The sequence below is a fragment of the Pseudomonas sp. BB438 genome (assembly GCF_057180225.1).
Genome location: NZ_CM170001.1, coordinates 276,884 through 333,024, shown reverse-complemented (window position 1 = coordinate 333,024; position 56,141 = coordinate 276,884). Strand labels below are relative to the sequence as shown.

The window sequence follows — 56,141 nt, the reverse complement described above, 5'->3', positions numbered from 1 at the left end:
CGTGCAATGCCGGGGCCTTTTCATTTTCAGCACCAGGCCCGGCATGACCAGTAGGAGCGGGCCATGCCCGCGAAATCCCGTGCGACGGAATCCGCTCTCCCCGTTGACGATCGAACGCGGCACCAACGCCGGCCCTGCCGGCGGTTCGCGGGCGCGGCCCGCTCCCACAAGAACGCGACCATGAAAAAGCCCTGCCGAGGCAGGGCTTTTTCATGGTACTGGCGGCAGATCAGCGAACGCTGATCACCGGCGTGCACAGGCGCTCCAGCAGGGTCGCCTGGGCGTTGCGGGCGTTCTGGTTGCCGCTGGGGCTCTGGCGCACATAGCTGCCGTCGGACTGCAGCACCCAGGCCTGGGTGTTGTCGGTCAGGTAGGACTCCAGCTCCTTCTTCACCCGCAGCACGAGTTTCTTGCCCTCGACCGGGAAGCAGGTCTCCACGCGCATGTCGAGGTTGCGCTCCATCCAGTCGGCGCTGGAAAGATAGAGTTTCTCCTCGCCGCCATTGAGGAAGTAGTAGATCCGGCTGTGCTCGAGGAAGCGACCGATGATCGAGCGCACCTGAATGTTGTGCGACACGCCCGGCACACCCGGACGCAGGCAGCACATGCCGCGCACCACCAGATCGATCTTCACGCCGGCCTGGCTGGCCTTGTACAGCGCGCGGATGACCTTCGCGTCGGTCAGCGAGTTGACCTTGGCCATGATGTGCGCCGGCTTGCCCTCGGCCGCCTGGGCTGCCTCGCGGTTGATCATCTCCAGCAGGTTCTTCTTCAGGGTGAAGGGCGCGTGCAGGAGCTTCTTCATGCGCAGGGTCTTGCCCATGCCGATCAGCTGGTTGAACAGCTTGTGCAGGTCCTCGCAGAGCGCCACATCGGCGGTCAGCAGGCTGTAGTCGGTGTACAGGCGGGCGTTGCCGGCGTGGTAGTTGCCGGTACCCAGGTGCGCGTAGCGGCGCAGCTCGCCATCCTCGCGACGCAGAATCAGCATCATCTTGGCGTGGGTCTTGAAGCCGACCACGCCGTAGATCACCACGGCACCGGCCTGCTGCAGCCGGCTGGCCAGTTGCAGGTTGGACTCCTCGTCGAAGCGCGCCCGCAGTTCGATCACCACGGTCACTTCCTTGCCGTTACGCGCAGCTTCCACCAGCGCGTCGACGATCTCGGAGTTGGCACCGGAGCGGTACAGCGTCTGCTTGATCGCCAGCACGCTGGGGTCCTTGGCGGCCTGACGCAGCAGGTCGACCACCGGCGTGAAGGACTCGAACGGGTGCATCAGCAGCACATCGAGCTTGCCCAGGACGTTGAACAGATTTTCCTTCTTCTGCAGCAGCTTGGGAATCGCCGGGGTGAACGGCGGCGACTGCAGCTCGGGATGGCTGGCGAGCCCGGTGACGCTGAACAGGCGGGTCAGGTTGACCGGCCCGCTGACCTTGTACAGCTCGGTCTCGGACAGGCCGAACTGCTTGAGCAGGTAGTTCGACAGGTGCGTCGGGCAGGTGTCCACTACCTCCAGGCGCACCGCATCGCCGTAGCGCCGCGAGAACAGCTCGCCACGCAGGGCGCGGGCCAGGTCCTCGACGTCCTCGGCGTCCACCGAGAGATCGGCGTTACGGGTCAGGCGGAACTGGTAGCAGCCCTTCACCTTCATGCCGTGGAACAGGTCGTCGGCGTGGGCGTGGATCATCGACGAGAGGAACACGTAGTTGTCGCCGGGGCCGGCGACGTCTTCCGGCAGGCGGATGATCCGCGGCAGCGAACGCGGCGCCGGGATGATCGCCAGGCCCGAATCGCGACCGAAGGCGTCCAGGCCTTCGAGCTCGACCATGAAGTTGAGGCTCTTGTTCACCAGCAACGGGAACGGGTGGGTCGGGTCGAGGCCGATCGGCGTGACGATGGGCGCGATCTCGTCGCGGAAGAAGCGACGGACCCAGGCCTTGATCTTCGGCGTCCAGTAGCGGCGACGGATGAAGCGGATGTCGTGCTTGGCCAGCTCTGGCAACAGGATGTCGTTGAGGATGCTGTACTGGCGGGCGACCTGCTCGTGCACCTGCTCGCTGATGCGTGCCAGCGCCTGGTGCGGCAGCAGGCCGTCGGCGCCGGCCTGTTCGCGGGCGAAGGTAATCTGCTTCTTCAGTCCGGCAACGCGAATCTCGAAGAACTCATCGAGGTTGCTGGAGAAGATCAGCAGGAACTTCAGGCGCTCCAGCAGCGGGTAGGACTCGTCCAGCGCCTGTTCCAGCACGCGGATGTTGAACTGCAGCTGCGAGAGCTCGCGATGAATGTAGAGGGCACTGTCGTCCACGTTGATCGCCGGCACCGCCGGCTCGACGGGAGCTGGCGTCGCCTCGGCGGCCTCCTCCACGACGACGTCGGTGATTTCAGCAGTGGTGTCAGCTTCGATAACTTCGGTTTCGCTAATGCCTTCGGTATTCATCGCTCGTCTCATCGACGGGGTCAGCCCCCGCTTTTCAATTGTTGTGCTGCGCGCTTGGCGAAGTAGGTCAGGATGCCATCTGCGCCGGCGCGTTTGAAGGCCAGCAGCGACTCGAGGATCACCGCCTCGCTGAGCCAGCCGTTGTTGATCGCGGCCATGTGCATCGCGTACTCGCCACTGACCTGGTAGACAAAGGTCGGCGCGCGGAATTCGTCCTTGGCGCGGCGCACGATATCGAGATAGGGCATGCCCGGCTTGACCATGATCATGTCGGCGCCCTCGGCGAGGTCAGCGTAGATCTCGTGCAGCGCTTCGTCGCTGTTGGCCGGGTCCATCTGGTAGGTGGCCTTGTTGCCCTTGCCCAGGTTGGCGGCGGAGCCGACGGCGTCGCGGAACGGGCCGTAGTAGGCGCTGGCGTACTTGGCCGAGTAGGCCATGATGCGGGTGTTGATGTGACCGGTGGACTCCAGGGCCTCGCGGATCGCGCCGATGCGGCCGTCCATCATGTCCGAGGGCGCCACGACCTGTGCGCCAGCCTCGGCGTGGGACAGCGCCTGCTTGACCAGCACATCAACGGAAATGTCGTTCAGGACGTAGCCGTCCTCGTCGAGGATGCCGTCCTGGCCGTGGCTGGTAAACGGGTCCAGCGCCACGTCGGTGATGATGCCCAGTTCCGGGAAACGCTCGCGCAGGGCGCGGGTGGCGCGCTGGGCGATGCCGTCGGGGTTGAACGCTTCCGCGCCATCGAGGGATTTCTTCTCCAGCGGGGTCACCGGGAACAGCGCCAGCGCCGGGATGCCCAGTTCCACGAGTTCCTCGGTTTCCTTGAGCAGCAGATCGATGGACATGCGCTCCACGCCCGGCATCGAGGGCACCGCTTCACGCTGATTCTTGCCGTCGAGCACGAACACCGGAAGGATCAGGTCGTTGGTGGTCAGGACGTTCTCGCGCACCAGGCGGCGGGAGAATTCGTCACGACGGTTGCGACGCAGTCGAGTGAAGGGAAAGGCACGATCGGCGGGAATGAAGCTCACGGCGTACTCCAGGGCCTGATACAGCAGGCACAGTCTGACAGTTATAGCCCTGAATTATGACCGATTGGTAACAACCGGTAACAGTGACCCTTGGTCGCGGCATCCTGCCGCAGCGGCATGCCGCCGCTCTGCGCCACCGGAGACTTGTTCCAGGTCAGGTGTGCAGATCGGGGTGCCTTCCCTGCGGGCGACAACCGAGTTAGGCTTCGCGTTCATTTCGCTGCGTTGCCTCGATAATGCTCCAACAATTCCTGCAGGATTTCGGCTACTTCGCCCTGTTTCTCGGCACGTTCTTCGAGGGTGAGACCATTCTGGTGCTGGCCGGCTTCCTGGCTTTCCGCGGCTACATGCAGCTGGAGTACGTCATTGCGGTGGCTTTCTTCGGCAGCTACGCGGGTGACCAGCTCTGGTATTTCCTCGGTCGCCGCCACGGTCGCAAGCTGCTCGCACGCAAGCCGCGCTGGCAGAAAATGGGCGACAAGGCCCTGGAGCACGTGCGCAAGCACCCGGACCTGTGGGTCCTGAGCTTCCGCTTCGTCTACGGCCTGCGCACCGTGATGCCAGTGGCCATCGGCCTGTCCGGCTATCCGCCAGCGCGCTACCTGCTGCTCAACGGCATCGGCGCCATTGTCTGGGCCACCGTACTGGGCAGCGCCGCCTTCTACTTCGGCAGCGTGCTCGAAGGCGTGCTGGGCAACATCAAGAAGTACGAACTCATGGTCCTTGGCGGCCTCGTGGTGATCGGCCTGCTGTTCTGGCTGCGCCGTCGTTTCAAGGCTGCCAAGGCCGACTGATCAGGCTGCCTGCGGCAGGCGCTCGGCGCGCCGCAGGCCCAGCAGGCCGATCAGGCTGAGCAACGAGTAGACCGCCAGCGCCCAAGGCGCCCACTGCGGCAATTCGATTCCTCCCCACAGCGCCAGCGCCGCCATTGCCGGCACGTTCAGCGCCAATCGCAGCAATTCCAGGCGCAGCGCCCAGGCTCGGTTCTCCAGCCAGCAGCCGATGGCGTAGAGCCCGACGGCCATCCAGCTCCAGCCGAGCAGCAGCGGCAGCACCTGCCAGTGCTCCCCGACACCCAGCAACCAGGTGCCTACCACCACGTAGGTGGCGAACTGCACACCGGCGTACCACTGCCGGCCGCGCGTGAGCGGCACGTCGAACTTGCGGAAGGCCGCCAGGTCGGGCTTGGCCATCGGATAACGCTGGGCGACATCCTCGGGGCGCCAGCCGGTACGCATGAACCAGATGCGCAGCTTGTCCCACAGACTGCCAGCACGTCGCGCATCGCTCCACAGGTGCGCATAGACCTGCAGGTTCGCCCACAGCGGATTCCAGCTGGCCAGCGGCACGGTCACGCCGAACACCACCGGCTCCTCGTCCAGCTCCTCCTGGAAGGTGCCGAACAGGCGGTCCCAGACAATGAACACGCCGCCGTAGTTGCGATCCATGTAGACCGGGTTCTGCGCGTGGTGCACGCGGTGGTTGGACGGGGTGATGAAGACCCATTCGAACCAGCCCAGCTTGGGGATGTGCCGGGTGTGCACCCAGAACTGGTAGAGCAGGTTCAGCGCGCCGACAGTGAGGAACACCAGCGGCGGCACGCCGGCGATGGCCATCGGCAGGTAGAAGATCCAGCCGAAGAGGAAGCCGGTGCTGGTCTGCCGCAGCGCGGTGGAGAGGTTGTAATCCTCGCTCTGGTGGTGCACCGAATGGGCGGCCCAGAGCACGTTGCGCTCGTGGCCCAGGCGATGGTTCCAGTAGTAGCAGAAGTCATAGAAGACAAAGGCGAACACCCAGACCCACAGGCTCTTGGCCGACAGATCGAGCAGCGCAAGCTGCTGCCAGGCCAGGGTATAGGTGACCAGCGCCAGGCCCTTGGTCAGCAGGCCGCTGGTGGTGGACAACACGCCGGCGCTCAGGCTGTTCAGCGCATCGCTTAGCCGGTACGTACGCAGGCCGCGCCAGCGGTCGGCGAGCAGCTCGATCGCGATCAGGAGGAAAAAGAAAGGCACGGCGAAGAGGATGTAGTTCATGGCGCGACCGAATCGTTATGCTTATGAGTAAGGATCCTAGTCCCTTGCCCGACGCCGACCACGGCCGTCGGCGACAGCCCGGGCGGCATATCGCGACAGCCCCGGGCCCCTCGTACAGGAGCAGTTCATGAAGAAAGTTGCCGTTATCCTCTCCGGTTGTGGCGTCTACGACGGCGCGGAAATCCACGAGAGCGTGATCACCCTGCTGCGCCTTTCGCAGCGCGGCGCGAAGGTGCAGTGCTTCGCCCCGAACATCGCCCAGCACCATGTGCTGAACCACCTGACTGGCGAAGAAATGGCCGAAAGCCGGAATGTGCTGGTGGAATCGGCGCGCATCGCCCGTGGTGAGGTGAAGGACGTGCGCGAAGCCAGCGTCGAGGATTTCGACGCCCTGATCGTGCCCGGCGGCTTCGGCGCGGCGAAGAACCTCAGCGACTTCGCCTTCAAGGGCGACCAGTGCGACGTGCAGCCGGACGTACTGGCCCTGGCCAAGGCCTTCGCCGCGGCGAAAAAGCCGGTTGGCCTGCTCTGCATCGCCCCGGCCCTGGCCGCGCGCATCTATGGCGCTGGCGTGGAATGCACCATCGGCACCGACGAGGGCACCGCCCAGGCGCTGACGAAGATGGGCGCCAAGCACATCGATTGCGCCGTGGAAGACATCGTCGAGGACCAGGACCACAAGCTGGTCACCACCCCGGCCTACATGCTCGCGCAGTCCATCGCCGAAGCCGCCAGCGGCATCAACAAGGCAGTCGACCGGGTGCTGGAGCTGGCCTGACGCCTTCGAGCGGCGGATGTTCGCGAGCAATGCCGAAGTAGCCCATTGAAATGAAAACGCCCGGCAGTGCCGGGCGTTTTCGCTTCAGGCCGGATCAGGCCTTGCGCGCCTCTGCTTCGCGCAGCAGGCGCGTCAGCAGCCGGTCCAGGCCGTTGGCGAAGGCCTGGCGATCCTTGTCGCCGTAGGGCGCCTGCCCTCCTCCCACCTGACCCTGCTCGCGCAGGTCGGTGAACAGGTTGCGCACGGCCAGGCGCTCACCCATGTTCTTCTCGTCGAACTCGCGGCCGCGCGGGTCCAGCGCATCGACCCCCTTCTTCACCAGCCGGTCCGCCAGCGGCACGTCGCTGCAGATCACCAGGTCGCCGGGCTCGGCCTGTTCCACCAGGTAATCGTCGGCGGCGTCCATCCCGCTGGGCACCACCACCAGGCTGACGCAGGCGAACGGCGGCTTGGCCACGGGCTGGCCAGCGACCATCACGACCTCCAGCTTGCGCTTCAAGGCGAACTTCGCCACCAGTTCCTTGGCCGCACGCGGGCAGGCGTCGGCGTCGATCCAGATACGCATCGGGGAAAACCTTTCGTCGAAAAGCACGACGGCCAGTATCGCACTGGCCGTCGCGTGTCGCTTGGCTATTGCCTCAGGACGAGGCGATCTCGGCTGCCTTGCGGCGCTCGGAGAAGTAGCTGCGCCCGTAGAGCACAGCGACCGCCAGCAGCGCCACGGCCTGGGCCGACAGCGAATAGGCGTCGGCCTTGATGCCGAGCCAGTCGAAGTCAAAGAACGGTACCGGGCGGGTGCCGATCACGCCGGCTTCCTGCAGGGCGACCACGCCATGGCCGGCGAAGACCACCGACAGGGCGCAGAGCAGCGCGGCGTTGACGGTGAAGAACAGCTTCAGCGGCAGCTTCGCCGAGCCACGCAGGATCACGAAGGCGATGCCGATCAGGATCACCACCGCAGTCCCCGCACCGGCGATCACTGCGTTGTGACCGGCCGGGCCAGCCTGCAGCCAGAGGGTCTCGTAGAACAGGATGACCTCGAACAGCTCGCGGTAGACCGAGAAGAACGCCAGCACCGCGAAGCCGAAGCGGCCACCGCCGCCCACCAGGCTGCTGCGGATGTAGTCCTGCCAGGCGGCGGCATGGCGGCGATCGTGCATCCACACGCCGAGCCAGAGCACCATCACGCAGGCGAACAGCGAGGTGAAGCCTTCCATCAGCTCGCGCTGGGCACCACCGATGTCGATGACATAGGCCGCGACCGCCCAGGTGGCGAAGCCGGCGACGAAGGCCAGACCCCAGCCGACATGAACGCCGCGCACCGCCTTCTCCTGCCCCGTGTTGCGCAGGAAGGCGAGGATGGCGGCGAGCACCAGGATCGCTTCCACGCCTTCACGCAGGAGAATCAGCAGGGCCGACACGAAGCTGATGGAGAAGCTCAGCGAGTCGCCGCTCAGGGCCTTGGCGGCATCCGCCAGCTTGTCCTTGGCCAGCGCCAGCTGCTGGGCCACCTCGGCTTCCGGCAGGCCGTCGCGCAGGGCCTGACGGTAGGCCATCAGTTGCTTTTCGGTGGCCTTGCGCAGGTCCGCGTCGACGTTGTCCAGCGAGCTTTCCACCAGCTCGAAGCCTTCCAGGTAGGCCGCCACGGACAGGTCGTAGGCCTGGTCGTGGTCGCCGGAGCGATACACGGCGAAGCTCTTGTCCAGGGTCACGGTGGTGTAATCGATCTGCTGCGCCGGGCCACGATGCTCCAGCGGCGGGTGGGCACGCAGGGCGCGGAAGCTCTCGGCCGCCGCCTCGCCATCACGCTCGGCGACATCGGCCGGGGTCTGGGTCGAGAGGGTCGCCAGCGGGTAGGCATGGGCCGGATCAACCTTGGCCTGGTCGGCGCTGAGGCCGGCGATGTAGGACGCGAGGTCCCAGCGCTGGCGCTCGTCGAGCTGGTCGGCGAAGGCCGGCATGTCGGTGCCGGAAACGCCCAGGCCGATGACGTTGCGCAGGTCGTACAGGCTCAGTTGGTCGAGGCGCGCGCGGTCGGTCAGGTTCGCCGGCGGCGGCTCCAGGCCGATGCCTGCCGGGCCGTCGCCCTTGCCGGCGTCACCGTGGCAGATCGAGCACTGCTGGGTGTAGATCTCGGCGGCACGGGTCGGGTCCGGGGTGATCGCGGGGGTCTGTACCACCTGGTAGATGTCGGCGACGCGCGCCTCCAGGTGACGGGCCTGCTGGGCAACCTGCTTGCCCGGGAGGCGCTGCTCGATGGCCTGCTTGAGGCTGGCGGCGTCCTTCTCCAGGTCAGCGCGCCCGGAAACGGCCGGCAAGCTGACGATCAGCGACTGCAGAGTACCGACGAACTCCAGTTGCTCCTTGTATTCGCTCTCGTCCACGACCTTGCCGTCGGTGACGGTGGCCGGGTAGTCGGCAGCGAGATAACTGAGCAGGTGAAGGGCTTGGGAGGGGTCGACAGCCGTGTCGGCGTGAGCTCCAAGGCTGAAGAGACCGACCAGCGGCAACAGCCAGACGAAAAGTTTGGAGGGGCGCATACGGAAAGGTAAATGAGAATGAAAGAGGTTAAATTGTCACCTCAGGTTTCCGTCTATGCAAGGACAAATGTCCCGTCGAGTTGCGTCCGAAGCGCCCACAGGGAAGCTCCGGAGCCACGGAAATCACCCTCAAGCCGGCGCGCGGCGGACGGTGGCAAGTAGCGCGGCGGCACCCACGAAGAGGGTCGCGAACGTACGATTCATCACCCGCTGCTGGCGTTGCGAGCGCAATGCTCGCAACACGCGGGCGGCCAGGCCGGTGTAGCCGGCCATGACGATCAGGTCGACGGTGATCATGGTCGCGCCCATGATCACGTACTGGATCGCCATCGGACGGTGCGGATCGACGAACTGCGGCAGCACCGCGAGCATGAAGATCACTGCCTTGGGGTTGCTGGCGTTGACCAGGAAACCACGCAGCACCAGGGTCAGCGGCCGGCCGATGGGGCGCTCTCCGCTTGCCGCCATCACCTGCGGAGCAGCGGTCCACTGGCGGTAGGCGAGGTAAACCAGGTAGACCACGCCGAACCACTTGATTGCACTGAAGGCCACCGCGGATGCCGAGAGCAGTGCGCCAACGCCGGCAGCGACGATCGCGATCTGCAGTGCCAGGCCGATCTGCAGGCCCAGGGCGTTCCAGTAGCCGCGCCAGAAACCGTATTGCAGCCCGCAGGACATCGAGGCGATGGCCCCGGCGCCGGGCGACAGGCTGATCACCCAGCAGGCGATGAAGAAGGCGAACCAGGTACTGGCGAGCATGGCGGACCTCACGGCGCCCAGGCAGGCGCAATCATTTGTTACGGGCAGCCAGTGTGCCTCAGTCGCGCGGGCTCGCCCAGCGTTGCCGACGAAGGTCGGATGATCCTCGTAGGTGCGCGCCATCCGCGCGATCGCGGCCGTGGCCCGCTCCTACAGTCTGGGGCCAAACAAAAAAGCCCGGCACTGGGCCGGGCTTTTTCGTTTCACGACGGACCGATCAGCTCGGCATGTCCTTGCGCAGTTTCACCGGCTCCTCGCCGCGTTTGCGCGCCAGGGCGCCGCGCAGGCGGATGTTGATCGCCTCCACCGCCAGCGAGAAGGCCATGGCGAAGTACACGTAGCCCTTGGGCACATGGATCTCGAAGGCCTCGGCGATCAGCACGGTACCGACCACGATGAGGAACGACAGCGCCAGCATCTTCAGCGACGGGTGCTTCTCGATGAAGGCACTGATGGTGCCGGCCGACAGCATCATCACACCGACCGAAATGACGATGGCCGCGACCATCACCGGTACGTGCTGCACCAGGCCCACGGCGGTGATCACCGAGTCCAGGGAGAACACGATATCGATGATCGCGATCTGGATGATGATGCCCATGAAGCCGCGCGGCTTGCCGCCCTGCTGCGCGCCATCCTCCGCGCCTTCGAGGCTGTGGAAGATTTCCATGGTGCTCTTGAACAGCAGGAACAGGCCGCCGAAGAAGAGGATCAGGTCGCGACCGGAAATGCCGTGATCGAACACGGTGAACAGGTCGGCAGTCAGGCGCATGACCCAGGTGATCGAGAGCAGCAGCAGGATTCGCGTGCCCATCGCCAGCGCCAGCCCGAAGAAGCGTGCCTTGGGTTGCTGGGCGGGCGGGAGACGGCCGACCAGGATCGAAATGAAGATGATGTTGTCGATGCCCAGGACGATTTCCAGGGCAGTCAGGGTCAGAAAGGCAACCCAGATTTCGGGGCTAGTGAGCCATTCCATAGGGGGAATCCATCGAGGGCTAGGGGGTCAGGGAGTGGTGGGAAAATTCGGGCCACGCCAGCGGCGGATGGCTTTCTGGAAGAACAGGTTGTTCGGCACCTGCAGCAGCGCGCCTGGCGCGCCGTCCTCGGCGACCTCTTCCAGAGTGGTATAGAGCAGGTTGATGGCGATCACCCGCCCCTTCACGCCCGGCTTGTCGGCGGACTCGATGACTTCCACGCGATCCCCCAGGCGGAACGGCCCCATGGTGAAGATCATCAGCGCGCAGAACAGGTTGGAGAGCACGCTCCAGATGGCGAAGAAGGCGACCGCGGCCACTGCGGCGAATCCGGTCAGCGCGGCCCAGAGCACATCGGCGGAGACACCCAGGCGCTCCAGCACCAGCATCAGCGCCGAGCCCATGATCAGCCAGCGCAGGCCGCCGCGCAGCGGCAGCAGCAGCTCCGGCGGCATCGGGTAGCGCTCGCCCAGGCGGCTGACGGCACGCGCTACCCCGCGCTGCAGCAGCCACGCCAGCACCAGGACGAGGATGATCTGGCCGCCACGCAGCAGCGGTTCGCTCCACGCCACCAGCAGGCTCACGTCGTCCATCACTCGCTGGCCTCAAGCTGGCGCTGCAGCTCTTCGAGGGTTTCCAGCGCCATCAGCCAGGACTCTTCCAGCTCACTTTCGCGAGCCTTCAACGTGGCTTGGCGAGCCAGCAGGTCGCGCAGCTCGTCCTTGCGCGCGGCTTCGTAGAGCGCGCTGTCGCCGAGGCGCTGCTCCAGCTCGGCCAACTGCTCGTGGACCTTGCTCAGTTCCTTCTCCAGCTTGTCCGCTTCGCGCTTGTGCGGCGCCAGCTGTTGACGCAGCGCGGCGGCGGCCTGGCGCTGCGCGCGCTTGTCGGTCTTGTCGCCAGCGGCGACAGCCGGCGCGGACGGCGTCTGCCGCGCGCGGAAATCCACCAGCCAGCGAGCGTAGTCGTCGAGGTCGCCGTCGAATTCCTGGATGCGCCCATCGGCCACCAGGAAGAATTCGTCGGTGGTGCTCTTGAGCAGGTGACGATCGTGCGATACCACCACCACGGCGCCGGAGAATTCCTGCAGCGCCAGGGTCAGCGCCAGGCGCATCTCCAGGTCGAGGTGGTTGGTCGGTTCGTCGAGCAGCAGCAGGTTGGGCTTCTGCCAGGCGATCAGCGCCAGCGCCAGACGCGCCTTCTCGCCGCCGGAGAAATTCAGCACCGGCTCGTCGCAGCGCTCGCCACGGAAGTCGAAGCCGCCGAGGAAGTCGCGCAGGGTCTGCTCGCGTTCGGCCGGCGCGATGCGGGCCAGGTGCAGCAACGGGCTGGCCTTGGGGTCCAGCGAGTCGAGCTGGTGCTGGGCGAAGTAGCCGATGGCGAGGTTCTCGCCACGGGCGAGCTCGCCGGACAGCAGCGACAGGTCGCCGGACAGGGTCTTGATCAGGGTCGACTTGCCTGCGCCGTTGGGGCCGAGCAGGCCGATCCGCGCGCCGGGCACCAGTTGCAGCTTGACCTTCTCCAGCACCGTTTTCTCGCCGTAGCCCAGGCGGGCTTCGGACAGGTTGAGCAGCGGGCTGGAAATCTTGTCGGACTCGCGGAAGGCGAAGTCGAACGGCGAATCGACGTGGGCCGGTGCCAGTTCTTCCAGGCGCTCCAGCGCCTTGATCCGGCTCTGCGCCTGGCGGGCCTTGGTAGCCTGGGCGCGGAAGCGGGCGATGTACTTTTCCATGTGGGCGCGTTGCGTCTGCTGCTTCTCGTACGCCTGTTGCTGCTGGGCGAGACGCTCGGCGCGGGTGCGTTCGAAGGCCGAGTAGCCGCCGCGGTACAGGGTCAGCTTGCGCTGTTCGAGGTGAGCGATGTTGTCCACCACGGCGTCGAGGAAGTCGCGATCGTGGGAGATCAACAGCAGCGTGCCCGGGTAACCCTTGAGCCACTCTTCGAGCCAGAGGATGGCATCGAGGTCGAGGTGGTTGGTGGGTTCGTCGAGCAGCAGCAGTTCGGACGGGCACATCAGCGCCTGCGCCAGGTTCAGGCGCATCCGCCAGCCACCGGAGAAGTCGCCGACGCGACGATCCATCTGCTCGGGCGTGAAACCGAGCCCGGCCAGCAGCTTGCGCGCACGGGCGTCGGCGGTGTATCCGTCGGCGCTGTCGAGCTCGCTGTGCAGACGTGCCAGGGCGGTGCCGTCGTGGGCGTCTTCAGCCGCGACGAGGTCCGCCTGGATCTTGCGCAGGTGCACGTCGCCGTCGAGCACGTAGTCGACGGCGAGGCGGTCGAGGGTATCGACCTCCTGGCGCATGTGCGCAATGCGCCAGTCAGCGGGCAGGTAGCAGTCGCCGGCGTCCTGGCCGAGCTGGCCGCGCAGCAGGGCGAACAGGCTCGACTTGCCGGCGCCGTTGGCGCCGATCAGGCCGACTTTCTGTCCGGCGTGCAGGGTGAGTTCGGCACCTTCCAGCAAGCGCTGGGGGCCACGCTGTAGCGTAAGATTTTGTAGTCGAATCATGGCGGCGGAGTTTATCAGCTTCGCCTGGCAATCGCTGTGGGGGCTCTATGTCTGATGATGTCTGGTCGTATGCGCTGAAACTCTACTCCCGCCCTGGGGTTGAGGCGGCTTGCCTGGCGCTCCAGGAGGCCGGCGCGGATGTCTGCCTGCTGCTCACCGCGGCGTGGCTGGGGAACGCCAGCGCGGCCTTCGCGGCGGCGCGAATGAGCGAGCTGGAAAGCACGGCGCGGGGATGGCATGACGAGGTGGTAATGCCGTTGCGTTCGCTGCGTCAGCGTTGGCGAGAGTCGGCGAAGCAGGACGCGCAACTGGCGCCGCTGCGCGAGCGGATCAAGCAGCTCGAACTGGAAGCGGAGAAGGTTTTGCTGGGGAGACTGGAGGCAGTGGCGCAGGATTGGCCACGGGGTGAAGCGGAAGACCTGTCGCGCTGGCTGGAAGCCGCGGCAGGAGAAGCCGGCAGCTTGCGCCGCGATGCGCGGGAAACCCTGCGCACCGCGGCGAGCCTCTCCTGAGCCTTAGGAAGCGCTGGAGGAGGTGCTGCTGGCCGGAGCCGCCGGTGCCGGAGTAGTGCTGGCAACCGGAGTAGCAGTTGGAGTGCTCGGCTGGGCAGCCGGGGCGCTCGGAGCAGCCGGGGCAGCCGGCTTGGCAGCAACGGCGGGCTTCGCCGCAGCCGGTTTTGCCGCAGGCTTGGCGGCCGGTTTAGCAGCAGGCTTGGCGGCGGCTTTCACGGCAGGCTTGGCAGCCGGTTTAGCGGCAGGCTTGGCAACCGGTTTCGCAGCGATAGCAGGCTTCGCGGCAGGCTTGGCAGCGGGCTTGGCGGCAGCGGGTTTCGCGGCCGGTTTGGCAGCGGCTTTCGCAGCCGGTTTGGCGGCAGGCTTGGCAGCGGCTTTCGTAGCCGGTTTGGCGGCAGGCTTGGCAGCGGCTTTCGTAGCCGGTTTGGCGGCAGGCTTGGCAGCAGCAGTCTTCGCAGTCGGTTTGGCTGCAGGTTTGGCGGCGGCTTTCGCAGCAGGCTTAGCAGCCGGTTTGGCAGCAGCAGGTTTAGCAGCAGCGGTCTTCGCAGCGGGTTTGGCAGCAACTTTCGCGGCAGGCTTGGCAGCCGGTTTAGCAGCGGGCTTGGCAGCCGCTTTCGCGGCAGCAGGCTTGGCGGCGGCGACCTTGGCCGCCGGCTTGGCAGCAGGTTTTGCAGCGGCTTTCGCAGCGGGCTTGGCTGCCGGTTTAGCAGCTGGCTTGGCGGCCGGCTTGGCAGCGCTCCGGGCAACCGGCTTGGCAGCGGCAGCCACCGGCTTGCGGGTAGCGAGGGATTTGCCAGCGGCTTCCTTCACCTTGGTCACGCCCTGGGCAAGCTTCAGGCTCTCCTGCACATCGCGCTTGAGGTTGGCGATGTAGGCACGGGTTTCAGTCTGGCGGGTCTTCAGAACATCCAGCACACCATCGAGCTCAGCGATGCTCGACTTGGCCTTGGCCTGCGCCTTTGCCTTGCCGGCCTTGGTCGCGTCCTGCAGCTTGGTGCGAGCGTTGTGCAGCTTCTCCTGAGCCTTGCCGCGTTGTTTCTCGAGCTTGGCGAGCAGCTTTTCGGAATCGACGAGCGCCTGCTTGCAGGCACCTTCGAGGTGTTCGATCAGACTGTTGGACAACTGGTGCAGCAGGTGCAGAGGGGTAGTGACGGGTTTCTTGTTGGCCGACATGACGTGCCTCCTGGCGGACGTGGTTGCGCCCATACTAGCCCCGCTGATGGCCTCTCGCCAATGTCCTGATTGTGCTGCAGGCCGCAGCAGGCATCGGCTTCAGAGGATTTCAGCGTTGCGCGAAGGCGCGTTTTTTTCACTCACCCAATGACGCCGCCAGGCGAACTTGGTTCCGTGGCCGCAACCGGCAGAACGGCGCAAACGCCCGCGCCCCGTGCCTTTGAGGCCGAAAAAAATATGTGCGCCACAGAGCGCAAAGCCCCGATACAGAGCCTTCCCCATGCTTTACGGAAACCGATTTCCAGACGCTTCCACAGTTGTCTGCGATCACCCTGCGCAGCGCGCAAAGCACAGCCGCGAGGTAGCAGGAAACGTGCGCAAGGGGATGCCCGACGGCGGCGCAACGGCACGCTTTCAACGGTGACTGCGCGCGCAAAAAAGAGTCTCCGAGCACGCACGCGAGCTGCCGAATGGCGTGCATTCTCCACCACGGCAAAGGCATTCCGAGACTGGCAGGCGAACCCCATCGCATCCTGGAGTCCGACAGCGATCGGAAGGATGGCGCGACCAGGAGCAGAAATGAAAACGGCGCGAGTGCTTGAAGCGCTCGCGCCGTTGTCGGGCAACTCGACGATCAGGCCGTGACGGCTTTCTGCTCGTGGGAGTTGTGCAGCACTTCGATCAGGCAATCTTCCAGCTCGAAGCGTTCGTGCAGTTGCTGGCGCAGGCTCTTCAGTTCGCTGGTCAGGCAGGTGCCTTCGCGGCAATCACCGTTGTCGCAACGGTCGTTGAAGTTGAGCGCATTGGCGGTGATGGTTTCCAGCCGCGGGTAGATCTGCTTGGCCAGTTCGAGTCCACGGGTATCGCCGAAGGCCTGGGCCTCGTTCATCAGCTGTTCGTAGACTTCGAAGTGCCCCGCCGACACGTAGTCGAGCAGAAGCTGGCAGAAGCTCTGGAGGTTTTCGGCGTTGGTCTTCGGTGCCTGGACACCGTCCAGGGAATCGAATGCCCGGACCAACTCATGTCGATCCCGCAACCAGCGGTCGATCAGCTGGTGTACGCCTCCCCAACGTTCCTGGGCATTACGGCAGCTCTCGAGCATGTTGTCCTCACTTCCCTTTTCGCCGTCCCGGCAAAGTCCGCCCCGGGACAATATTCTGTCGACTCTCGACATCCGCGATGTGTGAAGCTTGTTCGGCGGCGGCTTTCCGACGGAGTGGAAAACCAGAGTATGCCCGCCCGTTATCGCCTTCAAGACACCGGCAACGGGAAAATTCATACGAGCGTTTAATCGACAGACCGCGACGCCTCTGGCCTGCGCCGATGAGGCGCAGGCCATGGCGAATTGAGATGCGACGCTCAGCCGCGGCGGCGGAAGAACTGCACGATGGCGAACAGCGCGTAACCAACGAACGCCAGCAGGCTCCACTCCGCGATGCTCATGCCGAGCAAGGTCCAGGTGATCTCGGCGCAGTCGGCCGAACCGTGGAACATGGTGTAGAGGATCTGCGTGTAGGGCATGCTTTCGAGCATGAAGTCCAGCGGCGGCAGGCACGACGGCAGTTGGTCCGGCGGCAGGGTCTGCAGCCAGATCTGGCGCCCCGCGGTGCCGGCACCACCCAGCGCACTGAGCAGGATCAGCAGCGAGTACACGCGCGGCGCGCGGCCGTGCAGCGCGGCGATCAGCGAGAACAGGCCGCAGCCGGCAAAGAAGATGCGCTGCAGGATGCACAGTGGGCAGGGCTCGAGCCCAACCACGTACTGCAGGTAGAAACCAGTGCCGAGCAAAGCGACGCAGGCGAGGAAAGCAAGGAAGAACAGGGAACGAGGGCTGGCCAGGTTCATGGCGGCTCCACTGAAAAGCGCTGTTGCACGAAAGGCCGCTACGGTAGAGGAAACACGGCGATCAGTTCAAGGCGAGTGTCTAGACTGGCCGTGGCACTCATCCAGGAATTCCTGCCATGCGTCGTCATCTCGCACTGTGCTCGCTGCTTTCCCTGACAGCAGCACCGGCCATTGCCGCCACCGATCTCAGCCAGATCCGTTTACCGGAAGGGTTTCATATCAGCCTGCTCACTGACCAGGTACCGGGCGCGCGCGCTATGGCCTGGGGTGACAAGGGCACGCTGTTCGTGGGCAGCCGCTCGGCCGACAAGGTCTACGCGGTGAAGCCCGACGGGCAGGTGAAGGCGCTCGCCGACGGCTTGCAGATGCCCGTGGGTGTGGCCTTCGACAAGGGTGACCTGTACGTTTCCTCGATCAACCGCATCGTCGTGCTGCGCGACATCGAGGCGCACCTCGATGCCCCGCCCAAGGCCGAGGAACTGCCGGCACAGTTTCCGAAGGAGACCGCGCATGGCTGGAAGTTCATCGCCTTCGGCCCCGACGAAAAGCTCTATGTACCGGTCGGCGCACCGTGCAACATTTGCCGCCCGGACCGCGAGCACTACGCCAACCTGCAGCGCATGAACGCCGATGGCAGTGCGCGGGAAGTGGTCGCCTACGGTATTCGCAACACCGTCGGCTTCACCTGGCACCCACAGACCAGGCAGCTGTGGTTCACCGACAACGGGCGTGACATGCTCGGCGACGACAGGCCCGATGACGAACTGAACAAACTCAGCAAGGCTGGCGAGGACTTCGGCTATCCGGACTGCCACCAGGGCGATATCGCCGACCCTGAGGAAGGCAAGACACCCTGCTCGGCCTTCACCCCACCAGTAGCCAAGCTCGGCCCTCACGTCGCAGCGCTCGGCCTGCGCTTCTACACCGGCGAGCAATTTCCCGCCGAGTACCGCAACAACCTGTTCATCGCCGAGCATGGCTCGTGGAACCGCACGCAGAAGATCGGTTATCGCGTGGCACGGGTCGAACTCAACGACGACGGCACGCTGAAGCGCCAGAGCGTGTTTGCCGAGGGCTGGCTCGACAAGGACGGCCAGGTCCATGGGCGGCCCGCCGACGTCCTGGTGGCACCAGACGGTTCGCTGCTGGTCAGCGACGACCAGAACGGCGCGATCTACCGGATCAGCTACGGCAAACGCTGAAAACGAAAACGGCGCCCGAGGGCGCCGTTTTCACGTGCAGCGGATCAGGCCCGCGCCGGGACCGGCAGGGACACCGGCGGCGCCAGCAGGCCGAGGCCTTCCTGGAACAGCTGGTTGCTGCGCTCCACCTCGCCCAGCTGCGCCAGCAGGCGCGCCAGTTCGGCACAGGTTTCTGCACTGCGCTGACGCGCCAGGCTGGCTTCCAGGTATTCGCGGGCCTTGCCCCACAGCTTGTTCTGCAGGCTGAGGCGACCGAGGGTCAGCAGCAGCTCGGGATCGTCGCCATGCTGCTTGAGCCAGCCTTCGGCGCTCTTCAGCTGGTGGGCGGCATCGCAGCCGCGAGCACGGCCATACAAGTGCACCAGGCGGCTGTCGTAGCCCTCCTTGAGCGCTTTGCGCAGCACCTCCTCAGCCTCTTCCGGCGCCCCCAAGCGCAGCAGCTGTTCGGCGTACGCAGCCACCAGCAGCGGCTGGGCGCGAAGGTTGCTCGGCACGTTCTGCCAGCGCTGGGTGAGCGGCTGCAGGCTGCTCTCGCCCTGCCCCACGCCCTGCTCGCCCGCCTCGCCCAGCGCAGCCATCCAGGTGCGACGCTCAAGGTCCGCCAGCTCGGCGTTCTGCAACACACGCTCCTTGCGCAGTTCCGGCAGGAGCACGCACAGCGCCTGCCATTCATGAAGGCTGACGTAGAGTTGCTGGAGCAGGCGCAGCACGGTGGGATGACGCGGATGATCCTGGTGAAGTTTGTCCAGCACCACGCGAGCGCGGGTGAAGTCACCCCGGTTGATCAGCAGTTGCGCGCGAGTCAGGCCCACGGCGAGCTCGGCGCCGGGTTCGCGCTTCAGGGCACGGTCCAGCAACTCGTCGCACTCTTCGGTCTTGCCCAGTTCGTTGGCCGCGCGGGCAGCCCCCAGGTAGTGCGGCAGCGGGCGGTCGTTCAGCTCTGCCGCGCGGCGCAGGTGACGCAGCGCCTGTGCCCAGTGGCCTTCGGCGAGATCACGCTGACCGTGCTCCTCCGCCAGCTGCGAACGGCGACGGCGGTTGAAGCGCGACCAGGGGTTCACCACGCGGCCGGAGACGCCTAGCAGACGCAGCACCAGGCGCACGGCAAGATAGATCGCCCAGAGCACCACCAGCAGCGCGAGGAAGGTCCACAGGCTGGATTCGTAGCGGAAGCTCTTGTAGGCGATCAGCACGTAGCCGGATTGTTCGGCGATGGCCAATCCCACCAGCGTGGCTGCCAGGACCACGGCGAGAATCAGGACATAGAGGCGACTCATGGCTGGGTCCCCGCGTCCGGCGCCACCGCCTCCTGCTGCTGCACCGCGCTCTCGCGGCGCGACAGGTAGGCCTGCAGCGAACTCAGGGCCGGACCGAGGTCGGGCGTCTGCACGGTGACCGCCTGGCCACTGAGCTCATCCAGGCGAGTGACGAGCGCACGGCTGTCGGCGAGATCGGCGTTGAAGAAATCGGCAATGATCTGCTTGGCCTGCTTGAGCGACTGCTCGTAGACATCCTGCTTGCCATTCAGCGCGGCCCACTGAGCCTGCTCCAGGGCCAGGCTCAGGGCCAGGCGAACACGGTCCAGCTGCTGGCCGGAGAGCAGCGGGCGGATATCCTGCCCGGCGTTGAAATCGATGCGCACGTAGCGCGAGATGCGCTCCCACCACTGGTCCCAGGTGCTGCTGCCATCGCCCCAGGCGGTGCTCGGCCCGGCGCCGCCCTCGGAGGGCCTGAACGCCGGGTTCAGCGGTTGCAGCTGGGCCGCCTGGTCGCGCAATGCGCCCAGTTGCAGGAACAGCCCGGTACGGTCCGGCCGCGGCAGCGCACGCAGCGCCTCGAGGCTCTTGGCCAGTTGCGCGCGGGCAGCGAAGGCGCCCGGATCATTGTTCACGCGGAGGATGTCGTCGGCGCCCTGGACCAGTTCGGTGGCGCTGTCGATATCCTGCAGGGCAGACAGGCGCAGCGCGGCCAGGCGCAGCAAGTGCTCGGATTCAGCCAAGCGCCACTGCTGGCGGCTCTGCCCCAGCACCTGCTTGACCTGCTTGGCCAATTGCTGCTGATCGCCCTGCAGCTCGACCACCAGGCGGCGGCGAGCTTCGAGTTCATCGGCGTTGGGCAAAGTGTCCAGGCGCTTGTTCAACTGGGCATTCGCGCTCTGCACGCCCTGCGCCTGGGCGCGGGCGTCTTCCAGTTGCGCGGCACGCTGCTGCTCGGCGGCCTTCAGTTGCTGGACCTGCCAGAGGCCCCAGCCACCTGCGGCGAGGCCGGCGGCGCCGACCAGCAGGGCCAGCAGCGCGATGCCCGTGCCGCCCTTGCGCGGGGCCGGCACGGCGGCCGGACTGGACGATGTTGGTGAAGTCTCTTGGGGAGTGACGGCTTCGCTCACAGATCCATCCTTCGCTCGGAAATTGTTCTAGTCGGCGTTTCTCAACGCTTCCATTAATGCCGCTGGGCTGGCGCCCCGGCAATCGATTACGTGCAGCGCGCCCATCTCCCGCGCCTGCTCAGCCACCCGCGGACTGGGCACGAACAAGGGCATCGCGCTTACCTGCAGCCAATCCTCCGCCGCCAGCTGCCGCAGGTGCTCCAGCCCCTGCCCACTACTGACCGCGATGGCGTTCAAACGCTCCACCTGGATTCGCCGCAGCAATTCGCCCCGGGGATAAGCCGGCAGTTCGCGCCGGTAGAGTTCCAGATAGTCGACCGCCACGCCTTGGCCGCGCAGGCGCTCGGCGAGGAATTCTCGGCCACTCTCGCCACGCATGATCAACACCTTCGGATCATGCACCTGCAGGGCCTGCTCGAACGCCGGCAGGGCCAGCAACGCTTCGCTGTCGTCGCCATCCTGCGGACAGACGACATCCAGTCCGTAGTCTTCGAGGATAGCTGCCGTGGCGGCACCGACGGTGAACCAGCGCTGGGTCAGTGGCGGTTGCGGCCAGTAGCGGTCGAGCCGCTCCAGGCCCAGGCGAGCTGCAGGCTTGCTGACCACAATAACCGCGCAATAACGGTCCAGGTCAAGGATCAGGCTGCGCTCGGCGGGTGTCTCTTCTCGCGGCGTGATCGCCAGCAAAGGCAGACAATCGCCGTGGATCCCGTGCTCGGCGAGGAAGGCAGCAAGCGCCGCGCAATCCTCGTCGGGGCGGGTCAGCAGCAGCCGCCAGCGGCTCACGGATGACCGGCCTCGCCATAGACTGCGGTAAGGATTTCCTGGGCACCCTGGTCCAGCAGTTCTTCCGCGACTTTCACCCCGAGGTCTTCAGCTTCGGCAAACGGCGCGCGGGCTTCGGCGCGCAGCAGTTGGGTGCCATCGGGCTGGCCAACCAGGCCCCGCAGCCACAGCTGGTCACCTTCGAGGATGGCGTAACAGGCGATGGGGACCTGGCAACCGCCGTTGAGGCGCTTGTTCAGCGCGCGTTCGGCAGTGACGCGCAGGGCGGTCTCGCGGTGGTGCAGCGGCTGCAGCAGCGCATGGATTTCGGCATCGGCAGTGCGGCACTCGATCCCCACCGCCCCCTGTCCGCCGGCCGGCAGGCTGGCTTCGACGCTGATGGAGGAGCGGATGCGGTCTTCGAAGCCTAGGCGAATCAGGCCGGCGGCGGCGAGAATGATGGCGTCGTATTCGCCGGCGTCGAGCTTGGCCAGGCGGGTGTTGACGTTGCCGCGCAGGAAGCGGATCTGCAGGTCCGGGCGGCTGGCCAGCAACTGGGCCTGGCGGCGCAGGCTGGAAGTGCCGACCACGCTGCCGGCGGGCAGGTCGTCGAGGCTGGCGTAGGTAGTGGAAACAAAGGCGTCGCGCGGGTCTTCACGCTCGCAGATGCAGTACAGGCCCAGGCCTTCGGGGAAATCCATCGGCACGTCTTTCATGGAGTGCACGGCGATGTCCGCCTCGTTCTCCAGCAGGGCGGTTTCCAGCTCCTTGACGAACAGGCCCTTGCCACCGATTTTCGCCAGCGGCGCGTCCAGCAGCTTGTCGCCGCGGCTGGTCATCGGCAGGAGGGTCACGGTCAGGCCGGGATGGGCCTGTTCCAGGCGGGCCTTGACGTATTCGGCCTGCCAGAGTGCCAGGGCGCTCTGGCGCGTGGCGATACGGATTTCGCGAGACATGGGCATTTCCAGGCAAAGGAAGCGTGCAAGAAAGTGCCCGCATGATAACAGCTCGCGCAAACGAAAAGCCCGGGGGCCGCCCCCCGGGCTTCAAGCGCTGCGGCACTGTGTCGCTACAGGTTATGCATGAGTCGCCGGACACCGGCGACATGGCGGCGGCTGACGGTCAGCGCATCGCCGTTGAGTCCTTTCAGGTAGAGCTGGAAGTGCCCCAGCGGTGTGCGCTGCAGGCGCTCGATGCGTTCGCGGGAGACCAGCGCATTGCGGTGGATGCGCACGAAGCGATCACCGAACTCGTCTTCCAGCGCCTTCAGCGGCTCGTCCAGCAACACCTCGCCGCCGGCGTGGCGCAGGGTCACGTACTTGTGGTCAGCGATAAAGAAGATCACGTCTTCCAGCGGAATCAGCTCGATGCCTTTTCGCGTCCGCGCGCTGATGTGACTGCGCGGGCCGGGGCCACCGGCGGCAGGAGGCTTGGTCAGCGCCGCCAGCTGCACGCGGTTGGGCCGCGAGGCTTTCTTCAGGGCGTCAGCCAGGTCCTCGCTGCGGACCGGCTTGACCAGGTAGCCGACCGCACTGACCTGGAACGCCTCCAGGGCGAACTCATCATGGGCGGTACAGAAAATCACCGCCGGCGGGGCTTCGCGCTCGCACAGCTTGGCGGCCACCTGAAGCCCGTCCAGGCCGGGCATGCGGATATCCAGCAGGACGATATCCGGCTTCAGGCTGTCGATCAGCGTCAGCGCTTCTTCGCCGTTGCTGGCGGATGGCTCGAGGACGCGATAGCCGTCCAGTTGCCCCACCAGCCGGGCCAGGCGCTCTCGCGCCAGGGGTTCGTCATCGACGATCAGGACATTCATAAGCTCAGGCTTCCTGCATGAGACGCGCACATGGATAGCGTAGACAGGTGAAGTGCCGTCCGTCACGGCGCTCGACGGTGAGACTAGCTTTTGGCCCGAAAAGTGCCGCAAGTCGCGCCGCAATATTTTGCAGGGCTTGCTTGGTCCCCTTCGTGGGCAGCGTCTCGGTCGACTCGTCGTACGGGTTGCTCACGCAGAGCTGGAACACACCGTCACGGTAGTCCGCCTCAACTTTCACCAGACCGCCTTCGATGCGCGGCTGGATGCCATAAATCAATGAGTTCTCTAGCAATGGCTGCAGCGTCAGTTGGGGAATCGGCACGCCATCGGGTACGCCGCTCACCTGCCAGTCCATCTGCAACCGGTCGCCAAGACGGAACTGCTCAATGGAAAGATAGCGTCTGGCCAGCTCAAGTTCCTCTCCCCAGGAAATTAATGTTCCAGGTTTGGCCAGGCTGGCGCGGAAAAGATCCGAAAGATTCAACACCGCCAGCTCGGCCTTGCCCGGATCGACCTCGATCAGGCTGGCAATGCTGTTGAGGCTGTTGAACAGGAAATGCGGACGGATGCGCGCCTGCAGCGACTCGATCCGCGCCCGCAGCTCGGCCTGTTCCTGGCGCCGCCATTGGCTCAGTAGATAAAAGTAGCGTAGCAACAGCGTGGACATGATGAGCGCAATCAACGCATGCCGCAGGTAGAGGTTGACCTCGCCGGTGCGGTTCATGGGCCCGCCGAGGGAGAAATAATCCGCCACCCAGGTGCAGCCCAGCGTCAGCAGGACCACCAGCGCACAACTGAGCAGCCCGGAGAACCACGCCGGCCAGCGCGCCATGAACGGCCGCAACTGGCACAACAGGCCGGCCGAGAGCAGCACGATCCACTGCACGAACAGCGAGGACAGGGCCAGGCGCACCCAGTTGAAGCTGGGTGTCATCGGCTCGGCGAGCACCAGGACGAGCACCAGCAATTCGGCGAGCAGCACCAGGCTGAACAGCGCTTCGGGCTGGCAGAGTTCGGGGATGAAGTAGTCTTCGTTGGGCGCCGGCTTGTCGCCGGTCTTCGTCAGTATGGGCATCGACGCAGTTTCCGTAAGCGCCTGCACGGCGGCAAGCGCCGCGTGCGACCAAAAGCCTGGAATTGTCGGGCAGCGCAAAGATCGGCCACGGGCCCCGCGACGATTCACCGCCCCTCCCCCGCCGCCACCCGCCAAAGCGCCGCCGGTTTTGTGCTTCAGCCTGCTATTATCGTCGCACTTTGCCCTTCATGCAGGCCGCGCGCCGCGCCTGCCCGTTCCAGCGAGAGAGATCCATGAGCGTAGAGAAGACCAACCAGTCCTGGGGCGGCCGCTTCAGCGAGCCCGTCGATGCCTTTGTCGCCCGCTTCACCGCTTCCGTCGACTTCGACAAGCGCCTCTACCGCCACGACATCATGGGCTCCATGGCTCACGCCACCATGCTGGCCAAGGTCGGCGTGCTGACCGACGCCGAGCGCGACACCATCATCGACGGGCTGAAGCAGATCCAGAGCGAGATCGAAGCCGGCACCTTCGACTGGCGCGTCGACCTCGAAGACGTGCACATGAACATCGAAGCACGCCTCACCGACCGCATCGGCATCACCGGCAAGAAACTGCACACCGGCCGTTCGCGCAACGACCAGGTGGCCACCGACATCCGCCTGTGGCTGCGTGACGAGATCGACCTGATCCTCGCCGAGATCACCCGCCTGCAGCAGGGCCTGCTGGGCCTCGCGGACGCTGAAGCCGACACCATCATGCCGGGCTTCACCCACCTGCAGACCGCGCAGCCGGTGACCTTCGGCCACCACCTGCTGGCCTGGTTCGAGATGCTCAGCCGCGACTACGAGCGTCTGGTGGACTGCCGCAAGCGCGCCAACCGCATGCCCCTGGGCAGCGCCGCGCTGGCGGGCACCACCTACCCGATCGACCGCACTATCACCTGCGAACTGCTGGGATTCGAAGCGATCTCCGGCAACTCGCTGGACGGCGTGTCCGACCGTGACTTCGCCATCGAATTCTGCGCCGCCGCCGCCGTGGCGATGATGCACCTGTCGCGCTTCTCCGAAGAGCTGGTGCTCTGGACCAGCGCTCAGTTCCAGTTCATCGACCTGCCCGACCGCTTCTGCACCGGCTCTTCGATCATGCCGCAGAAGAAGAACCCGGACGTACCGGAGCTGGTGCGTGGCAAGTCCGGCCGTGTATTCGGCCACCTCGCCGGGCTGCTGACCCTGATGAAGGGCCAGCCGCTGGCGTACAACAAGGACAACCAGGAAGACAAGGAACCGCTGTTCGACGCCGCGGACACCCTGCGCGACAGCCTGCGTGCCTTTGCCGACATGGTTCCGGCGATCAAGCCCAAGCGCGAGATCATGCGCGAAGCGGCCCGCCGCGGCTTCTCCACCGCCACCGACCTGGCCGACTACCTCGTACGCCGTGGCCTGCCGTTCCGTGATTGCCACGAGATCGTCGGCCATGCCGTGAAGTACGGCGTGGACAGCGGCAAGGACCTGGCCGAGATGAGCCTGGACGAGCTGCGCCAGTTCAGTGACCAGATCGACGACGACGTGTTTGCCGTGCTGACCCTGGAAGGCTCGGTGAACGCCCGCGACCACATCGGCGGCACCGCACCGAACCAGGTCCGCGCCGCCGTGGTGCGCGGCAAGGAACTGCTGGCCGCGCGCTAAGCACACTGGTTCATGCACTACTGGAACCAGGAGAACTTCGAAGGACTGGAACGGCTCGCCGATGAACTGGCGAGCCTGCCCAGCCTGCAGGCGCTGGCGGATTACGCCCGCGCCCGCAGTCGAGGCGTGCGTCGCGAGGCGTTTGCCGCCCTCGAAGGCTTCCTGCGCCATGCTCCCGCCCCCGATTCCCTGCCAGCCCGCGAGCTGAGCCTGCAGATTCTGACGCTGCACAGCCAGACGCGCGAAGCCCACCAGTTCCTCGCCCAGCCGCTGCTCGCACGCTTCCTGGTCCCGACACTGCAAGCCTGGATCGACAGCGAACCGACGACGCACGCACCGCTGCGCTGGCTGGGACTGCTGCAGAATGATGGCGATCTCCTGCGCCGCGCGCTGGCGGCCGGCCCGGACGATGTCGCTGTTCGCTACCGATTGATCGATTTCGCCCTGGGCGCCGCGGATCACGCGACACACCATCTCGACGAAGGCTTCTTCATCGGCGAACCAGCCGACGCGCGCGAAGCGCTGGAGCTTGCGGCCCGACTGATCGACGAGGCGCCGGACGCCGGCCCGTTCTCGCGCCAGGCCGAAGAAACCGTGCAGCTTTTCGCCCTGCTGGATGACTGGCAGGCCTACTCGGCACAGCCTGAAGGCAACTTTGCGGCCTGGTGCGCCGAGCGGCGGCGGCCGTACGCCTGGGCGAAGAAGTACTACTACACCCCGTCCTGACTGCTCAGGTTCGCCCCAGGAAGCCCAGCTGCGCCGGTGTCAGCTGCAGCATGCGCGCCGCCTTGTGGTCGCTGAGCCTGGGCAGCTCCTCTTCCGGAAGGCGCGCCGCACTGGCGGCGAGATTGACGATCAGCGCCTCGCGGCTGAACACGCCACTGTCGATGGCGTAGGCCGCGGCAATCAGGTTGCGCAGCTCGAGTGGCAGGCGCCAGCGGGTGCGCAATGCAGAGCCGAAGCCAGCGCCGTGCTCCTTCAGGGCCTTGTCCACTTCCGCCTCGCTCAGCGCGCCGCCAGCGCTGTGCCAATCCTGCAGGCTGCGCAGCAGCGCAAGGTCGCCCAGGCAGTGCAGCAGGCCGGCAGTGAAGCAACGGTCAGCATCGGCGCCCAGCGACTCCGCCAGGGCGAAGGCGGCATCGGCGGTATGCCGGGAAAGCTCCCAGAAACGCTCGGCGCGCTCCTTGAGCAAGGGATCGGCCAGGGTCGCCGCTCGCTGCAGGGCGACCGCCAGCATCAGGTTCAGCGCCTGCGCCACACCCAGACGCGACAGCGCCTGCATCAGTGTCTGGCAAGGCATGCCAACGTGCCGCGCGGCACTGTTGGCGGCGGAGATCAGGCAGGCGGTGATCTGCGGATCATGGCCGAACTCCTGCTCGAGCATCTCCAGGTTGATGTCGCTCGCCTCCATGCAGCGGTTCACCGCCGCACCGACCTCGCCCATCAGCGGCGCGCCTTCGGTGGCGTCGCGCTCGGTCTGCAGGAAGCGCTCCAGCGACAGACTCTGCTCCAGGGTCGGCAGTTCGCAGACGACGCTCTCCCCCGGCGCCAGCAACAGCGAGCGCAAGCGCTCACGCAGATTCTCAGCGTTGAAGGGTTTGACCAGGTAAGCCGTGGGCGCCAGTGGCAAGGCGGCGCGCACGCTGGCGGCATCGGCCTTGGCGCTGATCAGGATGAACGGCTGGGCGACCGGCCCGCGGCGGCGCATACGCACGTGGCGCAGCAATTCCAGGCCATCACTGCCAGGCAGTTCGCGCTCGGCCAGGATCAGGGTGAACGGGTGCCGGCGGCAGGCCTCGATGGCCGTGTCACCGTCCTCGCAGAATTCGACGCTCGCATCGCAGCGCACGCTCAGCACCAGTTGGCCAAGCAGTTCGCGACTCCAGGGATCACTGGCAGCGATCAGCACGCCGGGAGAAACGCTCATGGACCGCACCTCGTTCGGGACACGCACCGTCGCGGGCGGAAACAACCGATCCAGAGCCATCCCTGTCGAGTGCCCGGTCCTTCGGATGCCGCCGGCCAACGGCCTTCGGATACAGCGCAGCGTAGTTCAAAGCCCACAAGCTTTCCCATGCGCGCCATCAACATCGGTAGAAATGTCACACAAAAAAAGGCCCGCTTGCGCGGGCCTTTTCCTGAACCGTTAGAGCGGTGAGGCTCAGGCCAGTTCGTCGAAGCACTCGGCCAGGATGGCCAGGCCTTTTTCCAGCTGCGCGTCAGGGATGGTGACGGGCATCAGGAAGCGGATCACGTTGTAGTAGGTACCGCAGGAGAGCAGGATCAGACCTTTCTCACGGGCACGAACCACGATCTTGCTGACCAGTTCTGCGGCCGGCTTGTTGTGATCGCCACCTTCGAACAGCTCGATGGCGATCATCGAACCCAGGCCACGAACGTCGCCGATCACCTTGTGCTTGGCCTGGATGTCGCGCAGACCGGCTTTCAGGCTTTCGCCAACGGCTTGCGAACGCTCCAGCAGCTTCTCTTCGTCGAACACTTTCAGCACGGCCAGGGCCGCGGCGCAAGCGATCGGGCTACCGGCGTAGGTGCCGCCCAGGCCGCCCGGAGCGATGGCGTCCATGATCTCGGCTTTACCAGCAACGCCGGAGATCGGGAAACCACCGCCAACGGACTTGGCGAAGGTGGTCAGGTCCGGGACGATGCCCAGTTGCTCGGTGGCGAAGAAGGTGCCGGTACGGCCAGCACCGGTCTGCACTTCGTCAGCGATCAGCAGGATGCCGTGCTCGTCGCACAGGGCGCGCAGGCGCTGCATGAAGGCCTTCGAGTTGACGTAGAAGCCACCTTCGCCCTGAACCGGCTCGATGATGATGGCGGCGATGTCACGCGGCTGAGCGTCGTTCTTGAAGATGCGCTCGATGCTGGCGATCGACTCGTCTTCGCTCACGCCGTGCAGCTCGCACGGAGCCAGGGCGCGGAAGATGCCGCCCGGCATCAGGCCCATGCCAGCGGAGTACGGAACGACCTTGCCGGTCAGGCCCAGGGTCATCATGGTACGGCCGTGGTAGGCGCCGGTGAAGGCGATCACGCCAGCGCGGCCGGTGGCGGCACGGGCGATCTTGACGGCGTTTTCAACGGCTTCGGAGCCGGAGGTGACCAGCAGGGTCTTCTTCGGGAAGTTGCCCGGAACGCGCTTGGCGATCTCTTCGGCCAGCTCGATGTAGGGCTCGTACGCCAGCACCTGGAAGCAGGTATGGGACAGCTTGGTCAGTTGCTCCTGAACGGCGGCGATCACTTTCGGGTGCAGGTGACCGGTGTTCAGTACGGCAATGCCGCCGGCGAAGTCGATGTACTCACGACCTTCGACGTCCCACACGGTGGAGTTCTCGGCGCGCTCGGCGACGACCGGGTGGATCTGGCCGACACCGCGCGGTACGGCGGCCTGACGACGTTGCAGCAGGGATTCGTTGGTTTTGCTCATAGCTTCCTCAGTGGCCGCTCATCGGGCGACCGGATCAAAGGATGAAAGCGGGGAGAAGCCACACACGACAGCATACGATGATCGACTGTCGCGGCACTTGCGGCCCGCCGGACGGGTTGTCCGGTGCTACCACCGGAAAACGCCGACGCGAAGGTGGCTGTCAGCTCTTGCCTGCCACCTCGCGCCCACGGAAAAAACGGATCAGATACCGCCGAGGCAGAGGTATTTGACTTCGAGGTAGTCCTCGATGCCGTACTTCGAACCTTCGCGACCCAGGCCGGAGGCCTTGATGCCACCGAACGGCGCGACTTCGTTGGAGATCAAGCCGGTGTTGATACCCACCATGCCGTACTCGAGCTGCTCGGCAACGCGGAAGACGCGGGCCAGATCGCGGGCGTAGAAGTACGACGCCAGGCCGAACTCGGTGTCGTTGGACATGGCGATGACTTCAGCCTCGTCCTTGAAGCGGAACACCGGCGCCAGCGGGCCGAAGGTCTCGTCCTTGGACACCAGGGCGGACTTCGGTACGTCGACCAGAATGGTCGGCTCGAAGAAGGTGCCACCCAGGGCGTGCGGTTTGCCGCCGGTGAGGACCTTGGCGCCCTTGGAAACGGCGTCGGCAATGTGCTCTTCGACCTTGGCAACCGCCTTGGAATCGATCAGCGGGCCGGTGGTGACACCCTGCTCCAGGCCGTTGCCGATGTTCAGCTTGGCCACGGCGGCCTTCAGCTTCTCGACGAAGGCGTCGTATACGCCGTCCTGCACATACAGGCGGTTGGCGCAGACGCAGGTCTGGCCGTTGTTGCGGTACTTGGAAATCAGCGCGCCTTCGACGGCGGCGTCCAGATCGGCATCGTCGAAGACGATGAACGGCGCGTTGCCGCCCAGTTCCAGGGACACTTTCTTGATGTCCTTGGCGCATTCGGCCATCAGCTGGCGACCGATCTCGGTGGAGCCGGTGAAGGTCAGCTTGCGCACGATCGGGTTGCTGGTCAGCTCACCGCCGACTTCGCCGGCGCTGCCGGTGACGACGCTGAACACGCCCTTCGGAATACCGGCGCGCTCGGCCAGTTCGGCCAGGGCCAGGGCGGAGTACGGCGTCTGCGAAGCGGGCTTGAGCACCATGGTGCAGCCAGCGGCCAGGGCCGGGCCGGCTTTGCGGGTGATCATCGCGGACGGGAAGTTCCACGGGGTGATGGCCGCGGTCACGCCGATGGGCTGCTTGATCACGATGATGCGCTTGTCGGGCTGGTGGCCCGGAATGGTGTCGCCGTAGATGCGCTTGGCTTCTTCGCCGAACCACTCGAGGAAGGAGGCAGCGTAGGCGATCTCGCCCTTGGCTTCGGCCAGCGGCTTGCCCTGCTCGATGGTCATCAGGCGAGCCAGGTCGTCCTGGTTGGCGATCATCAGGTCGAACCACTTGCGCAGCTTGTTGGCGCGCTCCTTGGCGGTCAGCGCACGCCAGGCCGGCAGGGCCTTGTCGGCAGCTTCGATGGCACGACGGGTTTCGTCAGCGCCCATCTTCGGCACGGTACCGATGATCTCGTTGGTGGCCGGGTTGTTCACGTTGATGGTCTTGCCGTTATCGGCGTCGACCCAGGAACCGTCAATGTAAGCCTGTTGGCGGAACAGCTTGGCATCATTGAGTTGCATGACCTGTCTCCTTTCGAGGAAAGCCTGTGGACGGCGGGTCTACCTCGAGTCCCCGCCTGCCTTGTTGTCTGGATGGGAGAGACCACAGTCTCTGCCGTTCATTCGCTCCGGCCGATCAGTATCGGCGGTGGAAACGAATGTCGCCTGCAAATGAGGCGACGCCAGGCGAACGGCTCTTAGTTCGCTCGGCGTGCGGACACGAAAAAACGCAGGCCGGGGTCATTGCCCGGTCTGATTGAACGCGATCACGCACAGGTTCCCGGGCTCGGCCCAGGAGTACGACTGCCCTACAACCTTCCGGTACGCTGATCGACGGAAGCCGCACGGAGACCTGTCACGAGGGACATGCGGTGGGTGCAACGGAAGACTGTCATCCCGCAGGCTGATGGCCGGCTGGTGTGATGCCAATTCTCCGGTCTCCTGTTGTTGTGATGGGGAGGCGTTTGAAATCTCAAACGAATCCTAGGGCCCTCGACTGCAAAGGGCAATAGCTCGTTCGACAAAGCCAACGAAGGTATCAGGTTGCGGCGGGTTTTCGGCAGATTTCTACCGACAGGCGGCTGTATTCGTTCGATATCATGAACGAGCGTACCTGCATTGGACGCCCGCACGGGAGATGCGTATGATTGCCGCCTGCCGCGCCAGCCGCGGCATACGCACCAGTAGCTCAGCTGGATAGAGTACTGCCCTCCGAAGGCAGGGGTCGTGGGTTCGAATCCCGCCTGGTGCGCCATCTACCTGTTTCGCGCTGTCTCCGACAGTCTATGAAACACCCTGAAAAGCCCGCCCTGTGCGGGCTTTCTTGTTTCTGCCTGTCTCTTCTTATCTCTCCCTAGCCTTGACCGCCGTGTACACCAGCGTGTACACCTGAAGAAACTTCGAACCAGCGGTGTACAAGGATGAAACGGAGCGAGATCAAGCGGCGCCCCCTAGCGGACACAACCCTGGCCAGCCTGGAATCTGAGAGCACCCCTTACAGGGAGCTGGACGGCAACGGCCTGTACTTCCGAGTAAAACCCAACGGGCAGAAGTCCTGGAACTTCCGTTACAAGAAACCGGACGGGAAATGGTCCTGGCTCGGCCTGGGCAGCTATCCCGAAGTCAGCGGATCGGTTGCAAGGCAGAAGGCTACAGAACTGCGCGCTGATGCTGCGGACGGGAAAAGCCCCCTCGCGACCAAGCACGCCCGCAAGGTTTCTGAGCTGAAGGCAGCCAACAGCACCTTCGAAGCACTGGCCCGGGAGTGGATCGCGATCCGTCTACCTGGCTGGGCGGAGAACACCGCCAAACGCACCGTCGGAGCCTTGGAGCTGCATGCCTTTCCCGTTTTTGGCAAGCGTCTGTATACCGAGATACTGCCCATCGAGTGGATGGAGTTCTTCAAGGGCATGGAGCAGAAGGGCATCATCGAGCAGATGGGGCGGGTACGCCGATCCTGCAAGGAAATCTATGATCTGGCCCGCGTCACCGGTCGCGCCGTCCAAAACCCGTTGGACGGCCTGAGCCGCTTCCTGCAGAGCAAGCCTGCAGAGAACTACGCCCACGTCAGTGCCCAGGAACTTCCCTCCCTCCTGCGGGCCGTCGCTGCCTACCCGCATGCCCACGATGTTCGGCTTGGCCTGCGCCTACTAATGCTCACCGGAGTACGCCCCAGCGAACTGCGCGAAGCCCGCTGGGAAGAGTTCGACATAGATTCTGGCCTCTGGCATATCCCTGCAGATCGCATGAAGAAGCGCCGGCCTCATACTGTTCCGCTGTCACGCCAGGCCCTCGCCGCCCTGGAACAACTCCAGGTCATGACAGGCGCTTACCCTCTGCTCTTCCCGGGACGCAACGACCGCACCAAGCCCCGCAGTAACATGGCGTTCAATATGGCGCTGCGGCGCATGGGGTATGAAGGCAGACAAACTGGCCACGGATTCCGGCACATCGCCGCAACCACACTCCGAGAACGTGGATTCGCCAAGGAACATGTGGAGGCTCAGCTATCTCACGTCGAGGACGGGGTAGCCGGCGTCTACAACAAGGCGATCTACATTGAGCAGCGCAGGACCATGATGCAGTGGTACGCCGACCACCTGGATGAACTAGAGCGGGATAACGTGGTGCAGGGCAATTTCGGCATAGCCGGCTAGGGCATGGCATATTCGATACCCTAAAGAAGCCGGTGTAATTTGAGTAACTTGTGTAATTGAGCCCTTGCCCGACCCAGTGCCACTAGGCCTGCAGGAAGGCCACACAAATGGAAAGAGCCATAACACAAAGGTGTTTTTCGCCAGTTTGTGTAGTGACTCATGAGATGAGCCGAAAGCGCTCGCCCCTCCCTGTTGGCCGCTCTATACAGCTGAACTCCGCGCAATTGCCCGCGATCTACGCCGGGCCAATCCAGGGGCAAGGGGCAACTATGGAAAATGGAATGCTGCTGGATACCCAGTCGATCAATCCTATCGGGATGCCGATTGAAGTCATCAGGGCCAGACTAGAGTCGCTGCCCCGCTTCCCTCGTTACGCAGATCAGGTGGACGCCGTGCTGGCCCTGCTCGGTTCGATTCGCCCCTGGCTATCGGGCGAGGCTGGCCCGGCACTGGCGAGCGCTGCGTATGACCACAACGACGCCATCTTCCAGTTGGTCGATAGTTACTCGGTACGATTCCTGCCTAACAGCCTCAGGCAGTTCAGCAAAGTCCCGTCTGCTACTGACATGGAGACCATCATGGCCTTCGCGTTGGGTTGCGGCTTGCGGGCCCTGGGCGCTCTATCTTCCGTTCTGGGAGGCGATCAGGAGGACGAACTATCATCCCTGGAGATGTTCAGCCTGCACCTAGAGACCATTGCTGAATACCTCCCGGCAGCGGCAGTTTCCTTGAATGTTCCGGATGATGCCTTGCAGGCTTGCGACGAACTGGGCGAAAGCGCGCGCGATGGGGCGAGGCGCGCCACGGCGAAAGCGGATGGGATTCGGGGCGGGCTCGCTCGTCTCGGCCTGGACGGCGTTGGCCCTAGAGATGACACGATCCGGGAAAAGGCTCTGGAGATGTTCCGGACCGGAACTCGGCTGCACAATCTAAACAGCAAACTTCGCGCATGGCAGATGCGTGAAACCGGCCAGTCTCTTTCGAAGCCTGCTATGGGCGCGGTCTTGCGGCGCATCGGCCTGAGCCTCAACGATTAACCAGTTAACCCACCTGTCAACTAAGCGAAAAAGTAAAGCGAAGATCGGCGGCCATCGAGCCATGCCATAGCGTTAGCGCCGTGTCCATCCACGACCACGGGTAACGCTATATGACTACGCAAGCACAACACTCCGCAGGGGAGCTTCCACTCAGCCCCACAGACCTGCTCACACCCGATCAGGTGGCGGCGGCACTCGGCCTCTCCCACCGCACGCTCGCCGCTTGGCGCAGCTCCAGCCGCAACCCCTTGCCCTACGTGAAGGTCGGCACCCGGGTGCGCTACCGCCGACAAGACGTTGCTGCCTGGCTCGAAAGCCGCCGCATATTGGCCAGCGGTCGGTGAGGGAGCGCCAATGAGCCAGAAGAAACAGCAATCCCCTACCCTCGGCCAGTTGCTGGCCGACCCTTCGGCGACGCTCATTCGCATCGCCCAGGTGGTCGCCATCGTCGGCTTGGCGCGGCCGACCATCTACAAGCTGATGCAGCAGAAGGAAAGCGGTTTCCCGCTGCCAGTGAAACTCAGCGACAGCAACGCCCGAGGAGCCCCTGTGGCCTGGGTATTGAGCGAAGTTCAAGACTGGGTGCGCGCGCGAATCGCAGCTCGCGGGAGGGATGCCGCATGACGCCGATTTTCCTGCCGCACAACGCCCTCGATGCGACGGACGACGATGCCGCTGCACTCCTGCCGCCCCTTGCGGTGCAAGGACGCCAGCAGCTCCGGGCGCTCCGTGATCGTGCCATCGCCGAAGGGGCCCAAGTCCTGCTTCTGCTCTGGCCCACCTTGGAGTGGGTGCTGCTCGCTATTGAGCCACCAGCAGACGTGCTTGTCCGGGACGCGGTGCAGTTGGTCCCCAACCTGCTGGTCAACCCGGCAGCCCTGCAACAGATGCACGACAACTCCATGCGTGGCCAGCACCTCGCCTGGTTGCAACTCCATCGCCCCGACACCTTGCACTGAAACGAAAACGCCCCCGGCTGTAACCGGAGGCGTTCGAACTCGATCAGCCCGCGACCAACGAACTGAGAGGCCAGTCTATGCCCCACTTCATCCACCCGCAAGCCATCGCGCTTGCACGACGCCGGCCGGCGCGCTACGCTGCCGTCGTCACGGTAAATCCCGTGGCCGGGTTTGGCGACCCGAGAATGAAATTGGCGCACAAGCGCCCCCAAGACCATTGCTGGCGCTTTTTTTGTGCCTGCAATGTCGCTCTATGGTGGCGGCTGTGCGTGGGAGACCTTCGGGTCTGCCGGGTTCCAATTTCCCCGGTTCGCCAACCTGCGCACAGCTGCCACCTCCCACCGTTTGGCGACGGTTCGTGGCAGCTCCTACGACGAAATTGGAGCTATACCCATGAAACACTCGCACGCCCTCAATCCGTCCGCTCGCGCCGCCGCACACAAAGCAATGGCGTTGGCTGCCCTCCGCGCAAACTCCAGCCTGTCCACCCGCCTCGCTCGCTACAACCACCACATGGCCCAGGCCCGCAGCCTGGAGTTGGTCGGGGGTGCGCAATGAGCATCACCCTCCAAGATATGCGCGATGCGACCGATCAGCTCTGCGCCGCGCGGTGTGTCATGGGCCGGCTCCGTGACCTGTTCGCAGCCATTAGTAAGCTGGGCAGCGATGATGCCGCCGGCCTGGCACTGATCGGTAAGGGCATGGCAGATGAGTGGGACAACGTCCTAGATGTAGCCGTTGAGGACTTCGGATCGCGGCTGAAATCCCCAACCGTTTCGTCAGTTGGTGGCCGCTCGGGGGGTGACGCTTACGACGACGCCACCCTGGCTCTGGAGCGGGCTCAGGTGCTGGCGTGTCTCTTGATGAGCGCACCCGTGAATGGTGTGGCGCCGGGCGTGCAGCAAAGGTCCATCGCTCATATCCACGAAGCACTGTGTGATGCAAAGGACGCCGTGTCGCTCGCCCACTACCAAGGGGGTGCGCAATGAGCCTCCGCAATCGCGCCAGCACCAAGCGAGTTGGCTGCTTCTCCACCGACGGGGCGCCGATGTTCTCGGTCAATCCAGGGCTTTCGGCCGTCGCCGCCCTGGAGCTGGCCTCCTGCTTCCTGGCCACAATCAGCGACCTGAGCGGAACTATCGGCGAGGAAGGGGGTGATACGTCGGAGGCGTATGCGGCCCACTACCTGGCGGATATGGCCAAGGCCCTGGTTGACTCCGCTACCGAAGGGTTGCTCAAAGCGGGGCAAAGCCAATGACGAAGCCTCGCAACGACAAGCCCAGGCACCCGACCTTTGCCGAGGTTAAGCGCGCTGCCCTGCAGGCAATCGAGCGAGTTCTCGCTCGCTGGCTTCCGGGAGGCAAGCGCGTCGACGGCAACAAGGAGTACACCGCCCCCAACCCGACCCGCGCGGACAAACATGCCGGATCGCTCAAGGTGAATCTGGCAAAAGGCACCTGGGCCGATTTCGCCACGGGCGACAAGGGCGGCGACCTGATTGACTTGGTGCAGTACGTGGAAGGCTGCAGCCAGGTAGATGCGTGCAACAAGCTGGCTGATTTCCTGAGCATCACTGCCAGCAGTGGGGCTGCGCCGGCCGAGCCCGCCAGAGCCAAGCCACCGGAGTGGACTCCTGTCCAGCCGGTGCCCGCTGACGCAATGCAGAAGGTGCCCACCAAACACAGGCAGCACGGTACGCCATCCGCAGAGTGGGTCTACAAAGACCAACAGGGTCAGCCCTTGATGGTGCTCTACCGCTTCGACCTGGCGCCGGACGATGGCGCGGCGCGCCGCAAGGTCTTCGCTCCGTTGACCTGGTGTGCGGACCAAGGTGGTGCCCACCAATGGCGCTGGCAGGGCCTGGGCGAGCCACGCCCGCTGCTGCACATGGAGCAGCTGGCCGGCCGCGCAGATGCCCCGGTTGTGCTCTGCGAGGGCGAGAAGGCGGCGGACGCCGCCGCTGTGCTGTTGCCCGGCTACGTCTCCACCTGCTGGCCGAACGGGACAAACTCGTGGAAGAAGGCAGACTTCTCTCCGCTCGCTGGGCGCCATGTGCTGTGCTGGCCCGACAACGACATCCCGGGCCTCAGCTGCATGAAGGCCCTAGCCGAGCACTTGCGGCAGCTCGGCGCCGCCTCCGTGCGGACTGTTGCGATGGCGGCGCTCAGCCAGCGCCCCCACCTCGATGGCAGGGCGGCTACCTTCACCCAGGACGGTGAGTGGGCGGAAGGTGACGACGCTGCGGACGCCATTGCCAAGGGCTGGACAGCCGAGCACCTGGCCGCCCTAGAGAGCACGGGCGAACTATTCATCCCCGCTACTCCAGCGCCCGCCGAAGCTACTCAAGCGAAGGCGAGCAAGCCCAAGAGCCCGCCGGCAGAGAGGACGGCTCCGTCCGGATTCCGAGTGACTCCGGACGGAGTGTTCTACATGGGCGAGGATGGGGAGGCGCGGCCCGTGTGCTCCCGCCTGGAAATCATGGCCAGAACGCGAGACGACAAAGGCCAGAGCTGGGGTCTACTGGTTGAGTTCGATGACCCGGACGGCGACCGCAAGCGGCTGAATATCCCTGCGCGCGCGATGGCAGGCGACTTCGGAAAGGAGGTGCTCGGACCACTGGTTGATATGGGTCTACGGCTCGCTCCGGTCCGCACGGCACGTAATGCTCGCAACGACCTGCAAGGCTACCTGCAAGGGTATGAGAGCCAGGAGCGGGCGCGTCTAGTGACGAGCCTGGGCTGGCATGGCGATGCCTACCTGTTGCCGGATCGGCAGATCGGCCAGAGCGGTGAGCACCTGCACTTCTACGAAGCAGGGGCACAGCTACCACCCATTGGCCAAGCCGGTACCTTGGAGCAATGGCAGCGCCAGATAGGCGCTCTGTGCGTGGACAACAACCGACTGGCGTTCGTCGTGTGCGTAGCTTTCGCGGGGCCGCTGCTCCAGTTGCTGGGCGCGGAGTCGGGGGGGTTCCACCTCTACGGCGATAGCTCCGGGGGCAAAACCACGCACCTGCAAGTGGCCGCCTCAGTGTACGGGGGGCCACGCTTGGTCCGGTCCTGGCGATCTACGGACAACGCATTGGAGTCCATCGCAGCTGCCCACTCGGACGGGCTGCTCGTGCTTGATGAAATCGGCATGTGCGATGGGCGAATCATTGGCGAAACGGTGTACATGCTCGGCAATGGCACTGGCAAGGCGCGGGCCAATGATCGCGGCCAAGCGGGAAAGCAGGTGCAGGAATGGCGTTTGCTCTTCCTCTCCACGGGTGAGAAGACGCTCGCCCAGCACATGGCGGAGGCACACAAGGAACTCAAGGCAGGAATGGAAGTGCGGATGCTCGCCATCCCTGCGGATGCAGGCAAGGGCCTGGGCTTGTTCGAGGCTCTCCACGGTTTCGAGGAAGCGGCCGCGCTGTCCGATGCCCTCAAGGCAAGGGTGGGGCAGTACTACGGAACCCCTGCCCTGGCCTTCCTGCAGGCCCTGTGTGAGCCAGGGAAACTCCGTGGCTATGTCGCGGTAGTGCGGAGCACGGTGGATAGGTTCGTAAGCGATGCCCTCCCCAGCGAGGCCAGCGGTCAGGCACAACGCGCCGCTGCGCGCTTCGCCCTGGCCGCCGCAGCCGGCGAACTGGCCACTGCGATGGACGTAACGGGCTGGCCCCCGGGGACCGCCACCACAGCGGCCAGAGCCTGCCTATCCGCCTGGATGGATGAACGCGGCGGCGCTGGAAACCTAGAGGGGGCGGCGATCATTGAGCGCCTCCGGCTGATGGTGGAGCGCTTCGGTGAAAGCCGGTTCACACGCTGGGAGGGTTTCGCGGCCAAGGTAGATGACCACGCGCCTCGCACGGCTGACCGGCTCGGGTTTCGACGGACCGTTACACACGGCGAAGCTGGCGGTGAGTACACCCGGGTTACTTACTACTTCCTGGCAATGGCGTGGAAGGACGAAGTGTTCAAGGGGATGAACCTCCGCACCGTCAATCGGGTGCTCCAGGCCAAGGGGATCCTTCTGCAGGGAATGGATTCGCGCGCCGCGCAAGTCGTAACGCTCCCTGGGATGGGTAGCACTCGGGCCTATGTGGTGGACAACGCCGCACTCTTCACCGCTGCGGCCTAAGGAGAGCCGCATAGCGGCTGGGGGTGCCGGCGCCTATCGGGCCTAGCCAGCCCGCTAACTGCAAGTATCAATCAAATTTGGGAGTACACCACATGAAACAACAGATGAAAGATCACCAGGCAGAAATGGCCAGCGTAGTCGCAAGGTTGGAGAAGCTGCGCGAACAACTGCCCAGGCTGGAGCAGGTGGAAAGGGATGCCCCAATCACACACAACCATCTCGGTAACGTCGTCGCTACTCTCGATAAGCAAGTGGCAGAGGCGGCACGAATGGAGGCCGATTCTGAGGTTGCGATGCTTGAAAGGCGACTCGATTGGCTAAACCAGTGGCTCGCTCACGCGGACCGGGTAGTCAATGCAGACGCAGATATCGCGGCGGCTCAACAGCTGGTTGCTGAATGCGACCAGAAGTGCGCGCGGCTGAATCGCAGCAGTCAACGGGTGCGAAAGCATGTGGAGCAAATCAAGCAGGAGCAACAGACTGCTGAAGACTTGGCGAGTGAAGGACTGCAAAGCGCAGTGCAAGCCCTCGCCAAAGCCACTGCTGCTGGAGATGCCACGGCTGCAGCAGCAGCCCAAGCGGCAATGCAAGGTGCCCGGGAAGCGGGCCAACATGCCAGCCAAACTGCCGCAAACAACGTCAGCCTGTTGGCCGCTCTAGAGGCGGAGAGTGAAGCCCTCCGCCAGGAATCCACGCAGGCAGAACAAGACCTTGCGGCAGCACGAGCAAGGGTAAAGGCTGGGCGGTGGGCAAAATACGGAGCAGAGTGGGACAGGCTCGCGGATGAACTCGCTAAGGTCGGCGCCAAGTTGGCTGGGCTAGACACACGCTATCCCCTGTCGCAAGTAAAAGTCCCCCGCTTCGCACCTGGTGCAGGGATTGTTGATTTCGAAGCTCTGCTGCGAGCAGCGCAGAGGAAAGGTTAATGGCCAGTGATTACCGGGCCAGGGTAGCCAAGTGCCTCCGCAATGGATTCGAAAGGCAGAACGGATATGTCATCGTGTGGGCGGTGGTTTGTTGGGAAGGACTAGCGGAAGAGCGTGGCATCGTGCGTCCCTTCTCCACTGAGGAACGGGCAGACTGGGCCAGTGGAGTGCTGGCGGCCCACTACGGCGACCGGGTGTACGAAGTGGTTAAGCAGTTAACTGGACGCCCAGTGGATGCCCAGCAAATGGATGTCTTCGAAGGGTGGGCAATGGAAGATGTTGGCAGGTTGGCGCTTGCCGACAAGTACAAGGCCTGGCCGAAGTAGCTCCCTCTTGATGCCGCCGGTCGACGCGCCGGCGGCCTTTTAACTTAACGCATCTCTCGCTCCATCAAGCTCCGCCCCGAAGATAAATGGCGCCTCCTTCAGCTTCATCGCGCGCCAATAACGCGCACTCTATGAGTCTTTAGATCGTTGGGCTAAGTCCACGAAGCTCCAGTCGGCCGCCTAGACCACACCTAAAACTCGGCGCATCTAGACAAGACCAGGAGTACTGGATACAAGGTTGCCAGGAGCGCAACTCTACTCAGACGGGTATGCCAAAGGGACATTGGAGCTGAAAATGACTGATAACGTTCTTCTCCGTTTCTTAAGCCACGGCTTAATCGATGTTGGCGGTGATGACGCCAAGCTCGAAAAGCTCCAGGCTACAGCGGTCGATTTGGCTGGTTTTCTGAAAAAAAATCCTACGAAAGCCACCGCATACTCGTTGGTCGCCTTCGATCCGCACGCCCCCGTTGATGATCCCGTGGTCCGTGAGGCCCTAGAAGCGCTGAAGAGCCGATGGGCAACCTATAGCAATACATTCTCAGGGACGCCAATCAACGTTGTTCGCGCAATGCTGCTCGATGCGCTGACGAGAGCTGCAGACAACGACGAGAATATCGGGGTCGCCTTCGTGACCTCGGCTCGTAACACGCTGCCTTTCATTACGGCAGGCGACGAGCAGGGCATCTGGACAGACGCTGTAATAGCAGTTGAGAAACGTGTGGATGCGCGAGCTGAAATCGAGTGGGCGACCCCCGCCTCGATCACTGCCCCCCCTCTCAACTTCAGTGTGCCGGAAATTGGAGCGGCGACTGTCAAGACCAGTCGTGTCAATCGTGACTTCCTTAAGAAAGGAATTTGGGCTGCGGCAGGCCCCCAGTACTACGATCCGCAGCAAGGGAATAATGTAGCGACAAATGGTAATCCCAATTGGCCGCAACACAATGCCCAACAGTGGGTTACCGAGCTCGGCAACCGAATGGCCGATGCGGTTGCCGATGTAATTGATGCCGTCGTCGGCAAAACGAGCGTCGAACATGCGAGCTTGAATGAACCCTTCCGAGTCCTCGCGACAAATGTCACAGACTACGTTGATTCTGCACTCAAAGCGGTGAGCGGTGCGACAGTCGGCCTACAGCGACGCACTGCTCTACTTTGGTGGAAAGAAGCACTCTTCTCCCCCAGCGCACGAGTGAGCTACCGCGACCTGCCACCCTCCGCTGCCGCCGCGCAAATGGCCTTCGACCTACATCTGCAAGTACCGACGCTATCCCCTGCCAGTGTGTCTGCCTTTCTCTTCGAAACCGTCGTAAACCTACCCTCCATCGAACCGAATGAGCTTTTTTCGATTGGCGACTTGGTAACTGAAGCGCAGTCACACGCTAGCTTAGCTGGACTTCGCAGCGCCGCTGCCGAGGCTGTCGGCCCTCCCGATGGACGAGGTCCTATCTTGGCGCTAATTGCTCATCCCGATGCACCCGCAGCTCGCTCCGCGACCGAGTTTCGTCGTTTGACCGGTGTTCCAGTTGATGCGGAACTCACACTACCAGGCTGGGCAACATGGGTGTTCCGGGAGCTACAGGCTGCCCGCGCCACCATGGAAGATGCGAAACCGACGCGCCGTTCACGAAAGGCTTAAAACGCATGCAACAGTGCAAGCGTCACTCCTGTTTTGTACCCGATATTGGCTGCGACCTGGGTCATGCGGATCTTTCGCAATGCCCTCAATGGTGCAACAAGGCCCAAACGACCGCCGCTGAACAGGAAGTAACCGCCGAGTTGCTTCTTCCATGGTCTGGCAGTGCCCTCGGCCTAGCAGACCTTGGTTTTGTCTCGGGACGCGCTCGCCCATTTATCGTTGGGGTCGCCGGTCCGCAAAACGCGGGTAAAACTACACTTCTCGGCGCCTGGTATCTGCTCCTAGGGCGCGGCGCCATCCAAATTCCTAACCGCGCTTTTGCCGGTTCGTACTCTCTCGCTGGCTGGGAAGCAGTATCCGAGTCCATGCGTTGGGCGCCCGGACAGCCACCCGGCTTCCCGCCCCATACTTCCAGCCGCAATGGTCGTGCACCTGGCTTGCTCCATTTGTCTTTCTGGAACGCCAACGAAGCACAGTCGACAGACTATCTGTTCACGGACGCGCCTGGTGAGTGGTTTCAAAAATGGGCGATCAACCGAGATTCGACGGAAGGAGTAGGCGCCCGCTGGGTTGCTGACCGTGCCGATATTTTTCTTATCGTCGCCGACCGGGAGGCTTTGTCCGGTGAGAGCATGGGCTCTGCACGTAACTCTCTGCGGCTGCTCGCCCGACGCTTGGCAGATGAACGGCGAGGCCAACCGGTCGCGCTCGTCTGGACCAAGTCGGACGTGGCCATTTCAACGGAGATTGAGACTGCTGTGCGAGACGCGGTTAAAGCGCTAATGCCTGATACGGTCGAGTTCGCAACGAGCGTGGTGTCAAGTGATGCTGCAATGAGCGGGGAAGGCCTGGGCTTGATAGAGCTGTTGCAGTGGGTATTAGAGGTTCGACGCGCCCGACTTTCACTCCCACCTCCGGTTGGCGGCCGCGAGGATCCGCTTTTCATGTATGGGAATGGGTCACTATGAACATCGCCGGTAACTCCATCCTGCTTATCGGTGAGAGTGGTGTCGGAAAAACCCATTACGGCGCCCAATTGCTCCAGCGCCTAATGAAGGGCGACGGTCAACTCCGAATGAACGGTGCAGCCACCAATCTGGAGCCCTTCGAAGCGGCCCTCGAAGCTCTCAATGAAGGCAGGGCAGCCGACCACACGGCAACTACCACCTACGTCGATAGCATTTGGCCGGTTGAAGATCGCGAAGGCAGGAAAATAAACCTTGTTTGGCCTGACTATGGCGGTGAGCAGATCAAGACCATGATTTCCTCACGGCGAGTGCCTAACGCTTGGCTGGAGCGTATTCGCACGTCGAAGGCGTGGTTGCTGCTAGTCCGGCTACAACAGACACGGACTGGTGACGATATTTTCACACGCCCGCTGAGCGAACTTCATGGAAAGTCGGCGGAAAGCGGAGAAGTGCATATCTCCGATCAAGCTCGCCTAATAGAGCTCTTGCAGATGCTGCGATTTGTAGGCGCCGTGACAGATCGCCCACTTGATCAGCCTAGGCTGTGCGTCCTTCTGAGCTGCTGGGACGAGCTCGGTTTTAGTGGTGAGCCGACCACGGCTCTTGAGACACGTTTACCAATGCTGTCCGCGTTTATTCGATCGAACTGGAAGCATCCAATCATCCTAGGGTTGTCTGCCCTAGAGCGCCCTCTTGGGCCCCATGATCGTGATGTTGATTATGTCTGCCGAGGGCCAGAAGAGTTTGGCTATGTAGTGCAGTATGACGGTTCACATTCGACTGATCTTACCTTACCCGTCGTGCAAATCCTCGACAGCTTTGATTGATCACCTAGCAAGGATTCAAGAAGTGATAGTCGTCGAGCAGGCGGTATACGGAGAGGTAAAAAGCGGCCATGGACTGAGGGAAGCGAGCGGCGATAGGTCGCTGGCTCTCGCACTCGCATCGCGTCTCGATCTACCGGATACCGCGCCACCTGGCGTGGAGTGGTCTCCTTATGTTTCGGGCTTTTCTTTTGGAACAAGCTACGTACTAGCCCGCACATTTCGAGACCCAAGCGCCACGCGTGCCGGCATGGTGCTCTCGCACGCTCTGATCCTGCCACTCGACCTCATCATTAACGTAGAAGACCTTCGGCCGTTCTTTAGTCTTCTGATTACCGAACCCATCGCGCCTGAAAGGCTGTCAACGCTCAGTTTAATCCCAGACGTGTCGCCGCCAGCAACGATGATAGAGCTACCGGCAACAGCGGCGGCACTTGTCGCGCGAGACTCGAAGGGGCCCGTCGTTCATGTTGGGCTTGAAGACTTCGACTCCCTTATCGCCTCCCTGTGGTGGCATCTCTGGCCCGCCATTCGTCGAGACTTCAGCTTCCGACTGAGCTTCGGCCCAGGAGATCTCGTGGAGACCCCAGTGCCAGCTATAGTCTGCACCCCCTCCACTCTAGCCGTTCGCTGGCGGGGGCATCGCATCCTTGAACACTTTGTAAGTGCGCCAAAATCCCTAGCATCTGGAATGCTTTGCGGCGATGAAACTGGCAAACCACTTCGCGTGTTCGCGGAGGCGATTGGTGCCGAACTCACTAGCTTCGGTGACTTGCAGTTGCTTGAGCAGGCATATCGCTTTGCTGAGCTAGAACCCGATCTATTTGGTAACACCCTAGCTGCAGTTCGCCTGACAGAGCATCTTTCCCCCCTTCCAACGTGTGGGGAGAAAGGCAAGAGCGGTCTTGTTTGTCGCTTGATACTTCAGCTTGAGCACTCGACTCCTAATGACGCGCTCCAAATGCGAAACCTGAAATTGCAGGGCTTCGCTCAGGCTCACGAGGTGTGGAGCGCGCTAACACAACGTTTGGCCAATAGCTCATATCCCGCCACTTACGATGCGGTTTTTATGGGTGTTTTGGCCGATGCGGTGGAAACCAACCAGGTGGAGGAAGCATGGCGCCAGGCTATCTTGGAGGGGCTTAAGAGGGCCGCCATTGGAAGTGCGGCTGAATTTTCTTTGGCCTTATGGCGATGGGCAAAGGCGATACCAGCACTCACTGAGCTGATCTGGATGCATCTGGGCATAGACACTGCGACTGAAAAGCGCCTAGTTCAAGTCGCTCCTCGGTCCTTAGATTGTGACGCCGCGAAGCCGATTCTTGATCACGCCCTGAAAAACGGTATGTATCAACTATACGGTGCCGCAGCTGCAGCTTCCTACCCACCAATTGAAGCGGTGCGTATGCAAGCTCGTGCAGAGCCGCTCACCTCAAGCGAAGGCATCAACTGCGCTCTCCGGTGGGCGACTCCAGCTCAAATTTTGGAGTGCGCGCTGAATATCGATGACCCGCGACTCATCCCATTAGCCGCTCATAACGTAGCAAAAAATCCTGAGCTTCTCGCCTCAGTTGATACATCGACTAACCGTACTCGCACGATCTGGTCGATGGCACTCGAAACAAATCTGGAGGCTTGGCACGGCCCCAGCAATCCTCGTTCGGCGTTCGATCTAGTTCTTACCGACTTTCTGGATGGTGTCGATGAGAGTTTGGAGCTAGTTTCTCATCTAGCAAAAACACCTGTCGGCAATCTCTCCACCTTCCCTAGGCGATCAGAGCTATGGTCGAAACTTCCGAAGTCGATCAAAGACAACCTCCTTAATACCACCGCGCAGGCATTGATCCGAGGCGCTGAAGATGGCCTAGAAATTAAGGCAGTTGAGCCAATTCTGCGCGATACGGTACTAAGCAGTCATGAGTTCGACAAAGCACTTATGCGCATGGCGAAAGGGAGTGTAGGACGCGCAGTACGTCTGGTGAAGAGTTTGGGCGATTTCCCCGAAGTGCGCTTCCGCAGTTGGCTGGCCACTGCTATCGCTCAAACTTCCCCGCTACCAAGCTCGGATGCTCAGGAAATAGGAGCGCTCGCGCTACAGCATCGCTGGCGCAGCGTTTCTGAAGAATTATTGAAGGCATTACGCAGAGGACGCGAGGACGTTCGGCCAGCGCTACGTGTCTGCACTTCACTTCTACGGCTATTAGATCGAGTCTTCTTAGGATTAAGCCCAGTTAGTGCTGCTGAGAAATGGGATGCTCTTCTGGAGTTAGCCTCTGAGCTTTACCCAACTGGCCCCGACCACGACGGACTCTGGGAAAGATCTGGTGGCATGGCAGCAGATCTAACTTGGGTCGGCAACGGACGCTCTCGCTGGCAAACCGCGCTGAGCCGCATACGCCATGGTGGTAGCCCCCGAATTAGTTACGTTCTAAGTGAAATGTTGCGTGACTATGAGAACAACCAAGGATTACGCTACTTTGCAGACGACCCCGAGTTTAAATCCAACTAACCATGCAGATCAAAACTAAGGACGTCGATATGGAGTTTGATAAAGGTCATGCACTTATAATTGGCCTAGCCAGCTATGCAGAAATAAACAATCTTCCAGATGCAATTTTGAATGACGCTCGCGACGTAGCTTCAGTCCTTCAATCGAAGGAATATTGCGGATTCCCGTCGAAAAACATTCAGATACTACTCGACCACCAGGCCACAATACCAGCAATAAGAAACGCTCTTAAAAATCTGGCCGACGCCTCAGAGGCTGATGACACAGTACTGATTTTCTTCTCTGGCCATGGCACACGATTTACAGATGAGACCCCCACAACAAGTGCACTTGTTGCATTTGACACCACGTTTAATGATCTAAAGGGGACAACACTGCGAGAGGCGGAATTTTCTGAAGCACTAGAGCAGATCAAGGCTAAACGCTTGCTTGTTATTATCGACTCTTGCCACGCTGGAGGCGTAGGGGTTCTCAAGAGCAGCCAATGCAATCAAGCCCTCTCTGGATTTGATGAGAAGTCTCTGCAGCGCTTAGCCGCCGGAGCTGGGCGCGTAATTATGGCTTCATCTCGAGCAAGCGAAACATCTCTTGTGCTAGGAGGATCCCGCAATAGTTTATTCACTAGTAAGTTTCTAGAGGCGCTGCACGGCAAAGCACATACTAAAGGCGATGGTTTAATCCGTGTTTTTGACGTATTCAACTATATCGCAGAGCAAGTTGGCCTATCTGCTCCCGGTCGCCAACATCCTATATTTAAAGCCTCAGACCTTGAAAGCAATTTCCCTATAGCGCTGGAATCTGGAGGAACCAAGGCGGCTAGTGAAAAGCCCATAGCACTCGAACGATGGCGCGAGCTGGAGCAAATTATGGCTGATCTGTATCCAGCAGGACCTAACGATCAGGACATTTGGTTGCGGGCAGGTGGTGACTTATCTCGGTTAAGGCTCAACGGAACTGGTCGCGCAAATTGGTATGCAGCTCTGCGCACCCTCAAACTTGGTGGGGGTGGTTCGACGATCAGTCGTTTAGCGTTGATTGAGGCAGCATTGGACGACTATCCACACCACCCAGAGCTAGCGGCTCTAAAAGAGCCATAGCGCCAACCCGCAGCAGTGATGCTATCGACACATGGCACAGAGCAGAAGGCACCGCTCGAAGTAACCTCCACTATGCCGCTGGCTCAACCTTCCGGCGGCATTTTTATTTCAGTTGGCTACACATTTGGAGCGAACTTCCCGCTGTGTAAGCAAGCTGTCGCGCTTGTGTAGTTAGGCGAAGCCATTGCAGCACTAAGCACGCAGAGGATAGGTTACACATACTACACAAGTTACACCGAAATAAAGATGAGTCCAAGTTCACCCCCGCCCCCTGGTGCGTGTGTGCCATCAGCGAGAAAGTGCACTCCCCGTAGCCTTGGTGATAGTACCCGGGGGGCCCCTGAGATGACGGATACCATAAGGGTGATTCGAACCCCGTCCTAGCGCTAGTGGTAGGCTCTGATAGTTAGTTAACTGGTTAACTGGGTCCATCGGTTTGGCAACCGATGCCCTTAGCCTCACGCTGGATGGCTGACATCAGCTAGCTTAGCGGCGATAACGGCCATAAGGATTAGATGAGAATGGACCTCAACGTTATAGGCTTCACCGGCTACGACATCGCGCTGTTGGTTGCCTGCACTATCGGCGGTTTTTTCGGCAGCCTGGCGCAAGCGATTGTGGCCACAATTAACCCTAACGGCCCCCCCAGACAGGAAGGTATTACCTATTTCGCGTCAGAGGAGCTCCGGAGAGCTCGCGGAGCGTGGCTGACCATGCGCTTCTTGCTCGGTGCAATTCTTGGATTCGTGTTTGGTCTTTACTTCGTAGGCACCCTTCATGAGACAGCTGCGACATTCGCGAAAGTTTGGGCGCTGTCATTCGTCGTGGGGTATGCCGCTCCAAAGATCTGGACTGCCAAAAGCGATGCGTTGCTGCGCAGCATGCAGACTGGCACAGAGGGTCTGAAGGACAGTTGATTCATTGAGCAGTAGCCAGCACCGTGTACACCTGCATGTACACCCAAGAAAATAATGATCGAAAAACCATTATTTATCATATACATATAAAACAGGTTAGAGGCTCGCCTGGGCGCCATCTCCCTTGTTTCGAGCTGCGTCAGGCAGTCTGCGAAACCGCCCGAAAAGCCCGCCCTGAGCGGGCTTTCCTGTTTCTGGCGTTGGACATTCGCAGCGTCGGCCTCTGGCTGCACTGCATCCAGGAACATCCATTGGTCCGCGGAGTCGGGCCTGCCCTCGATGCCCTACGATTCCTCTTCGCCATCAGAGGCTGTATAAGCCTTGCGCCATCGCGCGCGAAAAGGACAAACCGCCCATGCTTCGGCTCCTGCTGCCAGCCCTGCTCCTGGCCCTTGCCGGGTGCGCCACCCAACCTCCGGCGAACCCCGATAACCTCTGCGAGATCTTCCGCGAAAAGCCGAAATGGCATGAAGCGGCGCTGAAGGTGCAGAAGCGCTGGGGCGGGACCGTCCAGGTGCCGATGGCGATGATGTACCAGGAATCCTCCTTCAAGCACGACGCCCTGCCGCCGCGCTATTACTTCCTCGGTTTCATCCCCTGGGGCCGGGTCAGTTCCGCCTACGGCTACGCCCAGGCCAAGGACGAGACGTGGGCGGACTACAAGAAGGAGGCGGGAAGCTGGGGCGCCGACCGTGACGACTTCGCCGATGCGCTGGATTTCATGGGCTGGTACATGAACAAGACCTACAGCGTGAATCGCGTCTCCAAGTGGGACGCCTACGGCCAGTACCTGAACTACCACGAGGGCTGGGGCGGCTACCGCCAGCGCAGCTACGACGCCAAGCCGTGGCTGAAGACGGTGTCCCAGAAAGTGCAGACACGCGCCTCGCTCTACGGTGCCCAGTACAAGAGCTGCGAACAGGAACTGTCGAGCGGCGGCTGGTTCTAGCAGCCGCGGGTGTTCAACCGGCGACTCAGGGGCAGTCAGCGCCCCATGATCCGCTGGTACTCGTCGCGGTATTCCTCGTACGGCAGGTTGCGACGCTGCAACTCCATCAGTTGCTGTTCACGGCTCAACGGGCGGGACACATGGGCGACGGTTTCCGCCGCGGTGGGCGAGACCGGTTGCGGGACGGCTTCCGGAGGCTGCGCCGGCGTGGTGGCGGGCAGCGACGTCGGCAGGCTGCGGGACGGGCGGGCGACCAGCAGGGCGCCGGTGATCTCATCGACGATCTGCTCGGACACCGCACTGACCGCTGACGAACCCATGGACGTGAACAAGTCGCCATCGGCTTCGCTTTCGTAGCGGCGCGAGGCGAGCAATTGGCCGGTCAGGCCATCGTGGTAGCGCACGGTCGAGGTGATCCACTCCCCGTCGCCGCTGCCGGTACGGTTGTTGGCGCTGTGGCCGGCGCCGACCTCGATCACCACCAGAGTGGAAAGCGTGTCGGTGGCGCGCGGTTCGCCATCCTGCTCGCTGAGCTGGTAGTCCGACGAGCCCGCTTCGTGGCGCAACGCCTCGCGCCAGCTGGCCTTCAGTGCGCTCCAGCGCGGGTTGGCCGCCACCGTGGGATCGGGCTGGAAGTTCACCACCAGCGCATGGCGGGTGTCGCGGTACAGGGAGATGGGCGCGGTGCGGTCATCGCGGCGGACGTCCGAAGAGCATCCGCAAAGCAGGGAAACAGCCAGGGCGAGCGTGACGTTACGCATGGTGCTCTCTCTTTATTGTCTGGCCAGCATTCTGCCAGCCAATCATGACGCCGGGATATCGTCCAAAAATCCGCTCTCTACCAGTCTTCGTCGTCCAGACCGGGCTGGTATTCCTCCACGTCCTCGTCCCCCTCGTGATCGCCGGGCGGGTCCTCGAAGAATGCCGCCTCCTCCTCCAGCAGGCCGTCGAGATCGTCGTCGAGGTCCAGCAGGTGGTCGTGTTCGGGCTCGTGGAGGTCGAGGTCTTCGTCAGTCATGGCCGGTCTTTCGTGGGGGGAAACGGGGAAGGGAATCACAGTATAAGTCGCGCCGCGGGCGGATGACGCTGTCGTGACGGCGGACGCCGCTTTGCGACCTTGCCGGATCGCGATTCGTCCACGATTCTCTATGAACCACGGGCATCGCGCCGTGAACGACGAACAGGGGGTAGGAATGAAGACTGTGGCTCAGCTGTTGAACGCCAAGGCGGACCAGCAGGTTTACACCATCGCCCCGGATGCGCGGGTGATCGATGCACTGCGCCTGATGGCGGAGAAGAACCTCGGCGGCCTGCCGGTGGTGGAGGCCAACCAGTTGGTCGGCTTCTTCAGCGAGCGCGATTACGCCCGGCGCCTGGCGCTCAAGGGGCGCAATTCGGAAGATACGCCGATCAGCGCGGTGATGACCGCGCCGGTGATCACCGTGGACACCCACCTCAACGTCGACACGTGCATGGGGATCATGACTGAGCGTCACCTGCGCCACCTGCCCGTGGTGGAGAACGGCGAGCTGCTCGGGCTGCTGTCCATCGGCGACCTGGTGAAAGCCGCCATCGCCGAACAGGCCGAACTGATCCAGCAACTGGAACAGTACATCCGCGGCGAATGATTCCCCCGGCGGCCGCTCAGCGCGCGGCCGCCGTTTTCACCTCACCACTGTGCATGTCGACGAGACTCAGGCAGCCGTCGGCATAGCCACTGCCCGTGTCGATGTAATGGGTATTGCCCAGCGGGCGCACGACGCTCTGCGCAGTATGGCCGACGTACAGGCGCTCCAGCCCGGCGATCCGCGTGGCGTCTTCCTTCTCGATCCGCGTGCGTGCCCACATCGCCAGGCCGACGGCGTTGCGCCGGGCGGTTTCGCCCAGCTCGCCGGCCAGCGCGGCGACGCCGCTGTCCCAGTCGGGGAAGGCCGGTGAGACCGGCGCCTCGGCGTGCACAATGCCGGCGCGACGACCGTCTCCCAGCTCGACCTCGATCACCAGCGGCAACTGCTGCAGGCAGCGGGCGATCCGTTCGCGGGTCACCGGCGTGAGCTTGTACAGCCAGGTGCCGCCGTTGCGAAAGTGCAGGTCGCGGTCATCGCCGGCCAGCACCACGTCGATCACCAACTGCTCATGGTTGCCGCGCACCGAGGCGAACCAGGGCTTGGCCAGCCAGTCGAGCACCTGCGGCGAATAGGGACCGCGATCCACCAGGTCGCCAGCAGCGAACAGGCGGTCGGCGGCCGGATCGAATCCGACCTGGTCGAGCAGACGCTGCAGCAATTCGAAATGGCCGTGCACATCCCCCACCACGAAATCGCGACCACACAGGTTGCGCGGGAAACGTTTCAGGGGTTGCTCCGGCAAGAGCGTATTCATTGCCAACTCCAGGGCTTTCGAGGACACAGCTTACCAGCTGCACATTGCGTTCCAGCGGCACTGCGACGAAAGCCTCGGGCACTTGCTGACCCGCTGTTGCCCAGGCAGCGATGGCCCAGCATGGACTGCTGCCCCAGCAGCACAGCGTCCGCAACAACTACAAGAAAACCTTTTGTATCAATAACTTAACATTCAACGCGAAAGCGGTACGGATGTTGCGATGTTCCCGGCAAGCCTTCCGGCCTTCATCACGCGTGAGCCAGTACAAGAGCAACGCAATAACCGCTTCATGCCTTGCGGCGACGACCGAGCACCACAGAGCCAGCCGTCCTTTCGCCGCCCTCTGGGGACACCATGTTCAAACGCACCACCCTTTCCCTCGCCATCCTGGCGAGCCTGGCCAGCGTCGTCGCCCATGCCGCCGATGGCGACACCCCGAACACTGAAGAGACCAACGCCGCGCCGACCCTCGGCAAGGTAGTGGTCACCGCGCAGAAACGCGAAGAGTCGGTACAGGAAGTACCGGCGCCGATTACCGTGCTGAGCGGCGAGAAGATCCGCGACGCCTCCCTGCAATCGGCCAGCGAAGTCACCCGCTACACGCCCAACGCCTCCGCCGGCACCACCGATGGGCACGGCCGTCCGCGCTGGTGGATCCGCGGTCTCGGCACGGGCGACCAGGGCGCCAACACTGTCAGCCCGATCGGCATCTACGTCGACGACGTGTACCTCGCCAACATCAGCGCCACCGGCTTCCCGCTGTTCGACCAGGAGCGCGTGGAAGTACTGCGCGGCCCGCAGGGCACCCTGTGGGGCAAGAACACCACGGGCGGCGCGATCAACTTCATCTCGCGCAAGCCGACCTTCAGCCCCGAGGGCTACTTCAAGGTCGACCTGGGCAACTACGCCAACCGCATCGTCGAAGGCGCGGTGAGCGACGCGCTGGTGGACGACAAGCTGGCCGGACGCCTGTCCTTCCACCACCAGGGACGTGACGGTTACACCGAGAACCAGAACGACGGCAACGACAAGGGCGCGCTGGAAGACGATGCCGTGCGCCTGCAACTGGCCGCCCGGCTGAACGACAACCTCGATGCCAACCTCAACGTCCACGCCCGTCATTACCACGACACCGCCAGCTACAACACCGTCAGCTACGGCACCCGCCCGGACAGCACCAACCAGTTCGGCTATTCCATCGACCCGAAACTGGGCAAGGCCAACTTCAACGCCAAGTACCAGGCCGAGATCGACCAGGCCGGTAGCAACCTCAACCTGGTCTGGCAGCTGGGCGAGCTTGAACTGACCTCCATCACCGCCTTCGAGCACTTCACCCGCGACGGATGGACCGACAGCGACAACACCCCGCTGGAACTGCAACGCAGCTACAGCTATGCCGACAGCCAGCAGTGGTCGCAGGAACTGCGCCTGGCCTCGCCGCGCACTGACCGCCTGAACTGGGTACTGGGCTTCCACTACTTCAACGAAGACCTGGAGTCGAAGAACGCCAACGCGGCGCTGCCCAACGTCTACATCCCCAGCTACTACAACAACGTCAGCTACGACCAGAAGACCGAGAGCTACGCCATCTTCGGCAGCACCACCTACAACTTCACCGATGACTTCAGCTTGACCGCCGGCCTGCGCTGGACCCGCGAGACCAAGGACATCGACCTGACGCGCCTGGTCAACCGCGGCGCCGCCAGCTTCGGCGACGGCCACTGGTGGCAGCCGGGCAACGTCGACTCGCCGCTGGTCGTCAACGCCACCCAGGACGAGAGCAATACCTGGAGCGACTACAGCTGGGACCTGACGCCGGAGTACCGTCTCTCCGACAATGCCCGCGCCTACTTCCGCTACGCACGTGGCTTCCGCTCCGGCGGCTACAACGCCGGCGTGACCAGCCAGGCCACGGTGGCCAAGGTCGACCCGGAATACCTCACCTCCTATGAACTGGGCCTGAAATCGGAATGGTTCGACGGCCGCCTGAACGCCAACGCCAGCGTCTTCTACTACGACTACGAGGACATCCAGCTCAACATCGTCACCGCGGTGAACAACCAGACCGTCTCGCGCCTGGCCAACGGCGCCCAGGGCGAGGCCTACGGCGCCGAGTTCGAACTCGAAGCCATCCCGGTGCAGAACCTGCACGTGAACTTCGGCCTGGGCCTGCTGCACACCGAGTTCACCGACTACACCTCCGGCCCGAACGACTATTCCGGCAACCACTTCGTCCGCGCGCCGAACGTCTCGGCGGTGATCGGCGCCGACTACCGCATCCCGCTCAACGTCGGCGGCGCGGTCGTGCTGGGTACCGACTGGAACACCCGCAGCCGCCAGTACTTCTTCACCAACGACCAGAGCGCCAACATGCGCACCGGCGGCTACACCCTGGGCAACGCGCGGGTCACCTACGAGCTGCCGGGCGAGACCACGCGCATCACCGCCTACGTGAACAACCTCACCGACAAGGAATACCGCAACCACACCCTGCCCACCGGCTACCAGACGGCAGCCGTCATGTACGGCGACCCGCGCACCTTCGGCGTCTCGGTCACCACCGACTTCTGAGCGAGGTAATCCCCATGAACCTTCTGCAACGCGCGTTGCGTCGGCTGCTGCCGGTCGCTGCCACGCTGCTCGCAGGCCACGCCCTGGCCGCCGAGCAGCCCACCACCCTGCGCATCGCCACGGTGGCCTATGCCAACGCCGGGGAGATCACCTTCAACGGCCCGTCCTACGTGATCGACCGCGACAAGTGGCTGGAGCAGCAACTGGCCCAGCGCGGCATCAAGCTGGAATGGGTGCCCGCCGCCACCGGCTCGGTGGGCACCTTCGTCAACGAGGAGTTCGCCAACCAGCGCATCGACTTCGCCTTCTACGGCGACCTGCCATCGATCATCGCCAACGCCTCGGGCGTGCAGACCCAGCTGATCGTCCCCGGCGGCATCGGCAACAACGTCTACCTCGTGGTGCCACCGGGTTCCACGGCGAAAACCATCGCCGACCTCAAGGGCAAGCGCATCGCCCTGCACCGCGGCCGGCCGTGGGAGCTGTCGTTCGCCAAGCTGCTGGAAGCCAACCACCTGGGCTTCGAAGACTTCCGCATCTTCAACCTCAATCCCCAGGCCGGCGCCGCTGCCTTGAGCGCTGGGCGGGTGGATGCGTTCTTCACCCTGAGCGATGCCTTCCTGCTGGAGGACAAGCAGGTCGGACGCATCATCTGGTCGAGCAAGGAAGCCCCGGCAGACTGGAAGATGCGTGCCGAAGTCTGGGGCGCACGGGACTTCGTGAAGGCGCATCCCGACCTCACCCAACTGGTGGTGGACGCCTACCTGAAAGCCGCGTGGTGGGTCTCCCAGGACGCCAATCAGGCGGCCTACCAGCAAGCCCAGAGCCGCTCCGGCGTGCCACTGAGCGTGCTGCAACGCGAAGTCGCCGGCGAGCCCTGGGCCGCGCACTTCTCACCGCTCTACGACGACGCCCTGCGCCAGCACTACACCGACGGCATCGCCTACAGCCTGAAGGCCAAACTGATCCGCAACGCGGTGAAGGTGGACGACCTGCTGGAGCCGAAGTTCGTCGAGCAGGGATTGAAGAACCAGCAACTCCAGGGCTACTGGAAAGAGCAGACGAAAACCGTCGCGAGCCAGCCCTGATTCGTCCCGTTATCCACGCGAACCATAAAGCCCCGTTATCGGGGCTTTATGGTTTTCAAGGCCACCTTCTCAAGCAACTGATCATGACAAGTAGCTGCCCCAGCACCACTGCAAAAGCAGTTGCTGCGGCAACAGCAGAAATACACTGAAAAACCGCCTGAAACCGCTCTAAAACGCATGGCACAGTGCTTGCTCTGGCTCACTCAGAACCTATTAAAAGCCCCGAGTGACTGCCATGAAACATGCAAGAGAGTTCCGTCTTAAACCGCTGGCGATAGCGTTATCCAGCACCTTGTTATTCAACGCGGAAGTTGCGCTTTCCGAAGACTCGAAATCTCCCGAAGGCATTACGCTCAGTACCGTGACCGTCGAGGGCCAGAGCCAGGAAACCCAGGTTGGCGACGCCCGCAAGGAAGTGGCGCCGGTTTCCAAGGGCACCCTGACCAAATCCCAGCTGGAGAAATTCGTCGGCCTCGACAGCGCCGTCACCGGCGCCCTCAAGTACCTGCCTGGCGTGCACGTCAGCGGCGGCGACAACAGCGGCATCACCGAAGGCGGGCTGAACATCCGCGGCTTCTCCCAGGACCAGATCGGCTTCGTCCGCGACGGCATCCCGCTCAACGACCCACAGTTCCTCACCCCCCACGCCGACTTCATGGGCGACCCGGAGAACTACGAGTCGATCTCGGTGCTCTACGGCTCCTCCTCGATCAACGCCCCGACCCTCACCGCCAGTGGTGGCAGCGTGCTGATCAGGTCCGTGGCGCCGACGAAGGAAAGCGGCCTGCTGGTCAAGCAGAACGTCGGCAGCGACAGCCTGTTCCGCACCTTCGCACGGGTCAACACCGGCGAAGTGAACGGCTTCTCCGCCTGGCTCTCGGCCTCGCGCACCACCGCCGACCTCTGGGACAACAGCGGCGGCGAACTGTCCTCCAACCGCTACGAAGGCAACCTGCAGTACGAGTGGGGCAACGGCAACCGCATCAACGGGCTGTTCTCCAGCTTCCTGATGCGCACCAACAGCTACAACCACCCGACGCTCGCCGAGTACCGCGCCGACAAGTACGACCAGGGCTACCCGCGGGACATCTATCCCACCAAGGGCAACGGCACCAACGGCGTACCCGACGTCACCATTCC

The 56,141-nt window shown here is 63.3% G+C and carries 52 protein-coding genes and 1 tRNA gene (1 of these 53 cut by a window edge); 29 read left to right on the top strand and 24 right to left on the bottom strand.

Features of this window, described 5'->3' with window-relative positions:
- Positions 1-229: 229 nt before the first annotated feature.
- Positions 230-2,434, bottom strand: a complete 2,205-nt coding sequence (gene ppk1 / locus AC1ZV1_RS01600) for a polyphosphate kinase 1 (protein WP_484295242.1) — start codon at positions 2,432-2,434, stop codon at positions 230-232.
- Between the two features lie 20 nt (positions 2,435-2,454).
- Positions 2,455-3,468, bottom strand: a complete 1,014-nt coding sequence (gene hemB, locus AC1ZV1_RS01595; protein ID WP_484295241.1) for a porphobilinogen synthase — start codon at positions 3,466-3,468, stop codon at positions 2,455-2,457.
- A gap of 233 nt (positions 3,469-3,701) precedes the next feature.
- Between hemB and AC1ZV1_RS01590 the strand changes: the two genes are divergently transcribed.
- Complete coding sequence (locus tag AC1ZV1_RS01590; RefSeq protein ID WP_045213182.1) at positions 3,702-4,262, top strand: DedA family protein; 561 nt, start codon at positions 3,702-3,704, stop codon at positions 4,260-4,262.
- Here the strand turns inward: AC1ZV1_RS01590 and AC1ZV1_RS01585 are convergent, their stop codons facing one another.
- A complete protein-coding gene (locus AC1ZV1_RS01585; RefSeq protein WP_484295240.1) occupies positions 4,263-5,501 on the bottom strand; it encodes a sterol desaturase family protein in 1,239 nt (412 codons plus the stop codon). It abuts the gene before it with no gap.
- A gap of 127 nt (positions 5,502-5,628) precedes the next feature.
- Here AC1ZV1_RS01585 and elbB point away from each other — a divergent pair, with 127 nt between their 5' ends.
- Positions 5,629-6,279: an isoprenoid biosynthesis glyoxalase ElbB gene (gene elbB / locus AC1ZV1_RS01580; protein ID WP_484295239.1), complete on the top strand. Its 651-nt coding sequence runs from the start codon at positions 5,629-5,631 to the stop codon at positions 6,277-6,279.
- 94 nt (positions 6,280-6,373) lie between these two features.
- On the opposite strand, the gene AC1ZV1_RS01575 is transcribed toward elbB, so the two are convergent.
- The 6 genes from AC1ZV1_RS01575 to AC1ZV1_RS01550 form a co-directional block, all read right to left on the bottom strand.
- Entirely contained in the window at positions 6,374-6,844 is a 471-nt protein-coding gene (locus AC1ZV1_RS01575; RefSeq protein ID WP_484295238.1) for a YaiI/YqxD family protein, read from the bottom strand.
- A gap of 73 nt (positions 6,845-6,917) precedes the next feature.
- Entirely contained in the window at positions 6,918-8,819 is a 1,902-nt protein-coding gene (locus AC1ZV1_RS01570) for an FTR1 family protein (protein ID WP_484295237.1), read from the bottom strand.
- A gap of 129 nt (positions 8,820-8,948) precedes the next feature.
- The gene (locus AC1ZV1_RS01565; protein WP_054910211.1) at positions 8,949-9,578 is read right to left on the bottom strand and encodes a LysE family transporter; all 630 of its coding nucleotides are present in this window, start codon (positions 9,576-9,578) and stop codon (positions 8,949-8,951) included.
- A 217-nt stretch (positions 9,579-9,795) separates the two neighbouring features.
- Positions 9,796-10,554 (bottom strand): TerC family protein, encoded by a 759-nt coding sequence (locus AC1ZV1_RS01560; protein ID WP_484295236.1) that lies wholly within the window; start codon positions 10,552-10,554, stop codon positions 9,796-9,798.
- Between the two features lie 27 nt (positions 10,555-10,581).
- Positions 10,582-11,145, bottom strand: a complete 564-nt coding sequence (locus tag AC1ZV1_RS01555) for a mechanosensitive ion channel domain-containing protein (protein ID WP_484295235.1) — start codon at positions 11,143-11,145, stop codon at positions 10,582-10,584.
- The gene (locus tag AC1ZV1_RS01550; RefSeq protein ID WP_484295234.1) at positions 11,145-13,055 is read right to left on the bottom strand and encodes an ATP-binding cassette domain-containing protein; all 1,911 of its coding nucleotides are present in this window, start codon (positions 13,053-13,055) and stop codon (positions 11,145-11,147) included. The genes AC1ZV1_RS01555 and AC1ZV1_RS01550 overlap by 1 nt, the downstream gene beginning before the upstream one ends.
- A 47-nt stretch (positions 13,056-13,102) precedes the next feature.
- On the opposite strand from AC1ZV1_RS01550, the gene AC1ZV1_RS01545 reads away from it, so the two are divergent.
- Complete coding sequence (locus AC1ZV1_RS01545; RefSeq protein WP_484295233.1) at positions 13,103-13,567, top strand: TIGR02444 family protein; 465 nt, start codon at positions 13,103-13,105, stop codon at positions 13,565-13,567.
- A gap of 3 nt (positions 13,568-13,570) precedes the next feature.
- Here AC1ZV1_RS01545 and AC1ZV1_RS01540 read toward each other — a convergent pair whose 3' ends face one another.
- The 3 genes from AC1ZV1_RS01540 to AC1ZV1_RS01530 form a co-directional block, all read right to left on the bottom strand.
- The gene (locus AC1ZV1_RS01540) at positions 13,571-14,740 is read right to left on the bottom strand and encodes an AlgP family protein (protein ID WP_484295232.1); all 1,170 of its coding nucleotides are present in this window, start codon (positions 14,738-14,740) and stop codon (positions 13,571-13,573) included.
- Between the two features lie 634 nt (positions 14,741-15,374).
- Positions 15,375-15,842 (bottom strand): Rsd/AlgQ family anti-sigma factor, encoded by a 468-nt coding sequence (locus AC1ZV1_RS01535; protein WP_045213212.1) that lies wholly within the window; start codon positions 15,840-15,842, stop codon positions 15,375-15,377.
- 257 nt (positions 15,843-16,099) lie between these two features.
- Complete coding sequence (locus AC1ZV1_RS01530) at positions 16,100-16,585, bottom strand: disulfide bond formation protein B (protein ID WP_484295231.1); 486 nt, start codon at positions 16,583-16,585, stop codon at positions 16,100-16,102.
- A gap of 116 nt (positions 16,586-16,701) precedes the next feature.
- Between AC1ZV1_RS01530 and AC1ZV1_RS01525 the strand changes: the two genes are divergently transcribed.
- Positions 16,702-17,787, top strand: coding sequence for a PQQ-dependent sugar dehydrogenase (locus tag AC1ZV1_RS01525; RefSeq protein WP_484295230.1), 1,086 nt, complete (start codon positions 16,702-16,704; stop codon positions 17,785-17,787).
- Positions 17,788-17,831: 44 nt separating this feature from the next.
- Here AC1ZV1_RS01525 and AC1ZV1_RS01520 read toward each other — a convergent pair whose 3' ends face one another.
- The 6 genes from AC1ZV1_RS01520 to AC1ZV1_RS01495 all read right to left on the bottom strand — a co-directional run bounded on the left by AC1ZV1_RS01520 (position 17,832) and on the right by AC1ZV1_RS01495 (position 23,829).
- Positions 17,832-19,064, bottom strand: a complete 1,233-nt coding sequence (locus tag AC1ZV1_RS01520; RefSeq protein ID WP_484295229.1) for a heme biosynthesis HemY N-terminal domain-containing protein — start codon at positions 19,062-19,064, stop codon at positions 17,832-17,834.
- Positions 19,061-20,173, bottom strand: a complete 1,113-nt coding sequence (locus AC1ZV1_RS01515) for a uroporphyrinogen-III C-methyltransferase (RefSeq protein WP_484295228.1) — start codon at positions 20,171-20,173, stop codon at positions 19,061-19,063. The genes AC1ZV1_RS01520 and AC1ZV1_RS01515 overlap by 4 nt, the downstream gene beginning before the upstream one ends.
- Before the next feature lie 27 nt (positions 20,174-20,200).
- Entirely contained in the window at positions 20,201-20,959 is a 759-nt protein-coding gene (locus tag AC1ZV1_RS01510; protein ID WP_484295227.1) for a uroporphyrinogen-III synthase, read from the bottom strand.
- A complete protein-coding gene (gene hemC / locus AC1ZV1_RS01505) occupies positions 20,956-21,894 on the bottom strand; it encodes a hydroxymethylbilane synthase (protein ID WP_484295226.1) in 939 nt (312 codons plus the stop codon). The genes AC1ZV1_RS01510 and hemC overlap by 4 nt, the downstream gene beginning before the upstream one ends.
- 113 nt (positions 21,895-22,007) lie before the next feature.
- Positions 22,008-22,754 carry an alginate biosynthesis regulator AlgR gene (gene algR / locus AC1ZV1_RS01500; RefSeq protein ID WP_017521347.1) on the bottom strand — a complete coding sequence of 249 codons (747 nt, stop codon included), beginning with the start codon at positions 22,752-22,754 and terminating at the stop codon, positions 22,008-22,010.
- A gap of 4 nt (positions 22,755-22,758) precedes the next feature.
- Positions 22,759-23,829, bottom strand: a complete 1,071-nt coding sequence (locus tag AC1ZV1_RS01495) for a sensor histidine kinase (RefSeq protein ID WP_484295225.1) — start codon at positions 23,827-23,829, stop codon at positions 22,759-22,761.
- 233 nt (positions 23,830-24,062) lie between these two features.
- Between AC1ZV1_RS01495 and argH the strand changes: the two genes are divergently transcribed.
- A complete protein-coding gene (argH, locus tag AC1ZV1_RS01490; protein ID WP_484295224.1) occupies positions 24,063-25,457 on the top strand; it encodes an argininosuccinate lyase in 1,395 nt (464 codons plus the stop codon).
- A 12-nt stretch (positions 25,458-25,469) separates the two neighbouring features.
- Entirely contained in the window at positions 25,470-26,183 is a 714-nt protein-coding gene (locus AC1ZV1_RS01485) for a hypothetical protein (protein ID WP_484295223.1), read from the top strand.
- A gap of 4 nt (positions 26,184-26,187) precedes the next feature.
- Here the strand turns inward: AC1ZV1_RS01485 and AC1ZV1_RS01480 are convergent, their stop codons facing one another.
- The 3 genes from AC1ZV1_RS01480 to gabD form a co-directional block, all read right to left on the bottom strand.
- Positions 26,188-27,384, bottom strand: a complete 1,197-nt coding sequence (locus AC1ZV1_RS01480; RefSeq protein WP_484295222.1) for an HDOD domain-containing protein — start codon at positions 27,382-27,384, stop codon at positions 26,188-26,190.
- 234 nt (positions 27,385-27,618) lie between these two features.
- On the bottom strand, positions 27,619-28,899 hold the full coding sequence (gene gabT, locus AC1ZV1_RS01475; RefSeq protein WP_484295221.1) for a 4-aminobutyrate--2-oxoglutarate transaminase: 1,281 nt from the start codon (positions 28,897-28,899) through the stop codon (positions 27,619-27,621).
- Positions 28,900-29,100: 201 nt separating this feature from the next.
- The gene (gene gabD / locus AC1ZV1_RS01470; protein WP_088415861.1) at positions 29,101-30,552 is read right to left on the bottom strand and encodes an NADP-dependent succinate-semialdehyde dehydrogenase; all 1,452 of its coding nucleotides are present in this window, start codon (positions 30,550-30,552) and stop codon (positions 29,101-29,103) included.
- A gap of 656 nt (positions 30,553-31,208) precedes the next feature.
- Between gabD and AC1ZV1_RS01465 the strand changes: the two genes are divergently transcribed.
- The 19 genes from AC1ZV1_RS01465 to AC1ZV1_RS01375 all read left to right on the top strand — a co-directional run bounded on the left by AC1ZV1_RS01465 (position 31,209) and on the right by AC1ZV1_RS01375 (position 48,960).
- A tRNA-Arg gene (locus tag AC1ZV1_RS01465) sits at positions 31,209-31,285 on the top strand.
- A gap of 166 nt (positions 31,286-31,451) precedes the next feature.
- Complete coding sequence (locus AC1ZV1_RS01460; protein WP_484295220.1) at positions 31,452-32,687, top strand: tyrosine-type recombinase/integrase; 1,236 nt, start codon at positions 31,452-31,454, stop codon at positions 32,685-32,687.
- Between the two features lie 281 nt (positions 32,688-32,968).
- A complete protein-coding gene (locus tag AC1ZV1_RS01455) occupies positions 32,969-33,724 on the top strand; it encodes a hypothetical protein (RefSeq protein WP_484295219.1) in 756 nt (251 codons plus the stop codon).
- A 110-nt stretch (positions 33,725-33,834) separates the two neighbouring features.
- The gene (locus tag AC1ZV1_RS01450; RefSeq protein WP_484295218.1) at positions 33,835-34,068 is read left to right on the top strand and encodes a helix-turn-helix domain-containing protein; all 234 of its coding nucleotides are present in this window, start codon (positions 33,835-33,837) and stop codon (positions 34,066-34,068) included.
- Between the two features lie 10 nt (positions 34,069-34,078).
- A complete protein-coding gene (locus AC1ZV1_RS01445; RefSeq protein ID WP_484295217.1) occupies positions 34,079-34,348 on the top strand; it encodes a helix-turn-helix transcriptional regulator in 270 nt (89 codons plus the stop codon).
- Positions 34,345-34,683: a hypothetical protein gene (locus tag AC1ZV1_RS01440; protein ID WP_484295216.1), complete on the top strand. Its 339-nt coding sequence runs from the start codon at positions 34,345-34,347 to the stop codon at positions 34,681-34,683. The genes AC1ZV1_RS01445 and AC1ZV1_RS01440 overlap by 4 nt, the downstream gene beginning before the upstream one ends.
- A gap of 393 nt (positions 34,684-35,076) precedes the next feature.
- Positions 35,077-35,241, top strand: a complete 165-nt coding sequence (locus tag AC1ZV1_RS01435) for a hypothetical protein (RefSeq protein ID WP_484295215.1) — start codon at positions 35,077-35,079, stop codon at positions 35,239-35,241.
- Complete coding sequence (locus tag AC1ZV1_RS01430; RefSeq protein ID WP_484295214.1) at positions 35,238-35,672, top strand: hypothetical protein; 435 nt, start codon at positions 35,238-35,240, stop codon at positions 35,670-35,672. The genes AC1ZV1_RS01435 and AC1ZV1_RS01430 overlap by 4 nt, the downstream gene beginning before the upstream one ends.
- Positions 35,669-35,941, top strand: a complete 273-nt coding sequence (locus AC1ZV1_RS01425; RefSeq protein ID WP_484295213.1) for a DUF3077 domain-containing protein — start codon at positions 35,669-35,671, stop codon at positions 35,939-35,941. The genes AC1ZV1_RS01430 and AC1ZV1_RS01425 overlap by 4 nt, the downstream gene beginning before the upstream one ends.
- Positions 35,938-38,805, top strand: a complete 2,868-nt coding sequence (locus AC1ZV1_RS01420; protein WP_484295212.1) for a DUF927 domain-containing protein — start codon at positions 35,938-35,940, stop codon at positions 38,803-38,805. Before AC1ZV1_RS01425 ends, AC1ZV1_RS01420 begins: the two co-directional genes overlap by 4 nt.
- 92 nt (positions 38,806-38,897) lie before the next feature.
- Positions 38,898-39,731, top strand: coding sequence for a hypothetical protein (locus tag AC1ZV1_RS01415; protein WP_484295211.1), 834 nt, complete (start codon positions 38,898-38,900; stop codon positions 39,729-39,731).
- The gene (locus AC1ZV1_RS01410; protein ID WP_484295210.1) at positions 39,731-40,057 is read left to right on the top strand and encodes a hypothetical protein; all 327 of its coding nucleotides are present in this window, start codon (positions 39,731-39,733) and stop codon (positions 40,055-40,057) included. The genes AC1ZV1_RS01415 and AC1ZV1_RS01410 overlap by 1 nt, the downstream gene beginning before the upstream one ends.
- Before the next feature lie 295 nt (positions 40,058-40,352).
- On the top strand, positions 40,353-41,696 hold the full coding sequence (locus AC1ZV1_RS01405; protein ID WP_484295209.1) for a GTPase-associated system all-helical protein GASH: 1,344 nt from the start codon (positions 40,353-40,355) through the stop codon (positions 41,694-41,696).
- 5 nt (positions 41,697-41,701) lie between these two features.
- Complete coding sequence (locus tag AC1ZV1_RS01400; RefSeq protein ID WP_484295208.1) at positions 41,702-42,664, top strand: TRAFAC clade GTPase domain-containing protein; 963 nt, start codon at positions 41,702-41,704, stop codon at positions 42,662-42,664.
- Entirely contained in the window at positions 42,661-43,491 is an 831-nt protein-coding gene (locus tag AC1ZV1_RS01395) for a TRAFAC clade GTPase domain-containing protein (RefSeq protein ID WP_484295207.1), read from the top strand. The genes AC1ZV1_RS01400 and AC1ZV1_RS01395 overlap by 4 nt, the downstream gene beginning before the upstream one ends.
- Positions 43,427-45,997 (top strand): GAP1-N1 domain-containing protein, encoded by a 2,571-nt coding sequence (locus AC1ZV1_RS01390; protein ID WP_484295206.1) that lies wholly within the window; start codon positions 43,427-43,429, stop codon positions 45,995-45,997. The genes AC1ZV1_RS01395 and AC1ZV1_RS01390 overlap by 65 nt, the downstream gene beginning before the upstream one ends.
- Before the next feature lie 2 nt (positions 45,998-45,999).
- The gene (locus tag AC1ZV1_RS01385) at positions 46,000-47,094 is read left to right on the top strand and encodes a caspase family protein (RefSeq protein WP_484295205.1); all 1,095 of its coding nucleotides are present in this window, start codon (positions 46,000-46,002) and stop codon (positions 47,092-47,094) included.
- Between the two features lie 521 nt (positions 47,095-47,615).
- Positions 47,616-48,011 carry a hypothetical protein gene (locus AC1ZV1_RS01380; protein ID WP_484295204.1) on the top strand — a complete coding sequence of 132 codons (396 nt, stop codon included), beginning with the start codon at positions 47,616-47,618 and terminating at the stop codon, positions 48,009-48,011.
- Positions 48,012-48,366: 355 nt separating this feature from the next.
- Positions 48,367-48,960, top strand: coding sequence for a transglycosylase SLT domain-containing protein (locus AC1ZV1_RS01375; RefSeq protein WP_484295203.1), 594 nt, complete (start codon positions 48,367-48,369; stop codon positions 48,958-48,960).
- 35 nt (positions 48,961-48,995) lie between these two features.
- On the opposite strand, the gene AC1ZV1_RS01370 is transcribed toward AC1ZV1_RS01375, so the two are convergent.
- Positions 48,996-49,721, bottom strand: coding sequence for a hypothetical protein (locus AC1ZV1_RS01370; protein WP_484295202.1), 726 nt, complete (start codon positions 49,719-49,721; stop codon positions 48,996-48,998).
- Positions 49,722-49,798: 77 nt separating this feature from the next.
- On the bottom strand, positions 49,799-49,978 hold the full coding sequence (locus tag AC1ZV1_RS01365; protein WP_484295201.1) for a hypothetical protein: 180 nt from the start codon (positions 49,976-49,978) through the stop codon (positions 49,799-49,801).
- A 175-nt stretch (positions 49,979-50,153) separates the two neighbouring features.
- Between AC1ZV1_RS01365 and AC1ZV1_RS01360 the strand changes: the two genes are divergently transcribed.
- Positions 50,154-50,588, top strand: a complete 435-nt coding sequence (locus AC1ZV1_RS01360; RefSeq protein WP_484295200.1) for a CBS domain-containing protein — start codon at positions 50,154-50,156, stop codon at positions 50,586-50,588.
- A gap of 16 nt (positions 50,589-50,604) precedes the next feature.
- Here the strand turns inward: AC1ZV1_RS01360 and AC1ZV1_RS01355 are convergent, their stop codons facing one another.
- On the bottom strand, positions 50,605-51,342 hold the full coding sequence (locus AC1ZV1_RS01355; RefSeq protein WP_484295199.1) for a metallophosphoesterase: 738 nt from the start codon (positions 51,340-51,342) through the stop codon (positions 50,605-50,607).
- A gap of 354 nt (positions 51,343-51,696) precedes the next feature.
- Here AC1ZV1_RS01355 and AC1ZV1_RS01350 point away from each other — a divergent pair, with 354 nt between their 5' ends.
- The 3 genes from AC1ZV1_RS01350 to AC1ZV1_RS01340 form a co-directional block, all read left to right on the top strand.
- Positions 51,697-53,913 (top strand): TonB-dependent receptor, encoded by a 2,217-nt coding sequence (locus tag AC1ZV1_RS01350; protein WP_484295198.1) that lies wholly within the window; start codon positions 51,697-51,699, stop codon positions 53,911-53,913.
- Between the two features lie 14 nt (positions 53,914-53,927).
- Positions 53,928-55,001 (top strand): ABC transporter substrate-binding protein, encoded by a 1,074-nt coding sequence (locus tag AC1ZV1_RS01345; protein ID WP_484295197.1) that lies wholly within the window; start codon positions 53,928-53,930, stop codon positions 54,999-55,001.
- A 235-nt stretch (positions 55,002-55,236) separates the two neighbouring features.
- Positions 55,237-56,141, top strand: the 5' portion of a protein-coding gene (locus AC1ZV1_RS01340; protein WP_484295196.1) for a TonB-dependent receptor family protein. Its footprint extends 1,387 nt past the window's final position; only the first 905 of its 2,292 coding nucleotides appear in the window; the start codon lies at positions 55,237-55,239; its stop codon lies beyond the right edge, outside the window.

Excerpts from the sequence above, each read along its gene's own strand:
- gabD (WP_088415861.1), bottom strand. The coding sequence starts at position 30,552 with ATGCAACTCAATGATGCCAAGCTGTTCCGCCAACAGGCTTACATTGAC.
- AC1ZV1_RS01525 (WP_484295230.1), top strand. The coding sequence starts at position 16,702 with ATGCGTCGTCATCTCGCACTGTGCTCGCTGCTTTCCCTGACAGCAGCA.
- AC1ZV1_RS01345 (WP_484295197.1), top strand. The coding sequence starts at position 53,928 with ATGAACCTTCTGCAACGCGCGTTGCGTCGGCTGCTGCCGGTCGCTGCC.
- AC1ZV1_RS01355 (WP_484295199.1), bottom strand. The coding sequence starts at position 51,342 with ATGAATACGCTCTTGCCGGAGCAACCCCTGAAACGTTTCCCGCGCAAC.
- AC1ZV1_RS01420 (WP_484295212.1), top strand. The coding sequence starts at position 35,938 with ATGACGAAGCCTCGCAACGACAAGCCCAGGCACCCGACCTTTGCCGAG.
- AC1ZV1_RS01540 (WP_484295232.1), bottom strand. The coding sequence starts at position 14,740 with ATGTCGGCCAACAAGAAACCCGTCACTACCCCTCTGCACCTGCTGCAC.
- AC1ZV1_RS01585 (WP_484295240.1), bottom strand. The coding sequence starts at position 5,501 with ATGAACTACATCCTCTTCGCCGTGCCTTTCTTTTTCCTCCTGATCGCG.
- AC1ZV1_RS01395 (WP_484295207.1), top strand. The coding sequence starts at position 42,661 with ATGAACATCGCCGGTAACTCCATCCTGCTTATCGGTGAGAGTGGTGTC.
- ppk1 (WP_484295242.1), bottom strand. The coding sequence starts at position 2,434 with ATGAATACCGAAGGCATTAGCGAAACCGAAGTTATCGAAGCTGACACC.
- AC1ZV1_RS01495 (WP_484295225.1), bottom strand. The coding sequence starts at position 23,829 with ATGCCCATACTGACGAAGACCGGCGACAAGCCGGCGCCCAACGAAGAC.
- AC1ZV1_RS01485 (WP_484295223.1), top strand. The coding sequence starts at position 25,470 with ATGCACTACTGGAACCAGGAGAACTTCGAAGGACTGGAACGGCTCGCC.
- AC1ZV1_RS01425 (WP_484295213.1), top strand. The coding sequence starts at position 35,669 with ATGAGCCTCCGCAATCGCGCCAGCACCAAGCGAGTTGGCTGCTTCTCC.
- AC1ZV1_RS01440 (WP_484295216.1), top strand. The coding sequence starts at position 34,345 with ATGACGCCGATTTTCCTGCCGCACAACGCCCTCGATGCGACGGACGAC.
- AC1ZV1_RS01455 (WP_484295219.1), top strand. The coding sequence starts at position 32,969 with ATGCTGCTGGATACCCAGTCGATCAATCCTATCGGGATGCCGATTGAA.
- AC1ZV1_RS01460 (WP_484295220.1), top strand. The coding sequence starts at position 31,452 with ATGAAACGGAGCGAGATCAAGCGGCGCCCCCTAGCGGACACAACCCTG.
- AC1ZV1_RS01570 (WP_484295237.1), bottom strand. The coding sequence starts at position 8,819 with ATGCGCCCCTCCAAACTTTTCGTCTGGCTGTTGCCGCTGGTCGGTCTC.
- AC1ZV1_RS01435 (WP_484295215.1), top strand. The coding sequence starts at position 35,077 with ATGAAACACTCGCACGCCCTCAATCCGTCCGCTCGCGCCGCCGCACAC.
- AC1ZV1_RS01520 (WP_484295229.1), bottom strand. The coding sequence starts at position 19,064 with ATGAGTCGCCTCTATGTCCTGATTCTCGCCGTGGTCCTGGCAGCCACG.
- argH (WP_484295224.1), top strand. The coding sequence starts at position 24,063 with ATGAGCGTAGAGAAGACCAACCAGTCCTGGGGCGGCCGCTTCAGCGAG.
- AC1ZV1_RS01415 (WP_484295211.1), top strand. The coding sequence starts at position 38,898 with ATGAAACAACAGATGAAAGATCACCAGGCAGAAATGGCCAGCGTAGTC.
- AC1ZV1_RS01375 (WP_484295203.1), top strand. The coding sequence starts at position 48,367 with ATGCTTCGGCTCCTGCTGCCAGCCCTGCTCCTGGCCCTTGCCGGGTGC.
- AC1ZV1_RS01370 (WP_484295202.1), bottom strand. The coding sequence starts at position 49,721 with ATGCGTAACGTCACGCTCGCCCTGGCTGTTTCCCTGCTTTGCGGATGC.
- AC1ZV1_RS01555 (WP_484295235.1), bottom strand. The coding sequence starts at position 11,145 with ATGGACGACGTGAGCCTGCTGGTGGCGTGGAGCGAACCGCTGCTGCGT.
- AC1ZV1_RS01410 (WP_484295210.1), top strand. The coding sequence starts at position 39,731 with ATGGCCAGTGATTACCGGGCCAGGGTAGCCAAGTGCCTCCGCAATGGA.
- AC1ZV1_RS01480 (WP_484295222.1), bottom strand. The coding sequence starts at position 27,384 with ATGAGCGTTTCTCCCGGCGTGCTGATCGCTGCCAGTGATCCCTGGAGT.
- AC1ZV1_RS01560 (WP_484295236.1), bottom strand. The coding sequence starts at position 10,554 with ATGGAATGGCTCACTAGCCCCGAAATCTGGGTTGCCTTTCTGACCCTG.
- elbB (WP_484295239.1), top strand. The coding sequence starts at position 5,629 with ATGAAGAAAGTTGCCGTTATCCTCTCCGGTTGTGGCGTCTACGACGGC.
- hemC (WP_484295226.1), bottom strand. The coding sequence starts at position 21,894 with ATGTCTCGCGAAATCCGTATCGCCACGCGCCAGAGCGCCCTGGCACTC.
- AC1ZV1_RS01385 (WP_484295205.1), top strand. The coding sequence starts at position 46,000 with ATGCAGATCAAAACTAAGGACGTCGATATGGAGTTTGATAAAGGTCAT.
- AC1ZV1_RS01535 (WP_045213212.1), bottom strand. The coding sequence starts at position 15,842 with ATGCTCGAGAGCTGCCGTAATGCCCAGGAACGTTGGGGAGGCGTACAC.
- AC1ZV1_RS01575 (WP_484295238.1), bottom strand. The coding sequence starts at position 6,844 with ATGCGTATCTGGATCGACGCCGACGCCTGCCCGCGTGCGGCCAAGGAA.
- AC1ZV1_RS01380 (WP_484295204.1), top strand. The coding sequence starts at position 47,616 with ATGGACCTCAACGTTATAGGCTTCACCGGCTACGACATCGCGCTGTTG.
- AC1ZV1_RS01365 (WP_484295201.1), bottom strand. The coding sequence starts at position 49,978 with ATGACTGACGAAGACCTCGACCTCCACGAGCCCGAACACGACCACCTG.
- gabT (WP_484295221.1), bottom strand. The coding sequence starts at position 28,899 with ATGAGCAAAACCAACGAATCCCTGCTGCAACGTCGTCAGGCCGCCGTA.
- AC1ZV1_RS01405 (WP_484295209.1), top strand. The coding sequence starts at position 40,353 with ATGACTGATAACGTTCTTCTCCGTTTCTTAAGCCACGGCTTAATCGAT.
- AC1ZV1_RS01445 (WP_484295217.1), top strand. The coding sequence starts at position 34,079 with ATGAGCCAGAAGAAACAGCAATCCCCTACCCTCGGCCAGTTGCTGGCC.
- AC1ZV1_RS01530 (WP_484295231.1), bottom strand. The coding sequence starts at position 16,585 with ATGAACCTGGCCAGCCCTCGTTCCCTGTTCTTCCTTGCTTTCCTCGCC.
- AC1ZV1_RS01400 (WP_484295208.1), top strand. The coding sequence starts at position 41,702 with ATGCAACAGTGCAAGCGTCACTCCTGTTTTGTACCCGATATTGGCTGC.
- AC1ZV1_RS01360 (WP_484295200.1), top strand. The coding sequence starts at position 50,154 with ATGAAGACTGTGGCTCAGCTGTTGAACGCCAAGGCGGACCAGCAGGTT.
- AC1ZV1_RS01350 (WP_484295198.1), top strand. The coding sequence starts at position 51,697 with ATGTTCAAACGCACCACCCTTTCCCTCGCCATCCTGGCGAGCCTGGCC.
- AC1ZV1_RS01545 (WP_484295233.1), top strand. The coding sequence starts at position 13,103 with ATGTCTGATGATGTCTGGTCGTATGCGCTGAAACTCTACTCCCGCCCT.
- AC1ZV1_RS01450 (WP_484295218.1), top strand. The coding sequence starts at position 33,835 with ATGACTACGCAAGCACAACACTCCGCAGGGGAGCTTCCACTCAGCCCC.
- AC1ZV1_RS01565 (WP_054910211.1), bottom strand. The coding sequence starts at position 9,578 with ATGCTCGCCAGTACCTGGTTCGCCTTCTTCATCGCCTGCTGGGTGATC.
- algR (WP_017521347.1), bottom strand. The coding sequence starts at position 22,754 with ATGAATGTCCTGATCGTCGATGACGAACCCCTGGCGCGAGAGCGCCTG.
- AC1ZV1_RS01550 (WP_484295234.1), bottom strand. The coding sequence starts at position 13,055 with ATGATTCGACTACAAAATCTTACGCTACAGCGTGGCCCCCAGCGCTTG.
- AC1ZV1_RS01390 (WP_484295206.1), top strand. The coding sequence starts at position 43,427 with ATGACGGTTCACATTCGACTGATCTTACCTTACCCGTCGTGCAAATCC.
- AC1ZV1_RS01430 (WP_484295214.1), top strand. The coding sequence starts at position 35,238 with ATGAGCATCACCCTCCAAGATATGCGCGATGCGACCGATCAGCTCTGC.